The organism is Methylobacterium sp. FF17, from assembly GCF_025813715.1.
GTDB lineage: Bacteria > Pseudomonadota > Alphaproteobacteria > Rhizobiales > Beijerinckiaceae > Methylobacterium > Methylobacterium flocculans.
Map to the genome: position 1 here is coordinate 1,927,284 of NZ_CP107532.1, position 56,351 is coordinate 1,983,634.

Annotated in this window: 54 protein-coding genes, 2 tRNA genes and 1 pseudogene (1 of these 57 only partly in view); 20 read left to right on the top strand and 37 right to left on the bottom strand. The window is 63.3% G+C overall.

The genetic code is table 11. The annotated features are described in order from the left end of the window. Nucleotide 1: 1 nt before the first annotated feature. From OF380_RS08870 to OF380_RS08880, 3 genes are all read right to left on the bottom strand, one after another. Nucleotides 2-76 (bottom strand) — tRNA-Thr (locus OF380_RS08870). Nucleotides 77-294: 218 nt separating this feature from the next. After that, nucleotides 295-753 carry an NUDIX hydrolase gene (locus OF380_RS08875; RefSeq protein WP_264050403.1) on the bottom strand — a complete coding sequence of 153 codons (459 nt, stop codon included), beginning with the start codon at nt 751-753 and terminating at the stop codon, nt 295-297. A gap of 347 nt (nt 754-1,100) precedes the next feature. Further along, nucleotides 1,101-1,568: a MarR family winged helix-turn-helix transcriptional regulator gene (locus tag OF380_RS08880; protein WP_264050404.1), complete on the bottom strand. Its 468-nt coding sequence runs from the start codon at nt 1,566-1,568 to the stop codon at nt 1,101-1,103. Nucleotides 1,569-2,340: 772 nt separating this feature from the next. Between OF380_RS08880 and OF380_RS08885 the strand changes: the two genes are divergently transcribed. From OF380_RS08885 to OF380_RS08905, 5 genes are all read left to right on the top strand, one after another. Continuing rightward, nucleotides 2,341-2,430, top strand: a tRNA-Ser gene (locus OF380_RS08885). A gap of 509 nt (nt 2,431-2,939) precedes the next feature. Further along, nucleotides 2,940-3,407, top strand: coding sequence for a MucR family transcriptional regulator (locus tag OF380_RS08890; protein ID WP_264050405.1), 468 nt, complete (start codon nt 2,940-2,942; stop codon nt 3,405-3,407). A 330-nt stretch (nt 3,408-3,737) separates the two neighbouring features. Continuing rightward, nucleotides 3,738-3,992: a hypothetical protein gene (locus OF380_RS08895; RefSeq protein ID WP_264050406.1), complete on the top strand. Its 255-nt coding sequence runs from the start codon at nt 3,738-3,740 to the stop codon at nt 3,990-3,992. 161 nt (nt 3,993-4,153) lie between these two features. Continuing rightward, the gene (locus tag OF380_RS08900) at nt 4,154-4,576 is read left to right on the top strand and encodes a DUF1236 domain-containing protein (RefSeq protein ID WP_264050407.1); all 423 of its coding nucleotides are present in this window, start codon (nt 4,154-4,156) and stop codon (nt 4,574-4,576) included. 372 nt (nt 4,577-4,948) lie between these two features. Beyond that, nucleotides 4,949-5,206, top strand: a complete 258-nt coding sequence (locus OF380_RS08905) for a hypothetical protein (protein ID WP_264050408.1) — start codon at nt 4,949-4,951, stop codon at nt 5,204-5,206. Nucleotides 5,207-6,009: 803 nt separating this feature from the next. Here the strand turns inward: OF380_RS08905 and OF380_RS08915 are convergent. The 4 genes from OF380_RS08915 to OF380_RS08935 all read right to left on the bottom strand — a co-directional run bounded on the left by OF380_RS08915 (nt 6,010) and on the right by OF380_RS08935 (nt 8,410). Further along, entirely contained in the window at nt 6,010-7,464 is a 1,455-nt protein-coding gene (locus OF380_RS08915; RefSeq protein WP_264050410.1) for an ATP-binding protein, read from the bottom strand. A gap of 199 nt (nt 7,465-7,663) precedes the next feature. Next, nucleotides 7,664-7,873: a hypothetical protein gene (locus tag OF380_RS08925; protein ID WP_264050411.1), complete on the bottom strand. Its 210-nt coding sequence runs from the start codon at nt 7,871-7,873 to the stop codon at nt 7,664-7,666. 19 nt (nt 7,874-7,892) lie between these two features. Further along, nucleotides 7,893-8,147 (bottom strand): hypothetical protein, encoded by a 255-nt coding sequence (locus OF380_RS08930; protein ID WP_264050412.1) that lies wholly within the window; start codon nt 8,145-8,147, stop codon nt 7,893-7,895. Further along, entirely contained in the window at nt 8,138-8,410 is a 273-nt protein-coding gene (locus OF380_RS08935) for a DUF6894 family protein (RefSeq protein WP_264050413.1), read from the bottom strand. The genes OF380_RS08930 and OF380_RS08935 overlap by 10 nt, the downstream gene beginning before the upstream one ends. 122 nt (nt 8,411-8,532) lie before the next feature. On the opposite strand from OF380_RS08935, the gene OF380_RS08940 reads away from it, so the two are divergent. The 3 genes from OF380_RS08940 to OF380_RS08950 are packed head-to-tail and all read left to right on the top strand — an operon-like array spanning nt 8,533 to nt 10,504. After that, nucleotides 8,533-8,763: a hypothetical protein gene (locus OF380_RS08940; protein WP_264050414.1), complete on the top strand. Its 231-nt coding sequence runs from the start codon at nt 8,533-8,535 to the stop codon at nt 8,761-8,763. Then, nucleotides 8,760-9,215 carry a LexA family protein gene (locus OF380_RS08945; RefSeq protein WP_404810564.1) on the top strand — a complete coding sequence of 152 codons (456 nt, stop codon included), beginning with the start codon at nt 8,760-8,762 and terminating at the stop codon, nt 9,213-9,215. Before OF380_RS08940 ends, OF380_RS08945 begins: the two co-directional genes overlap by 4 nt. After that, on the top strand, nt 9,212-10,504 hold the full coding sequence (locus tag OF380_RS08950) for a Y-family DNA polymerase (RefSeq protein WP_264050415.1): 1,293 nt from the start codon (nt 9,212-9,214) through the stop codon (nt 10,502-10,504). The genes OF380_RS08945 and OF380_RS08950 overlap by 4 nt, the downstream gene beginning before the upstream one ends. A gap of 357 nt (nt 10,505-10,861) precedes the next feature. Here OF380_RS08950 and OF380_RS08955 read toward each other — a convergent pair whose 3' ends face one another. From OF380_RS08955 to OF380_RS09005, 11 genes are all read right to left on the bottom strand, one after another. Further along, nucleotides 10,862-13,363, bottom strand: a complete 2,502-nt coding sequence (locus OF380_RS08955) for a hypothetical protein (protein ID WP_264050416.1) — start codon at nt 13,361-13,363, stop codon at nt 10,862-10,864. Nucleotides 13,364-13,762: 399 nt separating this feature from the next. Continuing rightward, on the bottom strand, nt 13,763-14,002 hold the full coding sequence (locus OF380_RS08960; RefSeq protein WP_264050417.1) for a DUF6894 family protein: 240 nt from the start codon (nt 14,000-14,002) through the stop codon (nt 13,763-13,765). A 297-nt stretch (nt 14,003-14,299) separates the two neighbouring features. Then, nucleotides 14,300-15,013: a Crp/Fnr family transcriptional regulator gene (locus OF380_RS08965; protein WP_264050418.1), complete on the bottom strand. Its 714-nt coding sequence runs from the start codon at nt 15,011-15,013 to the stop codon at nt 14,300-14,302. A gap of 890 nt (nt 15,014-15,903) precedes the next feature. After that, entirely contained in the window at nt 15,904-16,326 is a 423-nt protein-coding gene (locus tag OF380_RS08970; protein WP_264050419.1) for a DUF5681 domain-containing protein, read from the bottom strand. 123 nt (nt 16,327-16,449) lie between these two features. Then, on the bottom strand, nt 16,450-16,920 hold the full coding sequence (locus OF380_RS08975; RefSeq protein ID WP_264050420.1) for a hypothetical protein: 471 nt from the start codon (nt 16,918-16,920) through the stop codon (nt 16,450-16,452). Between the two features lie 214 nt (nt 16,921-17,134). Then, nucleotides 17,135-18,499, bottom strand: a complete 1,365-nt coding sequence (locus OF380_RS08980; protein WP_264050422.1) for a phage/plasmid primase, P4 family — start codon at nt 18,497-18,499, stop codon at nt 17,135-17,137. Nucleotides 18,500-18,503: 4 nt separating this feature from the next. Beyond that, complete coding sequence (locus OF380_RS08985; RefSeq protein ID WP_264050423.1) at nt 18,504-18,719, bottom strand: helix-turn-helix domain-containing protein; 216 nt, start codon at nt 18,717-18,719, stop codon at nt 18,504-18,506. Between the two features lie 105 nt (nt 18,720-18,824). After that, the gene (locus OF380_RS08990; protein WP_264050424.1) at nt 18,825-19,301 is read right to left on the bottom strand and encodes a hypothetical protein; all 477 of its coding nucleotides are present in this window, start codon (nt 19,299-19,301) and stop codon (nt 18,825-18,827) included. 367 nt (nt 19,302-19,668) lie between these two features. Further along, nucleotides 19,669-20,868 (bottom strand): tyrosine-type recombinase/integrase, encoded by a 1,200-nt coding sequence (locus OF380_RS08995; RefSeq protein ID WP_264050425.1) that lies wholly within the window; start codon nt 20,866-20,868, stop codon nt 19,669-19,671. A 221-nt stretch (nt 20,869-21,089) separates the two neighbouring features. Beyond that, nucleotides 21,090-23,549, bottom strand: coding sequence for an outer membrane protein assembly factor BamA (bamA, locus tag OF380_RS09000; RefSeq protein ID WP_264051257.1), 2,460 nt, complete (start codon nt 23,547-23,549; stop codon nt 21,090-21,092). A gap of 438 nt (nt 23,550-23,987) precedes the next feature. After that, the gene (locus OF380_RS09005) at nt 23,988-24,746 is read right to left on the bottom strand and encodes an outer membrane protein (protein ID WP_264050426.1); all 759 of its coding nucleotides are present in this window, start codon (nt 24,744-24,746) and stop codon (nt 23,988-23,990) included. A gap of 582 nt (nt 24,747-25,328) precedes the next feature. Here OF380_RS09005 and OF380_RS09010 point away from each other — a divergent pair. The 3 genes from OF380_RS09010 (at nt 25,329) to OF380_RS09020 (ending at nt 28,087) form a co-directional block, all read left to right on the top strand. Further along, nucleotides 25,329-26,165, top strand: coding sequence for a DUF6502 family protein (locus tag OF380_RS09010; RefSeq protein ID WP_264051258.1), 837 nt, complete (start codon nt 25,329-25,331; stop codon nt 26,163-26,165). A gap of 68 nt (nt 26,166-26,233) precedes the next feature. Beyond that, entirely contained in the window at nt 26,234-27,448 is a 1,215-nt protein-coding gene (locus OF380_RS09015) for a DUF5666 domain-containing protein (RefSeq protein ID WP_264050428.1), read from the top strand. 402 nt (nt 27,449-27,850) lie between these two features. Beyond that, nucleotides 27,851-28,087, top strand: a complete 237-nt coding sequence (locus tag OF380_RS09020; RefSeq protein WP_264050429.1) for a hypothetical protein — start codon at nt 27,851-27,853, stop codon at nt 28,085-28,087. A 431-nt stretch (nt 28,088-28,518) separates the two neighbouring features. On the opposite strand, the gene OF380_RS09025 is transcribed toward OF380_RS09020, so the two are convergent. The 11 genes from OF380_RS09025 to phnG form a co-directional block, all read right to left on the bottom strand. After that, entirely contained in the window at nt 28,519-29,286 is a 768-nt protein-coding gene (locus tag OF380_RS09025) for an anti-sigma factor (protein ID WP_264050430.1), read from the bottom strand. Next, nucleotides 29,283-29,816, bottom strand: a complete 534-nt coding sequence (locus OF380_RS09030; RefSeq protein WP_264050432.1) for a sigma-70 family RNA polymerase sigma factor — start codon at nt 29,814-29,816, stop codon at nt 29,283-29,285. The genes OF380_RS09025 and OF380_RS09030 overlap by 4 nt, the downstream gene beginning before the upstream one ends. A 59-nt stretch (nt 29,817-29,875) precedes the next feature. After that, a complete protein-coding gene (locus OF380_RS09035; RefSeq protein ID WP_264050433.1) occupies nt 29,876-30,655 on the bottom strand; it encodes a DUF4394 domain-containing protein in 780 nt (259 codons plus the stop codon). Nucleotides 30,656-30,834: 179 nt separating this feature from the next. Continuing rightward, a complete protein-coding gene (phnN, locus tag OF380_RS09040) occupies nt 30,835-31,371 on the bottom strand; it encodes a phosphonate metabolism protein/1,5-bisphosphokinase (PRPP-forming) PhnN (protein WP_264050434.1) in 537 nt (178 codons plus the stop codon). After that, a complete protein-coding gene (locus OF380_RS09045; RefSeq protein ID WP_264051259.1) occupies nt 31,371-32,513 on the bottom strand; it encodes an alpha-D-ribose 1-methylphosphonate 5-triphosphate diphosphatase in 1,143 nt (380 codons plus the stop codon). The genes phnN and OF380_RS09045 overlap by 1 nt, the downstream gene beginning before the upstream one ends. A 32-nt stretch (nt 32,514-32,545) precedes the next feature. Next, entirely contained in the window at nt 32,546-33,250 is a 705-nt protein-coding gene (gene phnL / locus OF380_RS09050) for a phosphonate C-P lyase system protein PhnL (RefSeq protein ID WP_264051260.1), read from the bottom strand. 11 nt (nt 33,251-33,261) lie between these two features. Continuing rightward, nucleotides 33,262-34,038, bottom strand: a complete 777-nt coding sequence (gene phnK, locus OF380_RS09055) for a phosphonate C-P lyase system protein PhnK (RefSeq protein ID WP_404810607.1) — start codon at nt 34,036-34,038, stop codon at nt 33,262-33,264. Nucleotides 34,039-34,061: 23 nt separating this feature from the next. Continuing rightward, a complete protein-coding gene (locus tag OF380_RS09060; RefSeq protein ID WP_264050435.1) occupies nt 34,062-34,943 on the bottom strand; it encodes an alpha-D-ribose 1-methylphosphonate 5-phosphate C-P-lyase PhnJ in 882 nt (293 codons plus the stop codon). Next, nucleotides 34,940-36,061, bottom strand: a complete 1,122-nt coding sequence (locus OF380_RS09065; RefSeq protein ID WP_264050436.1) for a carbon-phosphorus lyase complex subunit PhnI — start codon at nt 36,059-36,061, stop codon at nt 34,940-34,942. Before OF380_RS09065 ends, OF380_RS09060 begins: the two co-directional genes overlap by 4 nt. Then, nucleotides 36,052-36,666, bottom strand: coding sequence for a phosphonate C-P lyase system protein PhnH (gene phnH / locus OF380_RS09070; RefSeq protein WP_264050437.1), 615 nt, complete (start codon nt 36,664-36,666; stop codon nt 36,052-36,054). Before phnH ends, OF380_RS09065 begins: the two co-directional genes overlap by 10 nt. Further along, nucleotides 36,666-37,079, bottom strand: a complete 414-nt coding sequence (phnG, locus tag OF380_RS09075; protein WP_264050438.1) for a phosphonate C-P lyase system protein PhnG — start codon at nt 37,077-37,079, stop codon at nt 36,666-36,668. Before phnG ends, phnH begins: the two co-directional genes overlap by 1 nt. Before the next feature lie 163 nt (nt 37,080-37,242). On the opposite strand from phnG, the gene phnF reads away from it, so the two are divergent. The 5 genes and pseudogenes from phnF (at nt 37,243) to OF380_RS09100 (ending at nt 43,051) form a co-directional block, all read left to right on the top strand. Further along, nucleotides 37,243-37,989, top strand: coding sequence for a phosphonate metabolism transcriptional regulator PhnF (gene phnF / locus OF380_RS09080; RefSeq protein ID WP_264050439.1), 747 nt, complete (start codon nt 37,243-37,245; stop codon nt 37,987-37,989). 785 nt (nt 37,990-38,774) lie between these two features. Beyond that, nucleotides 38,775-40,052, top strand: a complete 1,278-nt coding sequence (locus OF380_RS09085) for a TonB-dependent receptor plug domain-containing protein (protein WP_318784568.1) — start codon at nt 38,775-38,777, stop codon at nt 40,050-40,052. Between the two features lie 74 nt (nt 40,053-40,126). After that, nucleotides 40,127-40,945: an IS5 family transposase gene (locus OF380_RS09090; protein ID WP_264048288.1), complete on the top strand. Its 819-nt coding sequence runs from the start codon at nt 40,127-40,129 to the stop codon at nt 40,943-40,945. Between the two features lie 8 nt (nt 40,946-40,953). Further along, nucleotides 40,954-41,898 (top strand): annotated as a pseudogene (locus OF380_RS09095) (TonB-dependent siderophore receptor); the annotation flags it as partial. Between the two features lie 259 nt (nt 41,899-42,157). Further along, nucleotides 42,158-43,051, top strand: coding sequence for an alpha/beta hydrolase (locus tag OF380_RS09100; protein ID WP_404810608.1), 894 nt, complete (start codon nt 42,158-42,160; stop codon nt 43,049-43,051). Between the two features lie 227 nt (nt 43,052-43,278). Here the strand turns inward: OF380_RS09100 and phnE (OF380_RS09105) are convergent, their stop codons facing one another. From phnE (OF380_RS09105) to OF380_RS09130, 6 genes are all read right to left on the bottom strand, one after another. Then, nucleotides 43,279-44,130 (bottom strand): phosphonate ABC transporter, permease protein PhnE, encoded by an 852-nt coding sequence (phnE, locus tag OF380_RS09105; protein WP_264050441.1) that lies wholly within the window; start codon nt 44,128-44,130, stop codon nt 43,279-43,281. Further along, on the bottom strand, nt 44,127-45,005 hold the full coding sequence (gene phnE, locus OF380_RS09110; RefSeq protein ID WP_264050442.1) for a phosphonate ABC transporter, permease protein PhnE: 879 nt from the start codon (nt 45,003-45,005) through the stop codon (nt 44,127-44,129). Before phnE (OF380_RS09110) ends, phnE (OF380_RS09105) begins: the two co-directional genes overlap by 4 nt. Nucleotides 45,006-45,037: 32 nt before the next feature. Next, complete coding sequence (gene phnD / locus OF380_RS09115) at nt 45,038-45,964, bottom strand: phosphonate ABC transporter substrate-binding protein (protein ID WP_264050443.1); 927 nt, start codon at nt 45,962-45,964, stop codon at nt 45,038-45,040. Nucleotides 45,965-46,019: 55 nt separating this feature from the next. Further along, a complete protein-coding gene (phnC, locus tag OF380_RS09120) occupies nt 46,020-46,823 on the bottom strand; it encodes a phosphonate ABC transporter ATP-binding protein (RefSeq protein ID WP_264050444.1) in 804 nt (267 codons plus the stop codon). An 89-nt stretch (nt 46,824-46,912) separates the two neighbouring features. Continuing rightward, nucleotides 46,913-47,542 carry a DapH/DapD/GlmU-related protein gene (locus OF380_RS09125; protein WP_264050445.1) on the bottom strand — a complete coding sequence of 210 codons (630 nt, stop codon included), beginning with the start codon at nt 47,540-47,542 and terminating at the stop codon, nt 46,913-46,915. Between the two features lie 11 nt (nt 47,543-47,553). After that, nucleotides 47,554-48,219, bottom strand: a complete 666-nt coding sequence (locus OF380_RS09130; RefSeq protein WP_264050446.1) for a DUF1045 domain-containing protein — start codon at nt 48,217-48,219, stop codon at nt 47,554-47,556. 390 nt (nt 48,220-48,609) lie between these two features. Here OF380_RS09130 and OF380_RS09135 point away from each other — a divergent pair, with 390 nt between their 5' ends. Further along, nucleotides 48,610-49,425: an oxidoreductase gene (locus OF380_RS09135; RefSeq protein WP_264051263.1), complete on the top strand. Its 816-nt coding sequence runs from the start codon at nt 48,610-48,612 to the stop codon at nt 49,423-49,425. Between the two features lie 357 nt (nt 49,426-49,782). Here OF380_RS09135 and OF380_RS09140 read toward each other — a convergent pair whose 3' ends face one another. After that, nucleotides 49,783-49,929 carry a hypothetical protein gene (locus OF380_RS09140; protein ID WP_264050447.1) on the bottom strand — a complete coding sequence of 49 codons (147 nt, stop codon included), beginning with the start codon at nt 49,927-49,929 and terminating at the stop codon, nt 49,783-49,785. Between the two features lie 480 nt (nt 49,930-50,409). Between OF380_RS09140 and OF380_RS09145 the strand changes: the two genes are divergently transcribed. Further along, nucleotides 50,410-53,502: a rhamnan synthesis F family protein gene (locus tag OF380_RS09145; RefSeq protein WP_264050448.1), complete on the top strand. Its 3,093-nt coding sequence runs from the start codon at nt 50,410-50,412 to the stop codon at nt 53,500-53,502. Nucleotides 53,503-54,189: 687 nt separating this feature from the next. Here the strand turns inward: OF380_RS09145 and OF380_RS09150 are convergent. Further along, the gene (locus OF380_RS09150) at nt 54,190-54,558 is read right to left on the bottom strand and encodes a hypothetical protein (RefSeq protein WP_264050449.1); all 369 of its coding nucleotides are present in this window, start codon (nt 54,556-54,558) and stop codon (nt 54,190-54,192) included. 277 nt (nt 54,559-54,835) lie between these two features. Here OF380_RS09150 and OF380_RS09155 point away from each other — a divergent pair, with 277 nt between their 5' ends. Then, nucleotides 54,836-55,258 carry a hypothetical protein gene (locus tag OF380_RS09155; protein WP_264050450.1) on the top strand — a complete coding sequence of 141 codons (423 nt, stop codon included), beginning with the start codon at nt 54,836-54,838 and terminating at the stop codon, nt 55,256-55,258. A 116-nt stretch (nt 55,259-55,374) separates the two neighbouring features. Beyond that, nucleotides 55,375-56,351: the 5' portion of an SDR family oxidoreductase gene (locus tag OF380_RS09160; protein WP_264050451.1), read on the top strand. The gene runs 19 nt beyond the window's last position; 977 of the gene's 996 nt are visible here — the first part of the coding sequence; the start codon lies at nt 55,375-55,377; its stop codon lies off the right edge, out of view.

Below are 56,351 nucleotides of genomic sequence, written 5' to 3' on the forward strand. Positions count from 1 at the left end.
ATGGTGCTGCTGGACAGGATTGAACTGTCGACCTCCTCATTACCAATGAGGTGCTCTACCACTGAGCTACAGCAGCGAAATGTCCGTGGCGTCGGCGATGGCCTCGCGACCGGACGGAGGGGCAATTAGCCGATCGCGGACGCCTTGGCAATCGCATCGCGGGAAATCTCGTCGGTTTTGATTCTCCCGTCGCCCGTTTGCGCCCGGGGCACTCGCGCGATGGCGTGCGCCTGCAGGCCGAAGCCATGCGGAACCTCCTCGCAGATCGGGCGCATCCAACGCCGGGCATAGCCGTCAGGCCAGCGCGCCGGTCTCGCGCTTGCAGGCCGCGCGGATGATCGCGGCGAGCCCCGGCTCGGCGACCGCCTCGGCGGCGTCGGAAGGCGCAAACCAGCGATCCTCGCGCTGATGGCGCTCCGGCCAGTGCTTGAGCTGCTTGCGCACTTCGAGGGGGAACACCTTCACCTGACACAGGACCGAGTCGCGACTCTTGAGGCGCTTCTCGTAGAGGTAGAACCCGAGCGGCTGCTTGCCGATGGTGCCGAGCAGGCCCGCTTCCTCGTAGGCCTCGCGCGCGGCCGCGTCGTAGGGCTTGCGCCCCTTCATGGGCCAACCCTTCGGGATGACCCAGCGCCGGCTCTCGCGCGACGTGACGAGAAGGATCCGGTAGCCGCCATCGGGCAGCCGTCGGAAGGGCAGCGCCCCGACCTGCCGCCGCGGCGCAAGGTCCCCATCGCCCACATGCGCACTCATGGGCCGAAAACGCCGCTGCGTGGCGCCGGTTCGCCTGCCGCATCCGCTCGGCTACTGGCACGCGATCCGGATGGGACCCCGCAGGGAATGCGGCCCTGCAACGGCCGGGGCCCGCCCAGGTTCACCGGCGGGTGAGGCCGCGCCCGAGCCGATCGATCAGCATCCACGTCTGGCGCTATCCCATGGAGTTTCGAGACGGGCCATGGTGGCTTTGTGCATCGCCAGGGACCCTGCGGCTAGGGACCGGCCGGGGAAACGCGGTCACGTCCTGCCTTAGCGGGTGTGGCGGGCGGTGCTCAAGGGAAACTTATCCGGCAAAATTAATTGTCCGTCGGGCGAGGACGCGATCAGCCGGTGGCGCTGAGATTGGCGATGAGCGCGTTCAGGTCGGCGCGCATGGCCTGGACTTCCGGCTCCGACATGTTGAGCTGGCACATCACGGATTCACGCACGGCGGCGGCTTCGGCACGCAGGCTCTGGCCCTTGAGGGTGAGCGCGATCTCGACCTCGCGCTCATCCGAGCGACGCCGGTTCCGCAGCAGGAAGCCGGCTCCCTCGAGGCGCTTCAGCACCGGCGTCAGCGTTCCGGAATCGAGACGTAGCCGCCTTCCGATCTCGGAGACCGTGATGCCGTCCGTTTCCCACAGCACGAGGAGGACGAGATATTGCGGGTAGGTCAGCCCCATCCGCTCAAGCATGGGACGGTAGGATTTCGTCATCCGGTGCGCCGCCGCGTACAGGGCATAGCAGAGCTGGTTGTCGAGGAGGAGCGGATCTGTGAGTGGCGCCGTCACCTCGCCCGAAGCATCACCCATGCATGCCATGCCACTTGATTCCCGAAGCCCACTGCGGCGGCTGGTGCGGAAGAGGGGCGTCTCGGGAGGGGCCTCCCGCCCGGAGACGATAGCGAAGGCGCCGGCTTCCAGTATATGCCTGTTTCGTCGCAGGCCTTACGCTGGCTCGATGGTCCTTACGCGGCACTGAATGTTACACATCTCCGGCAACGCGCAAGTTCGGCGAGGCGTGGATCAGACGGTTTGCAAGTCCGTAGGTCCGGCGGTCCGCGCTGGCGAACTGCGTGGAGAGGACTGCCGTTCGCCATGCGGTCAGCGTGCGGGGTGGCTTGTCTTCATCACCGCGCACTTGGCATGGATCGGGGCGATGGATCTCATCGGGACCGGCCGTCGATGCCGATCCTCACCGATGTCAGGCCGGGTCGAGGCAAACTCGATGTCGTCGGCCTCCCGCTTGGTGAGGCCGAACCTATGCGACTTCCGGTCCGCGTTGCCCCCGGCGTCCGGGTCGCTCCGAGGCACATCCACCCTGTCCATGCTGCCGGTCATCGACCCGGAATGCGGCCTGAGAGCGCCCGCGTGAGTTCGCTTGCGGCCGGCCTGGTCCGGGGCGCTCCTTCCTTTGACAGGTGGAGCCGCGACGGGATCCATTCCCGACGCGCCCCGGCATCCCCGACGCCCCGCGTGATGCGTCGAAAGTCGGCGCCATCACTCCGCCGCTTCGCGATGCTTTCCGGCTTGTGGAAGCGCAAGCGCTCGTGTTACGGAGCCCCGTCTCGTCGAGGCGCCCCGCGGAGAGGTGGCAGAGCGGTTGAATGCACCGCACTCGAAATGCGGCATGCCTGCAAGGGCATCGGGGGTTCGAATCCCCCCCTCTCCGCCATTCAACTCCGGCAAGTCGTTGTTTTCATTGCGTTAAAACAGTCGACCTAGTCTCACACCCCAACATTTACCCCAACGCGCGACGTGGACCGCAGCGAACGCTCGCGAACCTTGCTCGCGGCGCGTCAGGCGCGGCGAAGACGACCAGTCGCAGTCGATGAGCTTCGAGGAGGCTGCATGAGCGGCGCCTGGGAGAGGATTGGCATCTCAGGTTCTGGCACGCCAAGTTGCTGGACGATCCGCCACCTGAGAAGCGCCCTCCTCCCTTCAGTAAGGTCGACCACACCTTCGGCTCGCTGCAGGCGGTTGTGGATTGGCAGGGATATGCGGAAGTTGCGTGCAGCACCCGTGCTGCTTAGCCGTGGAACACCCATACATCCTGGTGCGGCCAACCTAACTGCTGAATGCACGTCAGATATGTTGGGCGGTGAACATTCCGCCTTTCGCTTGATTACTCTCTTTAGATGTCCGATGTGACTGGCGCGGGGGCGCCACAATGAAAAAGTTCACATGTCTGAAAGCACCGAAGCCCAAATCACTGATTTCGTCGAACTCACCGGCGACATTGTAGCTGCTTACGTGTCGAACAACCCTGTTCGCCCGGGCGATCTGCCCGAGCTTATCCGGACCGTTCACGCCGCTCTCAACGGCCTCGCCAACGGTACTGCAGGAGCCGCACCGGAAGCCGAGATCGAGAAACCGACTGCTGCGCAAATCCGCAAGTCCGTGACGCCGGACGGCATCGTCAGCTTCCTGGACGGCAAGACCTACAAGACCATGAAGCGTCACCTGACCGGTCACGGCCTTGATCCGTACAGCTACCGCCAGCGCTTCGGTCTGCCGGCTGACTACCCCATGGTCGCCCCCGCCTACGCCGCACAGCGCTCCGCGCTCGCAAAGTCGATCGGTCTCGGCCGGATCGCCGACCGCGGCGAGGACGAGCAGCCTCAGGCCAACGGCCGCCAGAAGGCCGCCTGAGGTCCGCGATCACCGTCGGCACGAAGCCCCGCAGCCCTCAACGGCGCGGGGCTTTGCCTACAGGATAACGGATAGAAGGGACCTAACAGGGTGTTGAAAAAGTCGAAAAACACCTCAGCAGATTGAGTTGACCTACTGCATGCTGGTGCCATCCGCCTGTTGCAGCACCAGATGTGGGGGCAAGCACCGTCCGTCTGGACTTTTTCAACACCCTGCTAAGGCGCCTTTGCAGATACCCTGGCATGGAAAACCATTAGGTACCTGTCCGATAAGCCCTATGCTGTGACGGCGCTACGAGGAGCAGTCCCTCCTCAGGAGCCGAGAACGGCCATGACATACACTCTCCACCAGCTCGCGGTCGGCAGCTACGACCTCGCCTATGACGGCATCATCATAGGCAGCGTGGTCCAGGACGTCGCGCCAGAAGGCGCATCACGCGGGTGGCGCGCAGTGCTGCTTGATGAATTGATGCCGGATCAGTGGCCAAGCCCGTTCAGAGGGATCGAGCCCCCCTTCCGGTCGCTTGAGGCCGCTATGGCGTGGCTTGATGGAGCAGCTATTGTCGAGGGCTTCGCCGGCCAGTGATAGAGCGCTCGGCAGAGACCTTCGAAGGCTCTGAACCCACGTTTACATCGATTGTAGCCCAACCCATATCACCGCAGGCAAGAGCACTTCGGCCACGTCGCCTTTCGTTTCTTGCGAACGGAGGATTGATCACGCATCCTGCAAAGCGAATTGGATTGCCAATGCCAAAGTTCATCAACGTCATCGCTGCTGCCTTTCTGACGTTGAGTTCAGGCGTTTGCGTCCAAGCTCAGGCTCAAGGCCTCGCCCGCGGAGCCCAGGATGGTGCAGAGCGCGGAGGGAATATCGCTGGCCCGTTGGGGGCTGCCGTTGGGAGCGCGATCGGTGGAGCCGTCGGCAGCGCCAATGAGATCCTTGGCGTCGACAGGCGTGAGCGCTTCCGCATCTACACCCTTGGAGAACGGCGGCCCTCGGTCGCCTTTTCAGGTCAAGTTAGGGTCGGGACTGTTCTCCCAAAGGAGGGGGTAATCTACTACGATGTGCCGCCGGAGTTCGCACTGAAGGGCTACAACTACACAATCGTCAACGATCATCCAGTGTTGGTCGAGCCGGGCACCCGTCGGATTGTGGAAGTCATCAATTGATCTCAGACGAACCTGCCGCACTCCCCTCAGGTCTTTTTGAGGTGTCCCGACTTGCCGCACTCTTGGCGGAACGCGTGCTTGACGCTCAAATTATGAACCGTCCGGTTCCTGAGGGAAATATCCGCGCTCTACTGGAAGCGGCTCTCCTCCTAAGGGACTACGATCAGGAGCCTCCCGCTCTGCTCGGCCAGATCATCCACGGGGCTACGACGCCCAAGGCTGCCGTGGCGGTCATGACCCAACAAGATGCTCGGGGTGGAAGCGGCAAGGGTGGGCGGATAGCGCAGTTACTTCGGCCCTTCCAGGCATCGAAAGGCTGAACGCAATTAAGATAGTCAGATTATGGCCACGGGTCAGGGTAGGATTTGGATCATGGCTGACCAGGCAAAGCCTTTCGATCTCGAGGCAGCAGAGAGTGCGGATCTCCAACCCGGCGGCACCTATCTCTTACCTCTATGCATGGTGAGGCCGGAGATCATGCTCGGCGAGGAGGTAGCCATCGTGCTCCTTAATACGAGCAATGGGGTGCAGATTGGCGTCCCACTGACGCATCAATCTGTAGAGCGCCTCCACGGATTGTTCTCAAAAATGCTGCACAAGACCAAAATAGACAGAAATACGACGTACTAAATCCTGCGATGATATTCAAGGAACAAAACTTGTACAAGATTAAGGCAAGCGACCATTCCGGCCGAGGATCAACCTTTGCATGCGGAACGGCAGATCAAGCGCTCGAAAAGCTATGGGAGCTAACAAGGCGCGGGTTCAAGGATATTTTGGTGATCGACCCCAAGGGGCTTGAGCGCAGCAGTGACGTATTTTTGCGCTCCATGGATCTTGATTAGGTCTTAACCAGCTTCTGCACCACCACCGACATACCCCAGCGAAAGACAAAGGAGCGTAGGCAGGCATCAGCCCAATGTCGTGTCGTGCTCAAAGCGGAAGGTGCGCTCACCGGCGTGGTAGCCGACAAGCGTATGCTTACATCTCACTCGTAGGCTTCTGGACAACGACAGCCGGCGCATATGCGCCCGCCATATGGCCGCATCTGAATCTCACCTATGGAGCAGCGAAGGGCTCGTAAGGCGATTCGGACTGGTTTCCGGGTGGCTTGGAACAACCACTCCCACCCTGCGCTCCTCGTGATATCCCATGGCGGGAAGACAAGAACCTTCACCCGCCCGGCTCCAGCCGCGGCGGGTTCTTCGATTTAGACTCGAAGCTTCTGCTCCTTAAGCGTCAGCTTCTCAGCGCCGAGCTTGGAGGGTGGATTGGAAGCTCGCGACGCGATGTGTCTGACATCAAATACCCCATAAACGAACCAATTACATAAACTGATATGGGAGGATAACGCTGCAAGTCATTGATTTTGCAAAATTTATACGGGTCCATGTGGATGACGAGGTTTCTACAACGGCGAACAAGTTACATAACTAAGTGACGTAGGCTGGCACATACCGTGCCGTGCGTTTGGCCTGATCTTCATCCAGGGGTCGAATTTTTTTAGCCTCAATCGCTTCACGGATGACAACGGAAACCTGAGGGTACTGTTTGTCTGCGAGGCGGAAACGCTCCCGCAAACTGCCATTACTCATAAAATTCCCGCTCTCAAAACGAAGCTGAGCGTGCTGATAGCAAGCACGAACCCTATCTTCCTTCGTCATAGCGGCAAACGAACGTTCAGCGAAAATCGTTACGACGGTTGATCCCTCAGCCTCCTGAAACAGGGGGGGCGGAAGCGCAGCACGTTCGATGGCTTCAACGGCACGATCTACGCCGCTGCCTCTCTCCTCGCACAGCCCCATCTGCCGCATGAATTTGGCGAGTTTCTCGTTTCGCGACTTGGCAGGTGCATCGATAAACCGATCAGGCGAAACCAGGGGCTTTCCGGGATTTGTAATCCTGATCTTATCGGGGAAAATTTCTACCCTTGGTCCACTTCCTACTGCGGTAAGGTCTTGGTGGATCAACGCGTTAGCAACAAATTCGCGAATAGATATTTCTGGTATAGTGTATTTCTTGCTCCTAATACCGTGAAGGATCTCCTCACGATGTGGCACTCTAATCATTATAAAGCTTAGTAATTTTGAGAACGTTACTCCGTATCCGCGCTCTCCAGTGACATCATCAACACCGTCCAATTTGCTAGTGCTAGAGTATTGGATTACGCGCGGAGCCTTTGTGGAAATAATTGGAAATTCGCTGAGCTTATTTGCAGCCAAAATGGCAAGTAGATTAGTCGCGTCATAGCCATTCTGACGGTCGTCTAAAATGAGCCCATCTGCCAGTAGCTTTTCTATGATCCCGGTATTCGTAACTGTTTTTACGCCAAGCATTTTTACAAGGTTGATGCAATCGAATCTTTCAAACAGCATTTCCTCAGTTAGATGCGCGGCGGCTATTCCTTGCTCAAACGAATATCTTGATGTTATTGCCCAGAGTGCGCGTTCACGTTCCGGGAAATCTTTCAGCGGCTGTTGGATTGAGTCGACGCGAACAAAAGCATGCCCTTTAAAGCGGACTGGACTAACATAGCAAGGATCGATAGCGATGATCTCTATGTGCTTATTGTCAACCTCAAATGACACGAAGCAAAAATTAACGCTTGGGACAAGTAGCCGGCTGAGCCAATGTTCAAAAAGTTGGCCACCAACGGTCTCTTCCTTCAGTCTAACCGTTGTGCCAATAATATCATGCGTGTCATTGTCTATACCATACACTAAGTATGCTGCATCGCTTCCTGACAGCATGGCGGCATTAGCAAGGCCGGACATATATTGCCCGACCTCGTCGTGATCCAAGCGGTTCGATTTGAACTCCAGCCACTCTGTTTCGCGCGGCTCGGCGCGCAGTCTTGTTAGAAGTTGCTGCGGATCTACGATTTCCATGAAGTTCCGCTCCAACTATAAGACTACTGTGAGCGTTAAGGAGGCATGCGATATGCGAGCCGCTTTCCGCTGATCACTTTTAGCGCCCGCTCAGCTCGTTCCGCGTCGCCGCAACCCAGCTTCACACAATTGTTGTACCAGAAGCTGAACTAGGCAAGGTAGCGGTGCAGGTGCAGCTTGCCGCGTCGCTTGACCGCCGTCATGGCTCACCGAGCTTCATCTCTCGCGGCGGCTCAACGCGGCGTTTAATTTCAGCCAGCATCTTCTCAGGCGACGAGGGTATAGCTGCCCCCTCTATCTGAATCGCCACGTCGACCAGAATCCTCTCAAATACGCGCTCGGAGATGCCGCGTCGTTTTGCGGCGGCTTCTAGTCGCGTCAGCTCAGCAGCTTGCTCCTTGAACGTCATGCTGGCCTCGCTCAACGGATCACGCGCCCTGGAGGCTCTCGGCGAAGTCCTCCGGGATCTCGCCGAACTGCCCAAGGATCGTCGCGGCCTCCAACTCCCCGGTCTCGTCGTCCGCTACGATCTTGAGCGCGGCCGTGCCCGGCATCCGGCCGGCCATCGCCTCGGCCTTCTTCAGCGCTCCGCTCTCGGTTGGGGCCACCTCGCGGTCACCTGGGACCAACCGCTTCCGCTTGATCACGAAGGTCTGGACCACGAACGTCGTCTTCATCGCCACGATGCGTCTCCTCCGCCCTGCGCCACCCGGCGATCGTATCGGACGTCGGTGAACGCCTTCGTCATCACCGACCGCCCGTCCGCGTCGTAGACCTCGACATGCCAAGCCGACCAATCGAGCCGCGTCCCGTGGAGCATAAGGTCGAGCGCGACCCGTTCAGCATGGAGGCGCACCAGCGCCAGCGTTGGCACCCGCCGGCCGCGCAGATCGGCGACGAGATCGTGCCCGTCCGTGCAGTGGAAGCGGTAAAGCCGCGTCGGCATTGGCCTTTGACCCCGCACTCCACAGGCGTCCACCGCCGCGTTTCCAGGCGTGGCCGTTTCGATTGAACCACGCGCGCCGATGCGGTTTGTTCCCGTTGTGTTCTAGCGGGAGATAGATCGAAATGCAGGCCCAGCCCGTCGAACCGTCTGTGGACATCCGCCTGAGCGAGGCCGAGGCGATCGCGCTCGCCTATCACCGGGCCGCGCGGGGCGACGCCTGGGCCGCACTCGTCCGGGCGGTCGAGGATGCGCTGGCGGACCTCATGGAAGCCGAGCGCCGCACGCTGCAGCGGGACCGGCTGATCTCGCGGGGCTACATCCGTGGAGTGCCGCCGGCCGGAGAGCGTCGGTGAGGCTGCTGCAGGTCGCGGAGCTTCCGTCTCACGGCGCCGGCACTGTCCGCATCCCGATCCAGGGGGCGGCTCTCTGCGCCGGCTTTCCCTCACCGGCCGACGACTTCCTGGAAGGCGCACTGGAGCTGCCGCGCTGGCTCGCGCCGAACCCGCCTGCGACCTTCGCCTGGAACATCTCGGGCGACAGCATGCGCGGCGCCGGCATTTTCGACCGGGATCTCGCCGTGGCCGATCGCAGCCTGAAGCCCGGCAACGGCAGCGTCGTCGTGGCGATCGTCGACGGCACGATGAGCGTGAAGCGCCTCGTCCTCGAGGACAACGTCGCACGCCTCGCTTTCGACAATCCCGATCTGCCGGCCTTCGCGGTCGAGGACCTTGCGGAGGGTGAGATCTGGGGCGTGATCCGTTTCTCCATCCGCTGGCATGTGGCGCGCGCCGGGCTGGTTCGATGAGCCGGGCCATCGCGCTCATCGACGGCAACAGCTTCTACTGCTCCTGCGAGCGGGTGTTCGATCCGAAGCTCGCCCGCGTGCCCGTGATCGTGCTGTCCAACAACGACGGCTGCGCCATCGCCCGCACCGCCGAGGCCAAGGCGCTCGGGATCAAGATGGGCGATCCCTTCTTCAAGATCCGCGAGCAGTGCCGGCGCGACGGCGTGCGGGTGTTCTCCTCGAACTACACGCTGTACGGCGACATGAGCGCCCGCACGAACGCGGTCTACCGGGACTTCTCGCCGGCGGTGGAGATCTACTCCATCGATGAGAGCTTTCTGGACCTCTCGGACGTGCGCGACCGGGACCGGGTAACGCTGGCGCGGGATCTGCGCGCCACGGTGCGGGCCTGGACCGGCATTCCGACCTGCGTCGGCATCGGCCCAACGAAGACGCTGGCCAAGCTCGCCAACCACATCGCCAAGACGATCCCGGACTGCGACGGGGTGTGCGACCTGACCGACCCGGTGGCCTACGACCACTGGCTCTGCCGGATCTCGGTGGCCGAGGTCTGGGGCATCGGCCGGGCCTCGCTCGCCAAGCTGATGGGGCTCGGCGTCGACACGGTGGCGGATCTGCGCGACCTCGATCCTCGGCCTGTCCGAAAAGCCATGACGGTGGTGGGCGAGCGCATCATCTACGAACTGCGCGGGCTGGCCTGCCTGCCGCTCGCGCTGATGCCGGCCCAGCGCAAGGGCTGCGCGGTCACACGCTCGTTCTCCCGGCGAATCACCGAGCGAGAGACCCTGGAGCAGGCGGTGGCCGCCCATGCGACGCGGCTCGGCGAGAAGCTGCGGCGCGGCGGCCTCGGCGCCACGCACGTCTCGGTTTTCTATCACACGAGCGAGCATGACCGGGGCGACCCGATGCGCTCGGTCTCCACAACCGTGACCCTGCCGGAGGCCACGAACGACACACTGGCGCTGATCAAGGCGGCGCAGGCGGGTGTGGCACGCACTTGGCGCGAGGCGCCCGCCGGCAAGCCCTGGCGCTACAGCAAGGCTGGCGTGGTCACGACGGACCTGATGGCGCTCGACATGGCACCGCGGGCGCTGATCGGGCAGCTCGACCGAGAACGCAGTGCGCCGCTCATGGCGGCCATGGACGCCTGCAACGCGCGCTTCGGCCGGGGTGCTGTCGTGCCCGCCCGAGCCGGGCTCACCAAGAAGCGCACGTGGTCCACGAAGTTCGAGATGCGCAGCCCGCGCTACACCACGCAGGTGACAGAGCTCCCGACGGCGCATGCATGATACGAGCTTGACGGAGCAGAAGGACTGCCGCGGGAGCGACAGCTGTCGGGCCGCTTCGGGTGGGGAGCGGGCCCTGACACTTCGCCCTGAAGCGGACGCTCAGCCTACGACCCAACTCAGCCGCCAAGGACGCAACTGGCGCTTCTACAAAGCGTCCCATCGCAACACGGTAGTCCTCCGAAGCACCGGGGACGGCATTGACCCGAACCCCGCGTTGGAAGTCGACCGGCGAAGCTTGCGCGGAACGTGATGCTAAGAGCGTTTCGCTATTGGAGACCCCGCCCAACCTCATCTTACCCGCCTCTCGTGTCCCAAGATTTCGCACGATCGCTTACCATCGTGAGTTGCCGCGGCACGCTAAGTTTTCAGAAAGCCAAGATCATAAACCATCGGTGCTAGTTTCAACGTCAGCGCTTCATAGGTTGCGTTAAAGACAGCAAATTCGGTTTCGATTTTATCTTTCTGTTCCTCGCGTCGACTAAGGGCAGATCGAATCTGGTACCATCCCACATCAGGACGGTTGAGTTTAAGACTCTGGCGAACGCTATACACATCGGTGATGGAGAAATACCTCTGCCAGAGGACTTTACCCGCCCGTAGGACAGCGGAAGCCTCGGCCGAAAAATCCTTTTCCTGTAGATATTGAACCATAAAATCAGATTCAAATCGGTCGGGCGCATTAACTTCAGCTTCCGTGAATGGAATAAAGTGATTAATCAGACTCCACTGTCTACCATTCCATTCCAGGCCGTTCGCGCCAGCCGTTAGATTTTGTGTGCTAAACAACATCCAGACTAGGCAGTCAGTCCTGAACTCCTCGGTAAGAGGCTCATCAGGCTGCAAAAATTGATCCCGATCGTTGAGCCATGACGGCTTAACTAGACGCCGCACCGCAAACACAACTGCCGATTTCCAGAGATTTTCTTTTGTAACGAAAAAACCTCCTGCGCTGCAGTATCCTGATGATAGCAACGCAGTCAGATTTGCGTGTTGAACATCACCGCCAGGTGCAATCATTCCGCCGATTGCTCCGTCTGCCCATTTAGTGCCGCGCACGTCTTTGACGCTAGTTGTTGGTACGAGCGCGCCTTTCAAAGGCAGGGCGTCATCTTTATTAGATCTCGCTCTTTTAATCCAATTGCTCAAAAACCGATCGTTCGGCAAATTATAAAATTGCTTTTCACCAATTTCCTCCCCCTTTTTATTCAAAACTTCTGCGACTATATTGGTGATCGGCGTCTTCTTTTTTGTGGAATTATGAGTTTCCCAAATAAGAAAGCCAATGGGGAAATTTCCTTTGAGACCGTCGAATGCTTTGCTATGCACCAAGAAGCCACCCAGATAATATGCATTCCAAAACGCCCTGAATGGCTCAAAATTTGGGGCATTTACATACTTTAAAGTACTAAACATAGCCAAGGTAGCGTTTGGCATCTCTTTCGCAATTCGCAACAAGAATTGCACAAATAGTTCGCGCGAAGCGTAGCCAAAGTCGCTCGTTGTTCTAGCGATCTGAGTTTTTGAAACGCTTTTTTTAATATCGGAATTGACTCCCCGAGAGCTCGTGATGTTATCTATGTTTGCAGCTTCTGCATATGGCGGGTTAATGAGTATGAGAATCTTTCGACCTTCGGCGATTGCCTGCCGGAGAGCAGGCGGTATTTTATTGGTCAGTCCATAGTCAATTCTGCCATCTGCCATAACGTCATCATTGAGATAATCATACTGGAACCGCGTAGCAGAAACGCAGGTTCTAGTAGCTTTCATAACATCGACGTCAGCTTGGTCTAATGTACTCATAAAAACGTTTCGGGGGTTGGAATGCTTTGTTTCCAAATTTCCAACGCCGCAGCACATGTCCCAAATTAAATAGTCTTTCTGCCAGTGCTTCCCGAGCACCTCGGTTAATTTGTTGTATGCTTTGTCAACCACGTGAAGTGGCGTATAGAAAGCCCCCTTGAAGCTGCGCTCGTCCAGCGGGATTAGGGAGTCGCGACGCTCTAATAAATAGTCGCGATATTCCTCATCTGGGGGCCGGTGATAGATAGACCAGAACTGACGATAACCCTCGCGGTTACCTAGCTTATAAAGTTTACCGTCCAGGGAAAATACAGGCGCTTCTCCTTGATGAAGGAGTTCGGCAGGCAGGTTCTCATGAGTCGCCCTGGTTCCGTCATGCATGATATCGGCGAAGAAGAGAAGGGCATATTTATCTGCGGGTGCACCACCGATTTCCCGGCCGATCATCTCGACCCACTTATCGAAAACCTGCTTTAGATTATCGGGCGTGATCGAAATACGGATAATGTCGCCCTTCGTCAGAGCAGCTTTTACCGTGCTGATGAATTCTTCTTCGTGCGTCGATATTCTGAACGAGATCATCCTTGTTCCGATGAACGCGGATACCTGGTCTAGCGCCTCCTTCGGAAATTTAGTGGCCGACTTCCCCCATTTGATCGTCTTCTTTTTCAAGAATGGAATAACATCAGCGGTCTTCATCAGGGCCGCTTTCTCAGTATCCATTACCGCTAGAAACGGAGGTAATTCGTCACCTTTATTCAAACCATCCTGCACGTAATGCAGTAATTGGGTGAACATTTTATAACTCGAGTCCTTACCATGATGCTTGGCCTCGAACCACATTTCTTTCGTACGAATATCGATAAGACCTTTAGTATATTTTTTCAGTCCTAAGGCCTGGATATAAACATCCTTGACGTCTTCCTCACTGCGGACGTCTTGCAGTTTTTTATACAGAGACACCATGTTTCCACTGACCCATACCCGACACGCGATAAACATCGCCGTTCGCAGGTGCCGTGGCAAGCGCTGTGGTGGCGTCGAGAATGCCCCCTCCATGAGGTCTCCGTAGTCGAGGGTGAGGGAGACAAGGCCCTATGGATATGTGGCGATGCGGCGTGGGCTCTAGTCCTACACCTCAGTGCACTACTAACTGAGTAGCTTTCATCCGCTTTGATGCTTTGGTGTCCCAAAGCGGAACGGCAGAAATCTATTTAATACGGTAGTAGGTCACTCCTTACAGAGCAGCCTGCAAGCGGACGTTCCCAGCTTCTACAAAGGATCGATGGCAACCTGAACGATGTGTCCGGTACCCGCCAGAAAGGGCTGGGGCCTTGTCCTTGGCGTCGTCGTCTTCCAGGGCCGAAATAGGCGTCTTCAGAACCTCACCTCCGCAGGCATTGCGCATCACGCCCCGGTAGCACGGAGCCACATCCAGCTCAGCAGATGGGGGTCCGTTCACCGGATCAACCACGTTCCTGTGTAGGTCACAGCGGCCGAGTAGATGGGACGCCCGTCCTCGTCCGTCACCAGCACTGAGAAGGCTTGATGTCCGCCGTTCTTGAGCACCTCGTGCGCTGCGATCCCGGACAGGATCTTCTTTGCATGACGAGCCGCCTCCGCAGGGCCAGGAAGGTCCGTGCCCTCTTCGTCGCGAAGCGTCTGGCCATCATGGATATCAAAGAAGTAGCGAGGCACAAGGCTCTCCGCGCAGAGGGGCGGGAGCACACAAGGTCTCACAGGCGCAGAAGGCCGAGTGAAGGGCCGCAATAAGCTACGTTATGGGCGCTGTACCCACTAAATACCTAACAAACGGGTGTGGTTTCTTGTCTCTGCACACGGCCAAAGCCGGCTTCCAGGTGCCACCTGCCAGCCTCGTACTCGTGCTCCTTACAGAGCTGCACGAGGACCGCCTTTAGGAGGCCATCTGCGAAAGCGAGTCGGCTTACGGTGTCGTACCAACGGTGGCCACCTGCACAGGCTGAAGGTGAAACCTCATCCCACGGCTTGCTTTTTCAAGTGGAGGTAGGATGGGTCGAATTCGGAGGACCGGCGCAGCTCCTCCCAGTCATGGATAACAAGCGTGCTGGCTTGCAGAGTGATCAGCCCCTTGCCCCGCATCTCCTGCAGCACACGGTTCACGTGCACGTTCGTAAGACCGAGCGCATCCGCGAGTTGCCCTTGTGTGAGCGGCAAGGCGTAGCGGTGGTCGCTGGCAAGGCCGACCGCTTCGAGCTTGATGTACATCTCGCAGAACAGATGTCCGATCCGGCCATAGGCCGACTTACGTCCCATGCCGCTCATCCACTCGCGGAAGATCGCTGCGTCGATCAGAGTGTCCCGCCAGAGCAGCTCCGCGAGGTGCGGGAAGCGTAGAGTCAGATCTCGCACGCTGTTGTGCGGCAGGAAGGCCAGCGTGGCCTGGGTCATAGTACCAAGGCTATGATCCATGGTGTGCAGATGCAGGCTCTGCAGGTCGGGGGTGTCTCCTGGGACGTGGAACGATAGGATTTGGCGACGCCCCTCATCCAGGAGCTTGTAACGAGAGGCCCAGCCCTCCACGACGAGACAGCACTGGGAGGGCTTGTCGCCGTCGCGAACGATATCCTGCCCTGCGCCGAGAGTTCGGACCCTGACTGGTAGGCTCAGGATGGCGTCACGCTCTTCATCGGACAGGGTAGCGATGCTCTCCAGCTTGCGCAGGAGCATGGTCATAGCATGGGAGTGAGAAGTTGTGGCCATGTTGCTTCGCCTTACGTTGTGGGCGGAAGCACTTGTCTCTCCCGGCTACCAGCACCTGTTTTTGAGCAGCTTGCAATACGGACAAGCTTAAATATAAGTGAATAAAAATCACTATTAATTGATAAAGCGTCGAGCTTGTTGCCTGCCCAGTGCGGTACCGTACGTCTCAGACGTTCACTGCCGGGGGCTTGAAGATGCCGGTGGGCAACCTGCAGAGTCCAGGGTATCCATTATGCGGCTGATTGCAGAAGAGCAGGAAACCACCCACTCCGGTCGTCCACTGTGCCCCTAGCAGGGTGTTGAAAAAGTCCAGACGGACGGTGCTTGCCCCCACATCTGGTGCTGCAACAGGCGGATGGCACCAGCATGCAGTAGGTCAACTCAATCTACTGAGGTGTTTTTCGACTTTTTCAACACCCTGCTAGGTGAACCAAACGCGGACCTTCGCAAGGCCTGCTGAGGGTCGCGAGCGGAATGTTTGGCCCGCGACTTGAAGCCAAGTGCATGTTCTTGGGTTAGGGGGACCTCAGACGGCCCGGCGGTGAGCTTCTGCAGACCAGTCTGCTCGATCGATTAGGCTGGTGTCACTTGGCCTTGCGCTCGTGGGCCCCAGAAGTGCGACGCATGAGGAGCTGTCGAGTCCTCCTCAATGACGACGGCGAGGGCTGCGTCACCGGCATCTCCTGTCTGCCGAAGCGTCTCTGCCGCCTTGGCAAGGCTGCCGTGCTGTGAGACTAACTCACGGTAGCCGTCGCGAATAAACGCGTCGAGCTGAGCATCTGTAGCCAGCTCGACGTCACCGCGGAGGGTATGGCCTGCCTCCAAGCGACGAAGGCGGCGCTGGGTGGTGACGTTCCTCATCGCAGCCCGCGCTCCTCAAGCCTCAGCAAGCGCTGGTGAAGGTCCGCGGCCTCAACGGCGCGGACGTGAGCATCAATAGCCCTGCCGAGGTCGGACGCCTCGGACGGCGTGATGTCTCCCGCGGCAACAGCCTGCAAGAGGGCGCTGGTAGCGCGTGGAAGGTCAGAGGCCGTCTCTATGTCGGGCAATTCGAGGATGACGGGCCGATCCTTCCGAGGGGGGGCTAAGCGGTCCAGGCACATGCGCAGGGCTTGCGTGTCGCCCTCGAGGGCAAGCTCGATCACTTTGCGAGTGATTGCCTCTGCCTCGCCCTCCAAGATGGCCTCCAGAGCCAACGTAGCGCGGCTGCGTGCCCCCTTCGGGCGCCCGGCTGGGTTGCCGCTCTGTCCAGGCTGAAAACCGGGCTTCCTGCTGGTCATGGCTCAGTCTGACGATCCTACTACGAAAGCGACGTACTGTTTTGAACAGCGTTTAAATAGTGCGCGTTCTCTGAGAAAAATTCAACCCAGCTTGAGACCGGCTTCTGTCACCTCAGAGCGACATCAGATGACCTCGTCATCTTCCGAGACGCTGTTCGGCGGCTGCGTACGCTGCCGGCAGTCCTCAAGAAATTTCTGAATGCTGTCGAACGAGCCAGTTGGGCCTATGCACCGCCCACTTGGTTCCTGGACCACATACAGATCACCTGGGTTGGGCTGCAGCTCTCCCGCCGCGGTGATAGGAACTGGAGTCAGCCCACCTCCACGATGGCGGAAGGCGATGATCGTTTCCGAAGTGACACTCCGCCCATCAGGCACGGAAGAGCCGAGCGGCAAGATTGGCCTATTCAGCACGAATCCCTTTGGTGCTTCGGTGATCGTACCGCACAGCTTACCGAACGACCTGATGCCAACGTCAATCGTTTTCTCTGATCCGTCGGACATCGTTGCGGTACATGATTCCTCGCCCGCATTCTCTCTGATGAAACGAACATGGCTGGTGTTGAGGATGCCATTTGGCGTGCTGATAAACATAAATGCTCCTTGAGCAGGCGAGGTGCAAAGTAGGGAGAGCCGGCAGAGAAGGCAGGCAGCCTGTTTCTGCCGGCAGCCTTCAGCGATAATCGAGCTCAGCAGACTGGCTTCAAAGGTGACGGGTGACGCTTGGTGACGTCACAATCCCATTTCACTGTGTATGCGCGCGCGTACGTGTATAAAGACTGTAATAGAGATTTGGTGTCACAAAGCGTCACCCGTCACCTGTTGGGTCGCGCTGGTACTTGAGCCTCACCCCTTTGAAGCCGCGTGCTGAGCTTGAGCGATGGGGCAGCAAACCGTGTCGTCGCATTGCTGGCCCGAAAGACTTGAGCGTTCCAGGCACGTCCCCGGCAGTGCGGGCGTACGAGGTCCAAGCCGCGAAAAGGTCCGTTGTTCGGTCCCACATATTCGGGTCGTCCGGCCGTACGTCACACTCCTCATTCAGCCACTGGCCCATGAGATCCTGCTCGGCGAAGTACGTCTCCGTCGCGGCGATGACGCTCTTTGGGCGCACCAAGCCGTTTATTTGCCAGTCGAGACAGCCCTCGATCATCCATCGGAGAATCGCCGGCCACTCGTTCCTGAGTTTCTCCTCAAGACCCTTATCCGGTGCTTTGGGCTTGTGGACGAAGGGCACCATGCTGAATCGGCGTCGGGCTGCATCATCGACGTTGCGCAGCATCGGTTGGTGATTGCCGACGATCGTGAGTTTGAAGTTCGGGACAAACGTAAAAAAATCTTGCCGCATAAAGCGAGCTGTGACCGGGTCGCCGCCAGTAAGCTGCTTGATTCGTGCCTCGGCCCAGGCACGATCCTCTTCAGTCTCGGAGGCCGTGACAAGGCGGGCGCCACGAAGCATCGCCATATCGGTGGGGTGCTTGTCTCCCTTCGAAGCGGTGAACGTATCCATCGCTGCGACCTTGGCGTACTCAGCCAAGATGCCCATCAGCACGTTGATGAACACGCTCTTGCCGTTGCCTCCGGGTCCGTAGACGAACACCAAGGCATGCTCACGAGTGGAGCCGGTCAACGAGTAACCACACCACTGCTGCAGGAAACGGATCAGGCCAACGTCTGATCGTGTGGCTTGATCGAGGAACGCAAGCCAACATGGACAACTCGTGGTCCGTGATGGAGCGACGGCCGTCAGCTTGGTGATTCGATCACTCGGATCGGCAGGCCGAAGCAGGCCGCTTCGCAGATCGACTGTGCCTCCCGGAGTCCCCAGCAACCAAGGATCACAATCCCAAACATCTGCTGTGACAGCGAAGGCCGTGTCTGACTGGCAAAACCGTTCAACACCGGCAGCGAATGAGGTCTTGCCGGCAGTTACACGTACTCCAGGTTTTTGCGTCTCGCCTAGCTCCCGGCATATCTGGCGAGCCCACTGAAATGCCAATCCCACGCAGTTTGGTACCCAAGCGCTGCCTGTCCATACGTGCCAACTGCCCGTGCTGTGACAATAGAGGAGCTTGCCGTCATGCCGCTCGGCAAAAATGCGAGCGGCATGGTCTTCTGTCACTAGATCGTCTGTGTAGAGGCCCGGGAAAGAGTGGTGCGGCTTGATCTCGGCCATGACGTTACAAGGCCACGGTGGTGCGCTGAGGCAGGCTCGCCAACCAAGCCGCGAGATCATCTCTGAGGATCAGGGTGCGGCGGCCTGCCTTGCGAGCCTTCAGGCGGCCGGCGTTAATTTCCTCAAAAACTGTTGAGCGGCCAATGCCGGCTACCTGGGCTGCCTGTACAATACCGAAGGCCAGGGGGGTCTCATCGGGTGAGTGCGTCGCTTGGATCATTGCGCTTCTCCGCTATCCCGAGCGGACTGGCTCGGATGCAGACAAACGTGACGAACCGTAAGCGGTTAGGCGGCCTGAAAAGACAGGTACTGGTCAGAAATCAATTTATGACCGCTCTTTTTTGAATTCTGTCAGCCACTTAGCTAGCTTGGGGCGTATGTTTGACGCTGCCGGTTCCCGACCATAGCGCAGTTGGCAATATTCCATAATCTGCCGCTCGATTGCGGCTTGGTTGGGCAGACTTGGATCATCTGCAGATGGCAAACCGTGGTGCTCAAGCAGCTTGATCACGAATTTTCGGATTTCAGGCCAGTCATAGGTTGGCTTGCGCCCGCGCCTTGCCTGACTAGACAAGTGTGCATGTTTCAAAACATGTCTGGCATTGCGTTCATCAGAGGTCTCTATCGGATTTTGGATGGATTCAAGAATCGCACCACTCGGAGCTGATTTGGGTTTTTCTTCAAGCTTGTCCTGCAAGGCACTTACAAGCTGCGCCCTATGCACACGTACGATGGCCCAATCCCCTGTCAACATTTCAGCATCACCTGGAATGAAAACTTCCCCTTCGCCCTCGAAGAACATCGGTGCTCGCGGCCCAGCCCATTCCTCGGCCGGTAGGGGGAAGCAGGTGCCATTCTCATGAAACTGCAGCTGAGCGCTAACGTGACCGTCGTGAAGAAGGCGCCTTAGCCGGTTTTCTGGGGCGGAACAGCCACCTACCCACGGCGCTTTAGTGTCTATACCGAAGCTTGAAAGCTCGACTGCCTCCTGGAGCGAGACGTACCCAGAAGGTATTAGCAAAGGCGGAGCAGGTGGCTCAGACCCGGCGGCTCCTTTTTGTTTGGTCATTGCCCCTCCGTAGTGCAGCTACTGAAAATGTTGTAGCAGCGAGATCGCATGTCTTTTAAGGAGCCAAAATTACAATCAAAAATTGCGATTGAGACGTAGTCTATGGCGTCGGCATAGGTGTCGTAAGCGCACTCGCGTCAACAAAAGCGCTCCAAGCCTCCATCAGCGTTCGCCGCTTCTCCAGTGCGTCACCACGGCGGTAAGCTCTTTCGGTAGCATCACCGACGACATGCGCTAGAGCCGTCTCTGCGATCTCGCGCGGGAAGGCCGTGCATTCGCCAGCCCAATCGCGGAATGAGGAGCGGAAACCGTGCACCGTTACCTCCACCTTCATCCGCCGCAGCATCATCTCCATGGCCATAATGGACAGGGGCCGGCCTGGCTTCTGACCGGGAAAGACGTATTCGCCGCGCCGGACCACTTCGGCTTGGTCGAGGATCGCGAGCGCGGCGTCAGTCAGCGGCACACGATGCTCTACTCCGGCCTTCATGCGCATCGCTGGAACCGTCCATACCTTCGTCTTGCGGTCGATCTCACTCCATCGGGCGCCCAGCACCTCACCAGAGCGTGAAGCGTTCAGGATGCAGAACTGCAAGGCAAGCCCTGCCATGGCGTCACGCGACCGGAGATCGGCCATGAAGGCCGGCACGTCGTCGAACGGCATGGCCGCATGGTGGCCGCGCGTCAGCTTTCGACGGGCCGGCAGAAGCTTATCGAGGTGACCGCGCCAGAGCGCCGGGTTCTCACCCGTTCGTAAGCCCTTTGCCTTGGCTGCGTCTAAAACCCGCTCAATGCGGCCGCGCACCCTTGAGGCTGTCTCGCTTTTTGTCTGCCAAATGGGCGTGAGGACACTCAAGACGTCCTCGGTGCCAATCTCGTCAACGGGTTTAGGCCAGAGCGAGCCTGCGTAGGTCGTAAGCGTCGAGGACCACTGCGCTTTGTGCTTATCGTTGCGGAACCCCTGAGAGAGAGATTTCACCACCTCCTCAGCGACGGCACCGAAAGTTACAGCCGCAAGCCGCTCTTCCTTAGCCGTCCTGCGCTGCTCGATAGGGTTCTTTCCGGCCTTAAGGATCTGGCGTGCGGCTGTGGCTTTCTCGCGGGCCTCGGCCAGGGAGACAGCCGACAAACCGCCGAACCCCATCTCCTTCAGCTTGCCTTGCCATCGGAAGAGGAAGAGCCAGCGCCGGGCGCCACTCGCATCCACCACGAGGTAAAGCCCATCCCCGTCAGAGTGCCGGCCAGGAGCAGTGAGCGTTGCCGCCGCTCTCGCACTCAGCTTCTTCACAGCACGTGCCATACCGGCTACCCCAACAATCACCCCAACGTTTGACGTAGATCGTAGCGGATTCTGGTGGACTTCGGTAGCTTGTAATCTCCGTAAGCCACTGATTATGTTGGACCTACTAGACGCAAGCGAACATGTATGGACCCAAGTATGGCGGACCCCCTCTCCGCCAATTAGCCTGAAAAGCCTCTCCTGCGGCCTTCGGCCCGGTTTGCGGCAAGCCCGACCGTGCCTCAGAATTTGGTCCCGCCCGAGAACCGGAAGGCCTGGGTCTGATCCTTGCCGACGCGTCCGAGGTAGGTGCCGTCGGTGGCATAGGTCTTCACGCCCTCGTCCTTGCTCAAGGCGTAAGCATAGTCGAAGCGGATCGGGCCCAGCGGCGAATTCCACGGGATCGACGCGCCGATCGAGGAGCGGATCGTCATCTTGTCGCGCACGTTCACGCATTCCGGCTCGACGCCGACGGTGGAGGCGCTGTAGGTACAGCCCGTCGTCGCGCTATAGCCGTTGATGAAGCCGTCACCGTTCACGTCGAACGTCCGCTTGCCCTTGTAGCCGAACAACGTGCCGGCATCGGTGAAGAAGGCGCCCTTCAAGCCGAGGTCGTGCGGAATACCCGGCAGCGGGAACTGCACCTCGGCGGTGCCGCCGAAATAGGTCGTGCCGCCGAGCGCATTCGAACGTGAGTCGGAGGTGCCGACATCGCGCGGGCCGATGCCGTTGACGGCAAAGCCACGCACCAGCGAGGGGCCGAGGAAGAACTGGTCGGTGACCCGCAGGGGATTGCCATCGGTGGAGCCGATATGGCCGCCCTGGAACTTCAGGAATCCGACCACGTCGTCGCCGAATTCCTTGTAATAACGCGCCTCTCCGGTGACCCGGTAGAAGTTCGAGTCGCCGCCGAGGCCAGCGATCTCGGGCTTCAACTCGGCATAGAAGCCGTTCTTCGGGGACGCGAAGTTGTCGAGAGTGGAATAGGCCAACGTTGCGCCCACCAGGGAGGTGAGGGTCGAACCCTGCGCCGACTTGATGGCGATCGAGGCCTCGCCGTCGGCGGTACAGGTCGGATAGACAGCCTGACCCGCGCTGTTCACGGTGGTATAGTCGCTGATCGGGTTCGTACAATCGTTGTAGGGCCGTGATGTCGTGTTCGGAACTTTGAGCTCTGTGTTGTAGAGCGAGTAACGCAGGGTCACGCCGAACTCTTCCGTGATCGGCAGGCCGACGCGGAGCTGGCCACCGTAGACGGTGGTCTGGTAGCGCGAGTAGCGCGCCAGGTTGCTGTACTTGTAGAAGGCGTCGAAGCCCGCCGCGAGGCGGTAGCCGAGGAAGTACGGCTCCGTGAACGAGAAGTCGAGCCCGCGCGAGTACTGGCCGCCGGTGCCGGCGACGCGGACGTACTGACCGCGGCCGAGGAAGTTCGATTCCGAGACCGAGACCTCGCCGATGATGCCGTCCTGGGTGGAGTAGCCGCCCGCCACCGAGAACGAGCCCGTGGGCTGATCCTCGACGTCGATGTTGATGATCACGCGGTCGGCCGAGGAGCCCGGCTCGTTGGAGAAGCGGACCTTCTTGAAGAAGCCGAGGCCGTTCAGGCGGCGCTCGGCCCGGTCGGTGAGCACCCGGTTGTAGGCGTCGCCCTCGGTGATATCGAGCTCGCGACGGATGACGTAGTCGCGGGTGCGGGTGTTGCCGCGGATGTTGATGCGCTCGACGTAGACGCGCGGACCGTCCTCGACCACGAAGCCCAGGGCCACGGTGTGGGTGGCGCGGTCGCGCTGGCCGGTGGGACGCACCTGGGCGAAGGGGTAGCCCTGGCGACCGACCTGGTTGGTCACGCCGTTGAGGGTGCGCTCCACGTCCTCGGCATTGTAGACGTCGCCGACCTGGGCGCGGACCTCGCCGTCGAGGGGCGCGGTGTCGAGGCCCGGCAGGCGGGAATCGATGGCGACGGCACCGACGCGGTACTGCTCGCCTTCCTCGACCGTGACGGTGATGACCCAGCCGGCATCCCCCTCGCCCTCGACGTAGCGGGCATCGGCGTTGATGACGCGGAAATCCGCGTAGCCGTTCTTGAGGTAGTAGCGCCGGACGATGTCGAGATCGTTGGTGATCCGGTCGGGATCGTAGACGTCCGAGGTCTTGATGAAGCTGAGGAAGTTCATCTCCGAGGAGGACATCAGCTCGCGCAGCTTGGATTCGGAGAACGCGCTGTTGCCGACGAAGTTGATCGACTTGATGCCGGTCTTGTCGCCTTCCTCGATGACGTAGATCACATCGAGGCGGCCGTTCGGCAGATCCACCGTGCGGAAGCTGACCTTCGCGGTGCCGCGACCGGCTTGCTTGTAGAGCGCACGGATCCGTTCGATATCTGCGGCGAGTTGCGCCGCATCGAGCGGCGAGCGATCACGGGTCACGATCGCAGCCTTCAGCGTCGCCGACTCGACCTTCTTGTTCCCCTCGAAGACCACGCGGTTGATCAAAGCCTTCTCGCGGACCTGGACGACGGTACGACCCTTCGCGGACGTCACCGTGACTTCAGAGAAGTATCCGCTGGCCAGGAGCGCCTGGCGCGGCGTGTCGGGCGAACTCGCAACGATCGAGCGGATGACCTCTGCCTCTACCCTCCGGTTGCCCTCGACGAGAACCTCGACTGCGTTCGCCTTCGGTATGCATAGCAGGAGACCTGTGATGAGGAAGCAAACACGCCGATGATCAGGAAGGGTCAAGGATGCACCCACGAAAATCTATGGTGATTTGGATAAGCTTGCGAACATGCGCTCGGAAATCACGCGACTGTTTTACGGATGAGAATATGTCATCCTCAGGCGTAGTCGCGGCTCCGGATCTTGATGCTGTTTTTTATTGAGACGGCTTTGCGTCTTGGGAGTGGTGCGAGGATATCGGACAAGTATTCGGATATATTGACAGGTTTGATTGAAATCGAAGGGCGCCGATTTTTATCGAAAACCAATCTGTCTGAGTATGTCCGGCGTTTTACAAAGGCTCTGAGACCTGTCTCCCTCAGGGCTGTGCGGGTGTCCTCATCGAAGCATCGCGCCGGAGTTGATGCACGCCGGCGCGACGCTTCGATGTTCCGATTCGGCTCGGACCCTCGAAAAGCAGAGCGATCAGAAGCGGTAGTTCACGCCAGCCCGCACCACGGCAAAGCCCGTGTCGGACGAGCCGGTGCCGTAATAGGCGGGCACCGTGGAGTCGTAGGTGGCCGAGCCACTGCTGCGTTTGGCGAGATTGATGTAGAGGGCCTCGGCCTTCGCCGACAACTTCTCGGTAAAGGCGTATTCGAGGCCGCCACCGACCGCGTAGCCCGTGCGGCTCGTGCTCGGCAGGGTGTCGGTATAGGACGCGGCGTAGGACGAGGTCGAGCCACCACCATACGCGAAGCCGCCGGTACCATAGACGAGCACCCGGTCGAACGCGTAGCCGACACGACCTCGAACGGTACCGAAATAATCGAGGCTCGGGCTGACATTGTAGTACGGCGTGGTTCCGATGGTTCCGACATTGGCCCGGGATTGTGCCACGCCCTGAATGTCAGTCTCGAAGCCCAGAACCAGGCCCGAGCCCGGAGTCAGCTGATAATTGTAGCCAATCTGACCACCGCCGGCAAAACCCCCGCCTTGCCCGGCATCGCTCACGGTACCGTAGGTCGCGTCAGTGAAGCTGCTCTTGCCCTCACTGAAAGCATAGCCCGCGTTCACGCCGGCGTAGAAGCCGGTCCAAGTGAAGACAGGCAATACCAACGGGGGCGGGGGAGCCTGTCGACGCGGCAGGTCGGCGGCATGAGCCGCATGAAACGCTGCGCCGTAGGAAAGGCACGCCACGGCCAGGGCGGGGTATAGGGGGACGAAGGACAACGTGCGACGCATTGGAACTCTCCTTGACGGATAGGTTCAGGATTGGCGGTCAATTGACCAGCAGAAGTAAGCCAACGGTGACGAGCGAAAGAAGCACGGAGATCGCGAGGTTGATCTCAAGCACCGCGGTGGCGGTAGGCGGAGCGAAAGGATCGCACGGCATCAATCGAGATGGACACGCCAACAGGGGCGTCACCGAAAGCGAGCCGCCGCCACCCTCAAAGGGGACGATTCGAGGATGGCGGCGACCTGCACCGATCCGGATACTGGCGAGCGCTGGGGAGCGTTTGTCATACAGGGTCCGAACACGGGCAGGGCAACCGCGGCCGCCATGAGGAGGCCGCGGAAGAGGAAATGAGCGGAGGGAATCCCGCTGGCTGACCTGATGTCGGGCCGCCCGAGGCGTAGTGGAGCCGGGGGAAGGTAATCGACGGACGGCCTGAGCGGGATCATTGGCGGGTCTCTGTGGGAAAAATTACCACACGACTTTTATAGGTGTGTAAAATTCCCACGTCAAACCCGGATCGTCGCCGGATGGTGCTCTGGCGCACGTTGTGGGATTGTGTCACACGGGCCGCCCTGTATGGTGCCGCCATGTCGACGAGCCCTCCCATCACACCAGAAGGGTCCACATTGCACGCGCCGTTGGCGCGACTGCTGCGTCCTCTCGTGCGTCTCTGTATTGGTCGTGGAATTACCTTTCTGGCTCTCACCGCTTTACTGCGCGAACTCTATGTCAATGTGGCCGAGTACGATTTTGCGCTGCCCGGCAAGGAGCAGACGGACAGCCGTGTCAGCCTCCTCACCGGCATCCATCGTAAGGAGGTGAGCCGCTTGCGCGGCGCCGGCTCGACCGTGAGTGTCGTACCGGCTGTCGTCTCGCGTACGAGCCGGATCATGGCACGGTGGCTCGCAGACCCACGCTTCACCGATGCCGCCGGGCATCCTCTGACCCTGCCTCGGATGGCCGAGGGCGATGCGCCGTCCTTCGAGGGGCTCGTTTCGTCCATCACCCGAGACCTGCGGCCCCGCGCCGTCCTGGACGAGTGGCTCGACCGTGGTCTGGCTAACCTGGACGCCGAGGGTCGGGTGATTTTGGCCAAGGCGGCTTACGTCCCCGAGGTTGGGGGAGAGCCACAGCTTTACTATTTCGGCCGTAATCTGCATGACCATATTGCAGCCAGCGTTTCCAATATCACGTCAGGTGCGCCACGATTTCTTGAGCGCGCCGTGCATTATGATGGACTTTCGCGCGAACTGGCCGAGCATCTCGAGCGTCGCGCAAAAGAGATCGCTATGGAGGCGCTGCAACAAGCCAATCGCGAAGCCCATGCTGCTTGTCAGAGCGATCCGGGCGGCACCCATCGCTGGAATTTCGGCATCTACGTCTACGGCGAGGACGTCGTGCCTGCCCCCAAGGGCGAAGAATGAGCGTCCGCCCTACACATCCTCGCCAGCCGACACGTCGAAGGGTGCTGGGTTGGTTCGGTGCTCTGCCCTTGGTTGCACCGGATCCGGCGCTCGCTCAGTCCCTGGACCAGGGGATTGGTGGGACGGGCGCCCGCCCGCCGGATACGCCGGGTGAGGAAGGCGACCGGGGGATCGGCGGCACGGGCGTCATCGGCACGATCCGCCGGTTCGGTTCCATCGTGGTCAATGACCTTCGCATCACCTATCCGACTGACGTGGCCGTCCGCATCGACGGCCGCCCGGCGACGACGTCCGACCTCAAGGTCGGCCACGTGGTGCGGGTCGTGGCACGCGGTTCGGACGGCGCCTTGTCGACGCAAAGAATCGACGTGACCAGCGAGGTCGTCGGTCCTGTCGAGGCCGTCGCACGGGGGCGTCTCCTGGTTTTAGGCCAGCGGGTCTCGGTTGCCGCCGCAGAAGTCGCGCGTTGGAAGGTCGGGGACCGTGTTGCCGTCAGCGGCCTGCGCCGGCCGGACGGGGTCATCGTGGCGAGCCTCATCGAGCCACGCCTCGGCGGACCCGCTCAGGTTTCCGGACCCGTGCGACGTGGTCCCGACGGCACGGCAACGATCGGAGCCTTGCGGCTCAACGGGATCAGGCCTGACCTCAACGGCCGACGTGCGGCGGTCACGGGCGAACCTGCCGGCGCAGTCCTCAAAGTCTCGAACAGCGAGGAAGCGCCCGCCTTGTTCCTTCCGGGCCTGAAGCGGCTCTCGATCGAATCCTACGTGGGGCGTCGAGGGGATCGGCTGAACCTCGGTTCCGGCTATGCCGTCGCGGGTGCTCCCGATCCGCTCCTGCCACGCCGGGGCAGCGTCAGGGCCGTGGTCACCACCGACGTCTCGCGTGACGGAATCCTGACGGTGGAGAGCCTGCGCATCGATGACCGTATCGATCAGCGCGGGCAGAACGGATTGCAGGACGGTACTTTCGGGCGCAGCGGGCGTGACGCCGTGCCAGGACGCGGGAATTCAGGACACGGCCTCCCAGGACGCAGCGACCGACCCGGCGGCCTTGAGCGTCCGGGAGGCGCTCGCAGCCTCGACATTGATACGCGCATGCCGGGTGCCGGCCCGGGTGGATTCGGGCAAGGTGGTCCCAATGGTGGTCAGACCCAGCCTGGCGGGTTTGGTGGCCCCGGTCCCTCCCCGGGCGGAAATGCTCCGCCCGGCGGGTTCGGATCCGGTGGCGGCGGGCCACCGGGTGGCGGATTTGGCGGAAACCCGGGCAGCAGGGGCCGTTGACCTTCGACAAACGAGAGGGGCAACGATTCCTGATCGAGGGGTTTCAGGCGCAATGGATCTTCACGAATCCGGAGATCTCATGCGCTGGTGTCAAGGACCAAGGCTGAGGCAGTGTAGCTGTTGCTGCTCGTTCCGCTCGACCCATAGGCTGAGCTCTGAGACTGCGAGCTCTGCAACTGCTTGATGAACGAACTCAGCAGGTCGCTCACGGCCGCGCTGGTGCTTGCCGTGCTGTTCGTTCCCTCATCGGAAGACGTATCCGAAGCGGAATCATCCGGCGGCGGTCCCGGGGGCGGTCCGGGCGGAGGCCCGCCGGCTCCTGCCACCCCGGTTGACGCGCTCGAGCTTGTACTCTGACCGCCACTCGCGAACAGATTCGTCAGCTCGCTTGCCTGATCTTCCGTGAGCGTGCCGGCGCTCACCTGGTTTGCGATCAGGCTGTCGATCCTGTCCTTCATGGAAGAGGGGTCGAGCTTCGAGCTGGTCGCGTTCGTCGTTGAACTGGTGCGGTCCGCAGATAGGCTCGTGTCGATCGCGTCGAGCGCCGCGGTGAGCGCCGTCGCGTCCGTGCTGCTGAGGGATCCCGTCGAAAGGCCGCTGCTGATCGTGGCGGACATTTGGTCCTTCATCGATCCCTGAGGCCGCGGTGGCGGCGGGGGCCGTTGAACGGATGATTGTGATGTCGAGGATGAGATGGCGCTCATAGGGTGCACCTGCGTTCGAGACACCGGAAAGACCCGGCTGGCGGCTCGTGTGAAATTTACCCACAAATATTTAATACAACCTTTCCCGCAGTCAGGTTGTAAGGGGTGCGGTCGAGCGACCGCCAGATCCTGCGCATCCCGTCGAGGCTGAGGTTTGCCTTGGACACACGCTGGATTTCCACCATCGGCAGCGTTCGAGAAAGCCCAGGCCGGCGAGTCGAACTCCGCCCGTGCAAGAAGAAGTGCTGTTCACTTCCTCATGGCTCCAACCCCTCAGGAGTTGGAGGCATGGAGAAACTCCGCAGTTCAGTTGCCGCAGCTGTGCGGGACGCGGAACGATCGCGCGCGAGCAATCGGCGCGCCGCATCACAGAGCCTGCGTCGCAGCTCCCTTGGCGCGACCGATGAACAGGATCCGGCCCGTCGGGCGACCGATCGGCGAGCCTGCCTCGGGTTCCAGGGTGATCTCGAAGAGCTGGCCGTCTCCGATGGCTTCGAGCCGTTCCGGCGGTAGGCGGATCGCCCCACCCGGCGGCAGCACGCCGAGGGAGACTGGACCGCGTGCCTGATCCCACAGGGTCCAGAGTTGCAGCGAGCGCCCGCTTCCCGGCCGCACGTCGGCCAGCGGCAGGGACCGCACGGTGCCGTTCTGAGCAACCTGAATGAGCCAGCCCGGGCCGCTCTCCTGTCCGGCGGCATCGCGGCTCTGCAGGATCGCGAAGAAGCGCGTCGGGCTCTCGGCGGGCGCCGATAGACGGCTCGGCAGAACGGCCAGCAGGATCGCGGCGGCCGTGGCGAGGGCCGTGGTGGCGCGCCACAGACCAGCGCTTCGCCACGCCGCGCGCACCATCGCGCGCCGCGGCCGTAACGGTACCGGGGCCGTCACGCGCGTGAGCGCCTGCCGGCGCGTCGCGAGGTCCTGTTCGATCCGGGCCCATTGGGTCGGATCGACCTCGGCACTTCCGAGAACGGCGGAGGCCGGCAGGAGCCGCTCCTCCCAGAAGGCGACGCGATGGGCGAAATCCGCGTCCGACTTCAACGCACGCTCGACCTCCGCCGTCGTCGCGGCGTCGAGGAGGCCCAGCACGTATTCGCCCGCAAGGACGTCGCGGTCTTCCGGCTGGCTCGGAATCATGAGAGGCAATCCTTCAAGGCGATGAGGCTGCGGCGGACCCACGCCTTCACGGTACCGAGCGGTGTCCCGAGCCGCTCGGCGATCTCCGACTGCGACAGTCCATCGAGATAGGCGAGCAGGATCACCTGCCGCCTGTCGGCGTCGAGCCGCTGAAGGCAGCCATGCAGGCGAGCACCGTCCTGCGCCGTCGCCAGCGCGGCGAACGGATCGGGCGCATCGTCCGCGATCTCCGCCCCCACTTCGAGGTCCGTCTCCCGGCCGGCGGCCCGGATGTACTTGAGGGCGCGGTACCGCACGATGCTGGTGATCCAGGCGCGCCCCGCGCCTCGGCGGCCGTCGAAGGTCCCGGCGCGCTCCCAGATATCCAGAAAAGAATCATGCAGGATGTCGGCTGCAACCTCGCGCCGCCGCACGATCCTGAGCGCGACGGCGAGCAGGAAGCCGGCCTCGCGATCGTAGAGACGACGCAGCGACGCCGAATCCCCGCGGGCGCAGCCCTCCAGCGCGGAGGCGTGGTCGAACGGCTCCATGTTCCTCCCGGCACGCGGCAGGACCGGCCCCGGGCCGATCCTGCATCCTTGGAACGAGATTACATCTTGGGCAGGATCGCGATGTCACGGACCTTACCGGAAACGCCGGCGATCTTGGCGGCCATCTCGCCCTTCCCGGTGGCGAGATCCACCTTGTAGAGCGTGTCGCCGGCCATGGCCCAGGCCTGATTGCCGCCCTGGCCGTCCGACAGGATATCGAAGGCCACGGCCTCGCCGGACATGCCGAGCATGCCGACGGTGTTCAGAATGCCGTCATTCGGCGGAGCCTGCTTCAGCAGCGCGCCGGTGGCGTCGATGTCGAACAGGGCCGTCTCCTTGGTGCCCTTGAAGGCATTGGTGTAGGCGCCGGCCGTCACCTTCGGGGTCTTGCCCTTCATCGTGTCGGTCTCGGCGAACTTGAGCTGGCCGTCCTTCGTCACCTTGCCGTCATCGACGTTGGCGCGGAGGTTGGTGCCGTCGGTACCGATGATGCGCAGCCGGTCTGCGACAGGATTGAAGTCGACCGTCGCCGCGGTGCCGGCGCCCAGCATGGTGTCGAGTTTCGACTTGGCCGTGGCCTTGCCGGACATCGGATCGATGGTGACGACGCTGCCGTCGGAGATCACCGCGTAAAGCATGCCGTCGGCCGGCCGCACGTCGATGCCGAGGACGCTCCCGCCGATCCCGGTGATCGTCACCGTCTTCGTGACCTTCTTCGCGGTCGTATCGACATGCGCCAGGGTGGCGTCGCCGACGAGCGCCGCAACGGTCTCGGCACGCGCGGCGGTTCCCAGACAGGTGCCAGCCAGCAGGGTTACGGCGATGAGGCTCAGTCGCATGGCATTCTCCATCTGCCGCGAAGGCGGCATCGTGAGCGCTAGCCACGAGCCGGGCGATCGGATGCAGCCGATGCCGAATTTTCTCGTCCGGCGTTCGGCCGTCCGCATGCGGGCACGACGCGGGGAGCCCGCTCGGCGGAGCGGCGCGCACGGATGGTGACGGTTTGCTTGCCAGTGGCTCAGGCTGCACGCGCCTGCAGGTGCGCGATCAACTCGGCGGCCGCGCTCTCCGGGTCGGCATTGTTCCAGATCGTGCACTCGGCCTCGATCGGTACGACGCGGTCCAGGCGGGTGCGGAGGTCGCCGTCCTCGGGCCGCGCCCGCGCTGCGAGGCGTTGGGCGAGGATACCGTGCGAGGCCGTGATGGTGACGACGCTGACACCTGTCAGGGTGCGGCGGGCTGCCTCGACGATGCGGCGCGAGACGTTGCAGACGATCAGCCGTCCGGCCTGCGCCTGATCCAGCGTCTCGCCGGGGATCGCGTAGCCGAGGCCGTGGGCGCGCCAGTACAGGGCGAAGGCGCCCGAGGCGGCACCATCGGCGAAGGCATCCTCCGCGATCTCGATATTGTCCTCGTGCGAGGAGGGCGCCCGGGTGACGAGGCGACGCGGGAAGACGAAGCGGGAATCACCATCGAGCGCGTCCCGCGCCAGCCGCAGCAGGGTGTCCTTGCCGGCTCCGCTCGGACCGACGACGAGAACGAAGCCGCCGGGCATCACACCACCCGCGCGCCGGCGCGCCAGACCTGGCGCACCACCGGCACGCCCCGGGCGAGGCGGACGCGGACGAGGTCGGCGCGCAAGCCCGGCTCCAGCCGCCCGCGATCGGTCAGCCCGGTGGCGCGGGCGGGGTTCGCCGTCACGGTGGCGATGGCCTCGGGCAAGGTGATGCTGGGCACCCGCTCGGGCAGCCCGAAGGCCGCCATCAGCAGGCTCGCCGGCACGTAGTCCGAGGACAGGATGCTGAGGTAGCCGGCCTCCGCCAGGGTGTGGGCCGCGACGTTGCCCGAATGCGAGCCGCCCCGGATCAGGTTGGGGGCCCCCATCATCACGGTGATGCCGGCGGCGTGCGAAGCCTCGGCCGCCTCCAGGGTCGTGGGGAATTCGGCGAGCGCCACCGATTCGTCGCGTGACAGGGCGACATCGGCCAGGGTGGTGTCGTCGTGGCTCGCGAGCGGGATGCCGCGTTCGCGGGCGAGCGCCACCAGGGCGGGACGGTTCACCGCGTTGAGGGCGCGGCCGTCGCGCATCTTGCGCTCGGTGCTGAGCTTGATCTCCTCCAGGGAGCGGCCGCCGCGCCCGGCATAGAGGTAGTACTTGGCGACATCCCGAAACTGGCGCTGGCCCGGTGTATGGTCCATCAGCGAAAGCAGACCGATGGCGTAGCGCTCGGCGAAGGTCCGCACGGTCTCGACCACGTCGGTGGAGGGGATCTCGCAGCGCAGGTGCGTGCGGTGCTCGGCCCGCAACAGGTCCGCGTCTTGCGCCTCCGCCAGGGCGGCGGCGAGGAGCTCCAGTTCGGTGCCGAGGCCGCTGCCGTCCGGATCGGTGCCGGCGCGGAGCGAATCGAACACCGTGGTGATGCCGGACGCCGCGATCTGCGCGTCGTAGGCCAGCACCGCCCCGAGGGGGTGCCAGCGCACGCTGGGACGGGGGGCGTAGTGGCTCTCCAGGTGGTCGGTGTGAAGTTCGACGAGGCCCGGAATGACGGTGTCGCCGGCGCAGTCGAGGCCGCGCTCGGGGGCACGCCCGGTGCCGATCTCTGCGATCCGCCCGTCGACCACGGCGAGCCAGCCGGTCTCGACCCGGTCGGGCAGAACGAGTTGCGCGTTCTCGAGGATCTCGACCCGGTCCGTCATGCTGGTGTGCTCCCGGTCGATCGCTGTCTGGTTCATGCCGCCAATGCTCCACGGAAGGCGGAGACGTCGACGATCCGCGTCGCCACCGCCTCGCGCACGTCCGCGTCGTGGAAGATGCCGAGGATGGCGGTGCCGGCCGCGCGCTTCTCGGCGATGAGGTCCACCACCACGGCGCGGTTCCGCGCATCCAGCGAGGCGGTGGGTTCGTCCATGAGCAGGACCGGTCGGTCCGCGATAAGGCCGCGGGCGATGTTCACCCGCTGCTGCTCGCCCCCCGAGAAGGTGGCGGGTGGCAGCGCCCACAGGCGCTCGGGCAGGTTGAGGCGGGTCAGCAGGTCGCCGGCCCGGGTGCGGGCCGCCTCGGGGGTAAGCCCCCCCTCGATGCCGGCCGCCTCCACCACGGCGCGGGCGCCGACACGCGGAATCACCCGCAGGAACTGCGAGACGTAGGCGAGGGTGGTCCGGCGCAGGCCCAGGATCTCGCGCGGCGCGGCCGTGGCGAGGTCGATCACGCGATCCCCGTCGCGGACCCGGATCGCACCGGCGGCGCAGCGATAGTTGCCGTAGGCCATCTTGAGCAGGGAGGATTTCCCCGCGCCCGAGGCGCCGCCGAGCACGACGCATTCGCCCGGATGAACCGCCAGGGTGGCGCCGGCGATCACCGGCAGCACGGCGCCGCCGCGCAGGTGCAGGGTGAAGCTCTTGGCCACGTCTTCGAAGGCGAGGAGGGGGGTCATCAAGAGGGGCGTCATGCGGCGAGCACCGAGGAGACGAGGAGCTGGGTGTAGGCGGCCTGCGGGTCGTCGAGGACCTGGTCGGTCAGGCCGGTTTCGATCACCCGGCCCGCCCGCATGACGAGGACGCGGTGCGAGAGCAGGCGCGCCACGGCAAGATCGTGGGTGACGATGATCACCGCGAGGCCGAGTTCGGCCACCAGCCCCCGGATCATGTCGAGGAGGCGGGCCTGGACCGAGACATCGAGGCCCGAGGTCGGCTCGTCCATGAGCACGAGGCGGGGCGCGGTGACGAGGTTGCGGGCGATCTGCAGGCGCTGGCGCATGCCGCCGGAGAAGCGCGTGGGCGGATCGTCGACCCGGTCGGCGGCGATCTCGACGCGGGCGAGCCAATCGAGGGCGGTGGCGCGGATGCGGCCGTAATGCCGATCGCCGACGCCCATCAGGCGCTCGCCGACATTGCCCCCGGCCGAGACCGCCATACGCAGGCCCTGCGTCGCGTCCTGGCGCACGAAGCCCCAGTCGGTTCGCATCAGGGCCCGGCGCTCGGCTTCGCTCAAGGAGGCGAGGTCGCGGGTGGCGCCATCGCGCATGCGGTAGGACACGGAGCCGCCATCGGCCGCGACCTCGCCGGCGATGAGCGACAGCAGGGTCGACTTGCCGGAGCCGGACTCGCCGACCACCGCCAGGACCTCGCCGGGATCGAGGGTGAAGCCGATGCCGTCGCAGGCCGGACGCCGCCCGTAGCGCTTGGTCAGGCCCTCGACCGTAAGCAGGGGCTCGGGAAGCAAAGGCTCGGGAAGCAAGGGGTCGATCACGCGGCCTCTCCGGTGTGGCCGTCGGCGCGGCGGGTCTCGCAATGGTCGGTGTCCGAGCAGACGAACATCCGCCCGCCGGCATCGTCGAGGACGACCTCGTCGAGGTAGACCCCTTCGGCGCCGCAGAGGGCGCAGGGGCGATCGAAGCTCTGGACCCGGAAGGGGTGGTCCTCGAAATCGAGGCTGCGCACCCGGGTGTAGGGCGGGATCGCGTAGATACGCTTCTCGCGGCCCGCGCCGAAGAGCTGGAGGGCGGGGCAGCCGTCCATCTTCGGGTTGTCGAATTTCGGGGTCGGCGAGGGGTCCATCACGTAGCGGCCGGCGACTTCCACCGGGTAGGCGTAGGTGGTGGCGATGTGGCCGTGGCGGGCGATGTCCTCGTAGAGCTTGACGTGCATCAGGCCGTATTCCGCCAGCGCGTGGAGCTGGCGCGTCTCGGTCTCGCGGGGCTCGAGGAAGCGCAGGGGCTCGGGGATCGGCACTTGATAGACGAGGACCTGTCCCTCGGTCAGCGGCGCCTCCGGGATGCGGTGGCGGGTCTGGATCACCGTGGCCTCGGCCGTGCGCGTCGTCGTCGCGACCCCGGCGGTGGCGGTGAAGAAGCGGCGGATCGAGACCGCGTTGGTGGTGTCGTCGGCGCCCTGGTCGATGACCTTGAGGACGTCCGCCGCGCCGAGGATCGCGGCGGTGACCTGCACGCCTCCGGTGCCCCAGCCGTAGGGCATCGGCATCTCGCGGGCGGCGAAGGGCACCTGGTAGCCGGGGATCGCGATGGCCTTGAGGATGGCCCGGCGGATCATCCGCTTCGTGCCCTCGTCGAGATAGGCGAAGTTGTAGCCGGTGCCGGCCGAGACCGTGACGGGACCTTGCGGGTTCATTCGGCGGCCTCCCGCAGGGTGGAATCGTCCTGGACCGGCTCGGCGGCGCGGGCCGCGTGCTCGGCGCGCAGGCGCCGGACCAGTTCGAGTTCGGCCTGGAAGTCGACGTAGTGCGGCAGCTTCATGTGCTCGACGAACCCCGTCGCCTGCAGGCTGTCGCAATGGGCCAGCACGAATTCCTGGTCCTGGGCCGGCACCACCACCGCCTCGCCGAGCTCGGCGGCCCGGAGCGAGCGGTCCACCAGCGCCATCGCCATGGCCTTGCGCTCGCCCTGGCCGAAGACCAAGCCGTAGCCCCGGGTGAATTGCGGCGGCACCGCCCCGTGGCCGTGGAACTGGTTGATCATCTGGCACTCGGTCAGGTCGACCGTGCCGAGGCTGACCGGGAAGCCGAGCTCCTCCGGCGTGAATTCAAGTTCCACCGCCCCGACCCGGATCTCGCCCACGAAGGGATGGGTGCGGCCGTAGCCGCGCTGCGTCGAGTAGCCCAGCGCCAGGATGAAGCCCTCGTCGCCCCGCGCCAGCCCCTGGAGCCGGACCGCCCGGTCGGCGGGATAATCCACCGGCTCCCGGGTGAGGTCGCCGACCGGGGCGCCCTCGTCGGGGGGGGATGGCTCGAGCAGCCCGGCCTGGCCGAGGAGATCGGTGACCCGCGGGCAGGCCGCGGCATCCGGCTCCGGCTCGGCCTCGCTGGCCGATTCGGGGACGGCGCCGTCGGCCAGGGCGAAATCCACGAGGCGGTGGGTGTAGTCGAAGGTCGGGCCGAGCACCTGGCCGCCGGGCAGGTCCTTGAAGGTGGCGGAGATGCGCCGCGCGAGCGTCATCGCGCCGGTGTCGACGGGCTCGGTGGCGCCGAAGCGCGGCAGCGTGGTGCGGTAGGCCCGCACCAGGAACACCGCCTCGACCACGTCGCCCCGCGCCTGCTTCAGGGCCAGGGCGGCCAGATCCGGGTCGTAGAGGGAACCCTCGGTCATCACCCGGTCGACGAGGAGGCGCATCTGCTCGCGGATCTGCGCCACGCTGAGTTCGGGCACGGCCGGGTCGCCGCGCCGGACCTCGGCCAGCAGCCGGTGGGCGTTGTCGATGGCGGCCTCGCCACCCTTCACCGCTACGTACATGGCAGAGCCTCCAGAGCGACGGGACGCGCCGAGCGCGGAAGCCCGGCGAGGCGCCCGGGCGTGACGAACAGGAGGTCGATTCCTTGCGGGAAGCCCGCATGGTTCGCGGCCCAGCGTGAAGCCCAGTCGGCGGGCAGGGGGGCGGCCTCGAGGCGCACGGTGCCGCGGATGCCCGGCCCCGCGAAGGCCGGCCCGGCCGCGTCGGACAGGGTCTCGACGGCGAGGATCACGGTGGCGGAGGCATCGGGATACGCGAGGGTGCCCTGCGCGAAGTCCCTGAGGTCCGGGCAGCGGGCGGGATCGGCGATCAGCGCGAAGGCCGCCTGTCCCGGCGCGTCCACGATCGGCGCTCCGGTGTGGAAGCGCAGGAAGCCGGCGACCGCCGGCTCGGCCCGCAGGGGCGCGTCGAGCCAGACCGGCGTGTCGGCATCGGTCAGCGCCAGGGCCAGGGCCGCGAGTTCGGGGGTGAGGGGGGCGGGGGGCGCCAGGGCCGTGGCCAGGGGGCGGATCCGGCCGGGCCGGCTCAGGGCCTCCATCGCGGCGCGGAACACGGCCTGGCCCTCGTGGACGGGATCGGCGAAGCCGTGAGCGAGGGTGTGCGCCATCAATCCTCTCCCCGCGCCAGGGTGAAGAAGTTCACCCGCGTCGCCGCCGTCTTGCGGGCGGCCTGCAGAACCGCTTCCGCCCGGCGCCCGGCGATGGCCTCCAGCGCCGACTCTAGGGCGGGCCGCGCCTCCGGGCGCTGCCAGTGCGCGTCGAGGATCGCGGCGAGGCGGGCGCGGGTGCGGTCGCGGCCGAGATGGTAGGCGAAGCCGGTCTCGCCGCCGGGCAGGCGCACCGCCGCGCGGGTCACCGTGGCCTCGCCGGCGTTGAAGGCCCGTCCGTCGCCGCCGATCCGCCCACGGACCATTACGAGGCCGGTCTCGGCCGGGCGCAGATCCTCCGCCTCGGGGGCGGCCCCGGTTTGCGCCAGAGCGGCGAGCAATTCGTCCGAGGTCGCCTGGCTGGCCCGTGCCATCGCCCGTCGGCGCGCGACTGCCTCTGGCATCATGGTCTCAGGTGGTGTTTGGCTGGCGCTCGGCATCGGTCGGTCTCTAAACCTGTCTATATATCTAGACAAGTGGATGAGAAGGCGCAAGGGCTTTCGAGGACGTCATGCGGGCCATCCGTGCGAGCAACCCATGAATGAAGCGGGCGACACGGGCGTGACGGCCCTTCAACGCGGAGGCGGCCTCGCGGCCTGGCGGCAGATCGCGGACGCGCTGGCGAACGAGATCCGGAGCGGCGCGTTCGCCGCCGGGGCGCAACTCCCGGCGGAATCGGCGCTCGCCGCGCGCTTCGGCGTGAACCGGCACACGGTGCGCCGGGCGCTCGGCGTGCTCGCCGAATGCGGGATGGTGCGGACCACGCAGGGCAAGGGCAGCTTCGTGGAGCAGGGCCCGATTCCCTATCCGATCGGTCCCCGGACCCGGTTCTCCGAGATCGTCTCGCGCACCGGCCGCGAGGCCTGGGGCGACCTGATCGCCGCCGCGACCGTGCCGGCCGATGCGGGCTGGGCCGAGGCCCTCGGCATCGCTCCGTCGACGCCGATCCTCGAACTCCTCACCGTGCACCGGGCCGACGGCGCCCCGATCTCGACGGCCCGGACCTGCCTGCCCCTGCCGCGCTTTGCCGGCTTCGACGCCGCCTACGCCGCCACCGGCTCGATCACCCGCGCCTATGCGGGCTTCGGGGTGGCCGACTATACCCGGCTCTCGACCCGGATCGGTGCCCGCCCCGCCGACGCCGAGGAGGCGGCACGCCTCGACATCGCCCCCGGTCGCACCCTGATCGCCCTGTCGAGCGTGAACGTGGACGCCGCCGGCACACGCATCCAGGCCACCCGCAGCCTGTTCGCCGCCGACCGGGTGGAACTGGTGGTGGAGTGAAGGGCTGTTCGGGCGGGGACCCCATGGACCAGTCCGGCCGCGCGCCGCTGACGTGAATTCAGATGTCACATCGAACGGCGCGGCGGCATTCACGGTGTGCCTGAAGCGAAACGCAGTCCGCTCCTATGACGAAGGTCTTTTGCGGAAGGCTGACCCGTCGCCCCGAAGCAGACACTCCGCCTCCGACCCAATGACATCATAGGAGCCAGTTTCTATCAGCCCCGAAAGCCGTCGTTCGCTAAGTTGGGTCCTGTCTGTAATTCGCCGAGGGACTGGGCGCAGTAACAGGAGCGAGAGCGCTCCTGTACCGCAGTGCTGCTGTCGGCACTTACGTCGCTACAGCACTTCCTGACGAGCCGTAGATTGACGAAAGCCCAAGTAAGACCTTTGACGAGGATAGTTTTAAGTATGGAAAACTGCCTCCTAAATTGCCGTCATCTTAGAGGCTGGGAGCGTAGTCGTCGTAGGATCTAGCATTGCTCAGACTGTAGGCAGCAGCTCCGCAACACCAGCCCCGACGACATTTCCGTACGCCTTCCTCTGGTGCAGCAGTGGCTCAGGTGCGGAGGTGGGATCGTCAGCAACGGACCTGGATCCCGTCGTCGATCGCGCCGGGGCGAAGGCAGGTCGGATAGTTTCCCCGAAGACGCAGTCGTCCTTTAGGCGCTCCGTAGCTTTTAACCCTTCTAACCCATTGGCAGAGAAACAATTTTTTCCTTGATCGGACTTTTTAGAGCCTGCAGGGATTTTTTGGCACGCACGGACGCGATCGGGAAACCAATGTTATGAGCCATTCACACCGGGCCTCTACGTTGACGGCCGTTCTTGCACTGGCGCCTCTGATATCGGTCAGCCCGGTCGCCGCTCAGGAAGCAGCGGTCGGGCTCGACGAACTTACTGTGGAAGGTGCCGCTGCGACCGCGGACGGAAACGGCTTGGGCGGCGGCAACGGCAGCGCTACGAGCGGAGGCGGCGGTGGCCCGAGCGGAGTCGTAGGCTACACAGCAAGAATCAGCCCCACGGCTACTAAGACCAACACACCGCTCATCGAGACACCGCAATCCGTCACCGTCATCACGCGCGAGCAGTTAAACGATCGCAACGTCCAAACGATCAACGAGGCTATCGGCTACGCCGCGGGCGTGAACTCGAACGTGTTCGGTTTCGATCCGCGCTACGACTCCTTCTACGTCCGCGGCTTCGATCTGACCTATAACGGCATCTTTCGGGACGGCCTCCGTCAGCTCGGTTCGGGCCTCACGCTTCCCCGCATCGAGCCATACGGTGTCGAGGCGGCCACCATCCTTCGCGGGCCGTCATCGGGCTTGTACGGTCTCGGTTCGCCCGGTGGTATCCTCGACGTCACAACCAAGCGGCCGACCTTCACGCCGTTCGGCGAGGTCCAGTTCCAGGCCGGCAACTACGGCCGGTTCCAGGGCAATTTCGATATCGGCGGCCCGGTTGAGGGCAGCGACGGCACGCTTGCCTATCGGGTGACCGGCATCAAGCGCCAGTCCGACACCTTCCTGCCCGGCAGCCCCGACGACCGCAGCTACATCGCGCCGGCCTTCACCTGGAAGCCGTCGGCCGATACGACGTTCACGTTTCTGAGCGAGTACCAGGAGTCGCGACTGCCGGGGAACGCAGCGTTCTACAACGCGCCCGGCTTTCAGATAACAAAGATCTATTCCGGAGATCCGGCCCTAAACGATTTCAAATCCCAGCAATACCGGATCGGATATGCTTTCGAACATAAATTTTCGCCTGATCTGATTTTAAGACAGAACTTTCGTTACTATAAGAACAATACGTCTTACGCCTATACCAGCATCGACAGTTTGAGCGACGATGGCACGTCAGCCATTCGCTCGGCCGGCTTCCTGAAGCAGAGACTGAGCCAGATCACGCTCGACAACCAGATCGAAGCTCGTGTCGATGCGGGCCCGGTGCAGCATACGTTGCTGGCTGGTCTCGACTACGCTCATTACGACTTCAGCACCCGCTCGGGCTTCGGCGTCGCACCCGAACTCAACCTTCTGAGACCCCGTTTCATAACGGGGTGAGGATGTTGGCGGTTGGGTGAGCGGCGGGTGCCGCAGGCGTTGGGGGAGTGTCTGACGCTCACCCTGGATCGCTGATGTGGACACCCACCGCTCGCGCCGAGCTTGCGCGCGAAAGCCGACCCTACGCAACCTGCCTGACCGATGCCGAATGGGCTGTGGTCGGCACGATGCTGCCCTGTCCCGCCGCGACTGGTCGTCCATGGCGCTGGCCAATGCGGTCGGTGCTCGACGGGATTCTCTACGTGCTCCGCACAGGCTGCGCATGGCGGCACCTGCCGCATGAGTTCCCGCCCTGGTCGACCGTGCACCGCTGGTTCTTGCGCCTGTCAGCGTCGGGCGTGTTCGAGCGCCTTGCCCATGCGCTCACGATGGACGACCGTGAACGAGCTGGGCGCGAGGCTAGCCCAACGGGCTCCGTCATGGATGCTCAAGCGGCGCGCTCGGGTGGTGTGGGCGTCGACGGGCAACGCGGCTACGATCCAGCCCGGCGTGTCGTGGGCCGCAAGCGCCACGCCCTGACCGACACGGATGGTCGCCTTCTGATCGCCGCCGTCTCGCCCGCTAACCTGCACGACAGCCATGGCGGCGTCGCACTTTTGCGTGCCTCACGTGATCTCTGGCCATTCCTGGCCCACTGCTTCGCAGACCGGGCTTATCGAGGCGAGCGCGTCGGCACCGCGACGGCGATCACCATCGAGATCGTCGCGCCCGACGAGGGACAGAAGGGCTTCGCGGTTCAACCGCGACGGTGGGTCATCGAGCGAACCTTCGGCTGGATCAGTCGATGCCGTAGGCTCGCCAGGGATCATGAGGCGACGGCCTCTTCCGCACTCGCCTTCTTCGTCCTAGCAGCAGCGATGGTCCTGGTCAGGCGACTGGCGAAGGAATTATGAAACAGGGTCTGACTCGGAACTACGGTACGCAAGTCATTGCGACGCCGGCCCTCGGCCCATTAAGCTATCAGAGCCAGGATCAGGTCGGCCTCTACCTTCAGGACCAACTGAAGTTCGACCGCTTTATCCTCACGCTCAGCGGCCGGCAGGATTTCGTCTTCCAGGGCAATCGGGATGAGGCCGGAACCAAAACGCAGCAGAACGATACCGCCTTCACCGGCCGAGTTGGCTTGGGCTACATCCTGGCGCCCGGCCTCGTTCCCTACGCCAGCTACGCCACCAACTTCACGCCCCAGGTCGGGGTCGACGCCAACGGTCGTCCGTTCAAGCCCGCAACGGGCGAACAGATCGAGGCTGGCGTCAAGTACCAGATCCCCGGGACGAACATTCAAGCTGCCATCGCGGGCTTCGACATCGTGCAAAGCAGCGTCCTGCGGCAGGACCCCAACAATCTGACCGCCACCGTCGCGACGGGCTCGGTTCGATCCACCGGGTTCGAGATGGAGATGATCGCCAACCTCGCCCCCGGCACCAACCTAACGCTCGCCTACACGCATCTCAACCTGCGCTACGTGAGGCAGACCTCCCTGGTAACGGGCCAGCCCATCGACGGAAACGCCCTCTCCGGGATTCCCGGCGATACCTTCACCAGCTTCCTAAGCTATCTCTTCCCGTTGTCGTCGCCCCTGCGCGGGCTCACGCTCGGTGGCGGGATGCGCTTCTCGGCCAACAGCTTCGCGGATGACGAGAACACGGTCCGCAACCCGACCGTGACACTGTTCGATGCCCTGGTGGCTTATGACTTTGCCGCCCTCGACCCGAAGTACAAGGGCTTCCGCGCGCAGGTGAACGGGTACAACATCCTCAACCGGGACTATTACAACTGCCAGGCGGGATACTGCTATCAGGGCTCGCCCGCGACGGTGCTCGGAAGCCTGATCTACCGTTGGTAGGTGCCGATCGCGACGGAACGGGACCGGTCGGAACCGCCTCGTCGACGGGAGGCCGTCCCGACCCTGCTGGATTCGTTGCCCGACGATGGGAGCGGGCGACCTCCTGCCGGCTGATTGCCGATCACCCCGCCGGATGACGGGGGCGACGGTCGAGCGCCCGACCCACGAAATGCGGCCGGACGTCCCTCTGGAGGTGATGCCCTTGACGACCCTCATTTCGCGGCGCGTGTTCATGAGCCGCTCCACGGTGGCCTGGCTGATGCTCACTGCGCCGCCCGTGGCGGCCCTGGCAGCGGTGGACGAGCCCGCCCGGCTCGTTGACGCGGTGAGCTTCGACCTCGGAGGAACGGCGGAGCGGCCACCCTGGCGGATCACGCTCTACGTCCCGCCGGGCCCTGCGCCGGCCGCCGGCTGGCCCATCCTATATCTGCTCGACGGCAATGCCGTGACCGGTACGGCCATCGACATCGAGCGTGTCCAGGCGCCCTACCCGGACGGAACCGGCATCGGCTCCCGGTTCGCCATCGTCGGGATCGGCTATCCAGGCGATCAGGCCTATGACGGTCTGCGCCGATCCTGGGACTACACCCCGCCACCTGGCAAATCCTACCCGCCCTACAGGGCCGATGGCCCTGCGGTCAGGACGGGGGGCGCCAACCCTTTCTTGCGCTTCGTCATCGACGAGTTGAAGCCGGCGGTGGAGCGGCGCTGCAAAGTCGATCCGGCGCGGCAGGCCCTGTTCGGGCATTCCTTCGGCGGCCTCTTCGTCCTCTATGCACTGGCCCAGGCCCCCGCGACGTTCTCGCATTGGATCGCGGCCAGTCCGTCCATCTACTGGGAGGAGTTCGTCCTGCTGACGAGCATCGACGCCCTGGAGAAGAGCCCTCCGGGTAAGGCGCATGTGCTCCTCATGGCCGGTGCCTACGAAGCTGAGCTTGCACCGTTCCAGCGGACTGCGCCGGACCATGAATCGCGATTGGCGCGCCTCAAGCTGGCTCGCACCGTCGAGGCGGCGCGCACCCTGTCAGATCGCCTCGGTAGGATACCGGGACTGAAGAGCGAGTTCCGGGTCATCCCCGGCAAAACGCACATGACCGTCCTACCGGAAGCGCTCAACGAGGCCGTCACCTCATTCCTGGGTCGAGCAGGTTAGAAGACCGAACCGGGATCGGCATCCGTTGTCGCGGCAGCGGTCCGTCATCTCAACGATGACGCTCGGTGATGTCAGCTCTGATACCTTCGTCGACCGGAAGCGGACCGGCGGAAAGCAACCCATCACGGACGTAGGGCTTCGTCCGCCAAACGGCCGGGAACGGACCGCCCGAGGGTCTGTCGAGGGTCGGATGCGGCTTGCTGTGGCGTGTGAACCCGGCTTCCGCCCTATCTTGCCACCCCGCCGATCAGGGCCCGGCGCAGGCGGCCCGAGACGGCGTCGATGATCGCCACGGTGACGAGGATCATCAGGATCAGGAAGGCGACCTGGCGCAGTTCGAGGACGCGGATCAGCTCGGTGAGGTATTGGCCGATGCCGCCCGCGCCGACGATGCCGATGATGGTGGCCGAGCGGGTGTTCGATTCGAAGAAGTAGAGCACCTGGCTGCCGAGCACCGGCAGCACGGCCGGGATCAGGCCGAAGCGGATGCGGTGCAACTCGGCGCCGCCGGAGGCGGACACGCCCTCGCCGGCCTTGCCGTCGACGGTTTCGAGGGCCTCGGAGAACAGCTTCCCGAGCGCGCCGAAATCCGCGCAGGCGATGGCGAGCGCACCCGCGAAGGGGCCGAGTCCGACGACGTTGATCCAGATCAACGCCCAGATCAGCACGTCGACGGAGCGCACCACGTCGAGGCCGCGCCGCACGGTGAAGTGCACGAACGGGTTCGGCACGACGTTGCGGGCGGCCAGGAACGCCACCGGAAACGCCAGGAGCGCGGCCGTCAGTGTGCCGATGAAGGCGATGCCGAGGGTCTCGGTCAGCGCCTGCAGAAAGGCCCAGGCCCGGCCGTCGGCGTCCGGTGGGAGCATCAGCAGGCTGAACTCGCCGAGGCGGCCGAGGCCATTGAGGAGTCGCGCGGCGGAGAAATCAAGGCGCACCATCGCGTAACCCGCCAGGGCGACGAGGCCGGCGAGCGCGAGGCCCGCGACGAGGCGGCCCCGCCACGCTGGCCGGAAGCTCTCCGGAAAGCGCTGGCGCAGCGCGTCGATCTCGGTTTGGCTCAGGTCGGGACCGGTCATCGCAGGCTCCCGAGGAGGTGGTGACGCAGGCGCTCGGTGCCGAGGTCGATCGCCATCACCGTCAGGATGATGAGGACCAGGATCGCGCTGACATCGGCGTAGTAAAAGTTGCGGATCGCCACGAGGAGTTCCTGCCCGATGCCGCCGGCGCCGACGAAGCCCATCACCCCGGCGCCGCGTACGTTGATCTCGAAGCGCAGCAGCCCGTAGGAGACGAAGTTCGACAGCACCTGTGGCAGCACGGCGAAGCGCAAGGTCTCGACCCGCCCGGCTCCGGCGGCGGTGAGGCTCTCCACCGGCTTCATGTCGATGTTCTCGACGACCTCCGAGAACAGCTTGCCCAGTGCCCCCGTGGTGTGGATCGCGAGCGCCAGCACGCCCACCATCGGCCCGAGGCCGAAGGCGATGACGAAGATGAGCGCGAATACGATCTCCGGCACGGTGCGGCAGAATTCCAGCCCGCGCCGCACGAGGAAGCACGCCGTCCGGCTGCCCGTCACGTTGGCGGCGGCGGAAAAGCACAGCAGGAAGCCGCCGATCGCCCCCAGCAGGGTGCCGAGATAGGCCATCAGCAGGGTCTCGCCGAGAAGCCCGAGCCATTTCGGCCAGCCCCAGTACCATTCGGCGAGGTCCCCCGGCAGGTTCGCCAGGGTCAGGGGCGGCAGGATCTGGGCGATGTAGTCGGTGAAGCGGCCGATATTGGCCGCGAGCACCCCGGGGCGCACCTCCGCGGCCCGGGCGGCGAGCCCGGTGAGGAGGACGAGCACCGCGAGGCTGGCCCAGGTCCGGCGCCGGGTCGCGGCGACGGCGGCATCGTAGGCCCCCGCCAGGGCGGCGGCCCGGTCGGGGGGCAGGGGCGTGATCCGCTCAGGCATGGTTGGTCACGGGCGGCTCACACGAACTCGGGTCAAGACTTGCGGCGCTGGTCGTCGTTGAACTTCAGCATCTCGATGATCGGCTGGTAGTCCTTCAGGGTCACGGCGGTGAGCCCCTGGTCCTTGCCGTCCGAGAGCCGGTCGAACGCCACCTTGTCGGCCGTCGGCAGCGCCACGAGGGCGTCCCGGATCCGCGCCTTGAGGTCGTCGGGCAGGCTCGCCAGCATGGCGAAGGGCCCCTCGGGCAGGAAGTCGGACTTGAACACCACGCGGAAATCGCCCTGGCCCATCGCCGTACCGTCGGGCTTCTTCAGCATGCCCTTGGCGGCCATGCGGGTGACCATGGTGTCGGTGTCGGTGTTGTAGAGGTTGGCCGCCGCCTCCACCGTGCCCTGGACGAGGGCGAGGACGGCGTTCTCATGGCTGCCGGCGTAGACGGTCTTGCCGAAGAACGCGTCGACCGGGTGGCCGGCCTTGTGCAGGAAGAAGCGCGGCGCCTGGTTGCCGGAGGTGGAGTTCGGATCGACGAGGGCGAGGTTCTTGCCCTTCAGGTCCTCGATCGTCTTGTAGGGGCTGTCGGCGCGCACGTAGATCACCGAGTAGTAGCCCGAGGCGCCGGTGTCGTGGCGCTGGTTGACGATGGGCTCGATCTTGACGCCGGTCATCACCGCGCGGGCGAAGGAGGCGGGGCCGTAGAAGGCGAGCTGGGCGTTGCCGGCGCGCTGGCTCTCGATCACGGCGGCGTAGTCGTTGGCGATCCGCAGCTTCACCGGCACGCCGAGGGCCTTCGACAGGTAGGCGGTCATCGGCGCGTAGCGATCGGTGGTGCCCGACGCGTTCTCGGCCGGGATCACCGCCAGGGTGAGTTCGGGGTAGGTTGCCTTCCAGTCCTGCGCGGCGGCCGGGACGGCGAGGAGGGCGAGCGCGAGGGCTCCGGCGAGGGTGCGACGGTTCAACATGGGAATCTCCCGGATGGGTGTGTGAGGGACCAGGCCGAAGGGTCAGGCCAAAGGATCAGGCGACGAGAGCGGCGGGATAGCCCCGGGGCCGTGCCGGCGCGGCGGGCGCGTCGAGGACCTCGCCGGCCTCCAGCCCGTAGAGCTGGCGGGCGACATCCTCGGTGAGGTCGGCGGGCGCGCCGTCGAACACGAGGCGGCCGTCGGCGAGTCCGACGAGGCGGTCGCAGTAGCTGCGGGCCAGATCGAGGGAGTGCAGGTTGCACAGCACCGTGAGACCGTGGCGCCGGTTGGCCTCGGCGAGCGCATCCATGACGATGCGGGTGTTGCGCGGATCGAGGGAGGCCACGGGCTCGTCGGCCAGGATCAGGTCGGGGGCCTGCATCATCGCCCGCGCGATGGCGACGCGCTGCTGCTGGCCGCCGGAGAGCTGGTCGGCCCGGTGGCCGGCAAAGTCGCCCATGCCGAATTCGTCGAGGGCGGCCAGCGCCAGGGCGCGCTCGCGCTCGGACCAGAGCTTGAGGAGGGAGCGGTGCCGGGGCACCTCCGAGAGCCGGCCCATCAGCACGTTGCTGAGCACGTCGAGGCGGCCGACGAGGTGGAACTGCTGGAAGATCATCGCGCAGCGCGCCCGCCAACGTCGCAGGTCGCGGCCGCGCAGGGCCGTGACGTCGAGGCCGTCGAACAGGATGCGGCCGCCCGTCGGCTCGGCGAGGCGGTTGATCATCCGCAACAGGGTCGACTTTCCGGCGCCCGAGCGCCCGATCACGCCGACGAACCGGCCGCGGGGGATCGCGAGCGAAACGCTTTCCACCGCGCGGCGGTCGCCATAACGCCGCGTCAGATCTTCGAGGATCAGCATGCAGGTATCCGGTATTTCATGATGAATACCGGTAGACCCTCCGGACGCGACAGTCAGATGACAGTTTCCCGGCTAACCGATAAGCGGAGTTATTGTGCTTGGACCTCGTAGCGCTCCAGGAACGCTTCGATCGGCAGGGTGCGGAAGTCCGGCAGCGCCCGGTGCAGGCGCGCATGGTCCCAGTCCCACCAGGCCAGAGTCTGCAGGCGCTCGGCGATCGTCTCCGGGAAACGGCGGCGCACCACGCGGCCGGGATTGCCGACCACGATGGTGTAGGGGGCCACGTCCCGGGTCAGGATCGTGCCCGCGCCGACCACCGCACCGGTACCGATGCTGCGACCGGGCAGGATCACGGCCCCGTGCCCGATCCAGACATCGTGGCCGATGGTGACGGGGAGGGCCCGGCGCCGGGCGAAGAAGGCCGGCTCGTCCGCCTCGCCCGGCCAGTAGGCGCTGGCCCGATAAGTGAAGTGGGACTGCGAGGCCCGCTCCATCGGATGATTCCCAAGGTTGATCCGGACATGCGATGCGATCGAGCAGAATTTGCCGATGGTCGTGTAGTTCGCCTGCCCGTCCTCGACGATGTAGGAATAGTCGTCGAGGCTGGTCTCGCTGAGGCGCGTGCGCGCACCGACCTCGGTGTAGCGGCCGAGGCGGCAATCCGAGAGATGCGCCGTCGGGTGGACGGCCGGTTCGAAGCCGAGTCGGTCGGAGGCCATGGCGGGTTCTCTCAGGCGGAGAAGGGCAGGCGGCGCAGGAGGCGGAACGGCGCCCCCCCGTCCTGGACGACGACGCTCACCGCATCGATCACCAGGTCGGGCAAGGCGGCGGCCGCCTCGGCCAGCAGCGGCAGGGCCGTCGATCGATCCGCGGGATCGAGGCGGCCCGTGAGCGTCATGTGGAAGCGGAAGGCCTCGAAGACGTGGGGGTAGCCCCAGCGCTCCAGCAGCGCCCGGCCGCGGGGATCGAGGCGCTCGGGGCGGCGGCGGGCGCGCTCGGCCTCGGTAAGAGCCGCGCGCAGCGGATCGAGGGCCGCGACGCACTCGGCGGCGAGGAGGCCGAGGGCCGGCGGAGGCGCCTCCGGCACCAGGGCGAGGAAATCCCCGAGGGCGGTGACCCGGAGGGGGCCGACGGGCAGCGGGCTCCGATGCGCCGCGAGGGCTTCGGCCGCTGCGAGGAGGTCGGCTTCCGCGACGCCCGGGGCGAGGCGCATCGGCGGCTTCAGGGTGGCGTGGAACCCGTAGACGCGCGGCGCGGCCGTATGGGCCGCGAGGATGGCCCGGAGCACGTCCGGGCCGGGCGCCGGGCCGGCCCCCAGGATCGCGTCGCCGAGAGCGGCGAGCGCCGAGCCCGGGGCGGGGGTGAAGTAGAGAGCGTATCGGGCAAGTTGGTCCAAAGGAGCATGACCTTGGCTGCGCGCGGCGGGCCGAAGTGCTCACCCTATGCAGCGGAGGTATCGATTGCGTGTCAAACGGCATTCAGCGTCGGAGCTCGGACGCCCAGGTCCGGTCCTTCGGGGCTGTTCGTCACCTGCTGGGGACTGAACGGGTTCGCCTTCGCGACGCGCTGGGGGGTTCTGATCGCACGCGCTTCCGGCATGTCCGCGCCTCCCGGGACTTCCACGGCGATCGCGGCCCAGCGCCGCCGATCCGGGGCGACCAGGTCGGTGCGCCTCCACACCGACCCGCCGGCGACACGCCACTCGTTTCTTGTCTTAATAGATTACGTGTATAATTTATATGGATGGAGCCGCCGCAGCAAAGGCGCCTCCGGAGGAGAGACCATCGTGACCCAGGCTTCCATCAGGACCGCCATCGTGACCGGAGCCGCTTCCGGTATCGGCCTGGAAACCGCCGAGGCCTTGAAGGCCGCCGGATACCGCGTGTTCGGCACGAGCCGGAAGCCGGCGCCCGACCTCGGTCTCAGGATGCTGACCTGCGACCTCACCGACGACGCGTCCGTCGCCGACATGATCGAGACCGTTGTCGCTGAAGCGGGCCGCATCGACCTCCTGGTCAACAACGCCGGTTTCGGCATCAGTGGCGCGGCCGAGGAATCCTCCATCGCCCAGGCGCAGGCCCTGTTCGACGTCAACCTGTTCGGCGTCATCCGCACGACCCGGGCGGTCCTTCCGGTCATGCGCGCTCAGAAGGGCGGCCGGATCGTCAACATCAGCTCGGTGATGGGCCTGATCCCCGCACCCTACATGGCGCTTTACGGCGCGAGCAAGCATGCGGTCGAAGGCTACTCCGAGTCCCTGGACCACGAGGTTCGCGGCTGGGGGATCCGGGTCGTCCTCGTCGAACCCGCCTTCACGCGCACGTCGTTCGACCGGAACCTCGTCCGGTCCGACAGGCCGCTCGACCTCTACGAAGCGGAGCGGGCCGGTATGGAGCAACGCGTGGGCGAGGCCATGAAAACCGCCGACGCGCCCGAGGTTGTGGCGAAGGTGGTCGTGAAGGCCGCTACCGCGCCGAATCCGAAACGCCGTTATACGGCGGGGCCGAAGGCACGGCAGATCAGCCTGCTGCGCCGCTTCGTGCCCGCTCGCGCCTTCGACAAGAGCTTCCGCAAGGAATTCCGCCTTTCCCCCATCTCCTGACGCCGAAAGCCAGGACCGTGGTTCGCGAGAGGGCGACACCGGAACCTCCGACGACCCGTGGGCGGTCACCCGAAGGGCCGTCGTAACTCGGGGGATCGGCGGGCCGGCCTTCGACGTATCGTCATCCCTCGCGCCTCGGAAGGGATCCCACGACCAAAGGCATGGGGTCGAGCTCGGCCGGTCCATCGATAAGCGGATCGGACGGACGTGACCGCTCGTGTCTGTCCAAGCGTATCCTGCGGCCTCGGAGCGTCGGGCTTTGGTGCGAACGCTTGACGGAACGGAAGGCCGCGGCAGACCGGCTCAGAAGCTCGGACCGACTGTTGCGGGTCGCGGTGGCAGCGAGATCAGCGGCCGTCAGTCCTGAGTTGCGCATCGCTCGTTCGAACGGGCTTCCTCGACCCAGCGAATCTTCAGCGATCCGAACTCGTGCGTTCCGCTTGCAGTTGCCGTCAGAACACCGAAACCATTCTGCACAACGACAGCATCCGCTTTGTCGAACATTATCCGGTCTTCTCGGAAGTGACAGGACGCGGACGTAGCCGGATCATTCCGACAAAGAACGGCTATGGGCAGTTGTGAAGATCTCGAAGAGGGTGCCGTACGTCGGAGGCAACCCACGGTCGGTCGGTGTTCACCCTTAGGAGAGCACCCAATGCAGTCCGGAGCGCGCGCCCGACTGGACTTTTTTCCATGGCCTGCTAGCCGTACCACATCAATTGTGAGCGGGCGTTCTGACTTGTGATGTCGCATGAGCCAATTCCGGTCGCCTCATCGCACCCAGCCCTTTGTCCATGAGATTGGCCCCAGTTCACGCAACGGATCATATCGCACGATATCTTGGTGCGATTTCTATTCGACATCTTCGGACGCGAATATACCGTTGGTAGAAAAGCCGCATACTTCGGGAGCTCGCAGAGTGGGTACTCTGCTCCCCGGACGATATTCGCACAGAAAACTACGGCCTTGTAGGGAAGGATCGAAATGACGGCAATAGAGGAGCTTTTCGATATTGATTGGTATTCTTCAGTATCCGGTATACTTTTTGCCGATGCGTCGGAGGCGATAGAGCATTACTTACGGGTGGGCGCAGATCTGAAATTTTCACCTAGTCCGTACATTGATGAAGAATTCTACAGATCGTCAAACGAAGATGTCGATGCGGCAGGAGTATCGGCTCTTGAACACTATGTTAAAGATGGTGACTTCGAGGGTCGCAGGCCGAGCCCATTGTTCGATAGCGCTTGGTACAGGGAAAAGTACCAGGTCCAAGAGAATACGTTGCTTCATTATATAAGGACAGGATATGCGCAGGGCCATTTACCCGGTCCGGTTTTCTGTTCGGATTGGTATGCCGAGAAATATCGCGTCAAGTCTAACCCGTTGCTTCACTACATTATAAATGGTCATAGTGAGGAATTCAGTCCAAACCCGGTTTTTGATGCAGAAAAGGTTGCCGCTAGCGTCAAGGTCAGCAAAGGGGAAAGCATCTTTGCAGCATACATCAGAGCATCACGTCTCGTTGATGTTGAGTTCAGCGCGCTTTTTGACGCTGAGTATTACAGACGCCAATGCGAGCTTTATGGCTATCATGCCAATGGAGTGTCCAGCCTCGAGTCGTTTTTGAACAGCCCCATCGAAATCGATTGCCATTCTTTGTTTTCCAGACGTTATTATCGTTCGAGGTACATAGACAATTCGGACGAAAACGAATTGGTCCACTTTATGAGGACCCCCCAAGCAATCAGGGATCCTCATCCATTCTTTTCGACGCGTTATTATTTCGAGCAAAGGCCGGATGTCAGGGCGGCGGGTGTTCAGGCGGTTTGTCACTATATGGAATTTGGCAGCTTCGAGTCTACGAATCCGCATCCGCTATTCGATGCTGCGGAATACAAGAAGAAATACGCTGACATCAATTTTCAAGAAACGAACCCGCTTATCCATTATATCGAAAAGGGGTTCGCCGAAAACAGGTCGCCACGATCTCCTGACGTGGTGATACCGTCCGCAAAAAGGGCGGGGAAGCGGTCATTCTCCAAAACATCGAGATCGAAAATCGTTTCCCACGACCGTAAGATCGGAGTTTTTGCCCACGTATATTTCATTGATCTGATCGAGGAGCTTGTCCTACAAGTGAACTTCATACCGGGTTCCTGTAGGCTGTTCATCACGACCGACTCACAAGAGAAAAAATACGCAATTTCCGTCGCTTGCCGGGAGTTCTCGCGACACCCATTCGAGGTGCGCGTGACCCCGAACCGGGGCCGGGACATCGCGCCGATGCTGATCGGCTTTCAGGACCGACTGATGGAGGTGGATCTCGCGCTTCACATTCATACGAAAAAGTCCAGTCACTACAAATCCGGTTTCGATTCCTGGAGATCTTACCTTCTCAAGTCTAATCTGGGGTCTACCGAAAATGTATTGAATATTATAAATATTTTCAACGACGGAACGATCGGCGCAGTGGCTCCCGTGGACTACCCTGCGATAGAGCCTCTGGTTCAATGGGGAGGGAATTTGGGCTTATGTAAAAAGCTCATTGGAATGATGACGGATAATAACTTCTCGATCGGTACTGAAAACCCTCTGGAACTGCCCAGCGGCTCCATGTTCTGGTTCGATCCGACCGCATTGAATAAGCTCATCGAGCTTCCTCTCGACTACAGCATGTTTGATCCGGAACTCGGGCAGGTGGATGGGACGCTCGCCCATGCCATCGAGCGATCGTTCTTCTACATCGTGGAGTTGGCAGGACGGTCTTGGGTCCGCTTCAAGCCTTCGGATGAGGGCACAGATTCTCTGAGCTACGACGTGCATAAGTTGCTGCCGAATCGTTCCGGCGAAGGTCCTCTGGTCCGGTCAAATCCTGAAATACGCCCCTTTACGGCAGTCAGAAGCGATATTCGCCGCCCGCGACTGAACCTCCTTATCCCGACGGCCGAGCGGCAGATCGGGTATGCGGGCGTTTCCGAAGCGTTGCGTCTGTTCGATGGGTTGGCAGCGAAGTTGGGATCCGCTTTCGATCTCCGGATCATTGGCACGGTCGTACCATTCAGCAATCAAATCGAAATCCCGACGGCGGCGAAAATCACGAGCCTGTTTTCGGATCACGCCGACGACACCTACTGTGTGACGGATGGGACAAAGAGAATCTCCGAATGCTTGAGTGTTCGTGAGCAAGACATATTTATCGCAACAGCCTGGATGACCGCGGTTCAAGTGGAGGATCTTATCGATCAGCAATCTGAGATGTTTCAGAAGGAAAGACGCAAATACGTTTATCTTATTCAGGATTATGAATGCGGTTTTTACCCTTGGTCTACACGATCTGCGCTGGCTGAGGGGACATATAAAAACAATACAAATGCGATCAAGATCGTGAACACGCAGATCCTGGCGGACTTTTTCATCAGCGACGGATACTTCCGAGATGCGATCGTCTACAATCCACCCATCAATGAGAGGATTCGGTCGGCCATCGTTCATGGACTGAAAAGAGAAAAGATCGTACTGGCCTATATGAGGCCTGCGGCGCCGCGGAATTGCCTGGAATTTGCGAACGCGGTTATCGATGATGCCGTTCACGAGAGCCCGGAGTTCTGGAAAGACTGGCGGTTTATCGCGATCGGAGAAGATTTCGATCCGTTCCTCTTCACGAAGTCGGAAATTGTCGAAAACGGCGGACGACTCACACTGAACGATTATGCGGACCTGATCTCACGGGCTTCCGTCGGTCTTTCGTTCATGGTCTCGCCTCACCCAAGTTACCCGCCCTTGGAGATGGCCGCTGCCGGCATGAAGGTGATCACCAACAAGTATGCGAACAAAGATCTCTCGGACCTTCATACGAATATTCATTCGTTCGACAAATTCGATGTGAAGTCGGTTTCCCGGATGCTGAAGTCACTCAGCGACGATGTCGCTTCCGGCTTGGCGGTCCCCGGTCGAGCCAAGGCTGATTGGTTCTTTGATGGCAAAACGAATATCGATGAAGCTCTGAATGTCGCCTCCGAAGCCGTCAGACGGATCGTCAGTCATGGGGAGGTCGATCATGGGGAGCATGAGACGTAGACGCGTTCGCCGTCGTGTCTCCACTCCCGCGACCTGCTGCTCCGTGAAACGCGGGGGCGTGTGATGATGGCCTCGCGGCGCAGGGTTTGCGTTGCGAGGCAGGCACCTCGCCACCCATCCGTTTGGCGGGCCGGACTTCGCTGCTTCCGTCGCGGGGTGGTTCGGACCGCCCTTGGTCTCCTGAGGTGGCAGGCGTGGCTCGAGCGGGTGCTCCCAGCCGCCGAACAAGATTCCGCGCATCTCCGCCAGGGTGTTCTGCGAGCCGGGCTCGTCCTGCCGCAGGCCGTCGTGTCTGCAGGTCGAGCCCCGCGGGGCAAACCCGGGGCACGAGGCAGGATGTCATGAGGCGAAGGTTGGATTTTCAGCCGACCGGCAGGCGATGCGTGGCAGGAGGGGCCACGCCTGTCTTGCATGCCGGAGGCCGGCGGGTGCTCCTCCGACCGGATGCCCTCAGAGGTCGGACTTGGGGCGCGAACGCGCGATCCTGCGACGCCGATCTTCGTCAGGCGGCGTCTGGGTAGCCTTGAGGAACTTCCCGACGAGGATACCCACCGGGACCGAGAGCAGGAGCCACCGGAGAAGAAATCGGAACATGTTCGCCCTCTCTGCCCACCACGGGTGGTCCGGCCCAGGAGTCACCGGCACGCATCGCGATGCGTGCCGGTACTCGGCAGTGGTGAGATAGGGTCAGACGGCCTTGTCCGGCAGTCCCTTCTGCACCGCTTTGTGGAGCATCCGCAGCCAATGGACCGCTTCCCGCGCCTTCGCCTCGGCGATCTCGGCGCGCTTCTCCGCCGCGAGCACCAGGGCGCGGCTGGCCTGGCTGGCATCGACGATGGCTTCGACGTTCGCGAGGGTGATGGACCAGTCGAATTCGTCCCCTGTGCCGCTTCGGGCCGTCTCGGCCCTTTGTGCGACGGTATCCGTGAAGTCCTCGGGGATCAGTCTCTTCAGGTCAGCCTCGGATTGCGGAAAGGAATGCTTGAAGATTTCCCGGATCCGGTCCGCCTCGTTGTCGACCGTGTCGGCGAACTCCGGCTTTCTCTCCGCTTCCATGATCCGAGCATCCTCTCGATAAGTACAAATCTCTTGTCAGGACTTATCCTATTGCGATGAAAGTTTTGTTAAGTGGTGTGGATGTTGTGCGGGTGGACCTCCGCCCGGAGCTTTCATTCCCCGATCTCCACAGGATTGCGGGGCCGGGTGGCCGGGCCCAGGCGCCGATCTTCCCGGGACGGTGATTGCCCGGTGAACAGAATGGTGACGGACTCCGTGCTAACGCCTGGGCCAGACGGCGCTTCCGAGGACGTGCCCGCCGTCAGGGAGATGTCAGATGAGCGCCGCCCTCGCGCCAGCAATTCAAGCACCGGACGCGGTGGACCGCCTGCCCGAACTCTCGCGGCTGGCGGCAGATCTCGCCACAAACGTCATCAACGCGCAGATCGAGGGGCAGCCGGTCCCCGACGGACACATCCGGTCGCTGCTGGATGCCGCCCTGCTGCTCCGGGAATACGGCGTGGCGTTGCCAACGCTGCTCGGGCAGATCATGGCGGGTGTCGCCGAGCCGGAGGTTCGGTCGCCGATCGGCGAATCCGGTTCCGTGGAAGCCGTGCCCGTGGAATCTTTGCCTGCGAAATCAGGCCCTGAGGGCTCCGGGCCCGCCGAGCCGCACAGGCGAGCACCACGGGCCGAGGATGATGACGATGCGGGGCGTCTGGCTTGGCTGCTGCGTCCTTTCCAGGAAGCGAAGGGCTGAGGCAGGGGGCTCGTCGCGGCTCGAACCGCGAACGAATACGGCCGGGCCGGGTTGATGGGGCATGCAGGGCCGTCCGCGTGCCGGGCGTGCCACACCACCGAGTCCCCAGGGCCCTCATGACCGAGACGAAGACCGATCCCTCCCGGCGTGCCCTCGTGGGTGGCCTGTCCGTTGGAATGGTGGCGGCGCTCGGGAGCGGGGCCGGCGCGCAGGAACCGGTGGCGCAGACCGACGCGACGCCGAACCCCGCCCGAACCTATCCCCGACCGCCTTTCGAGAAGCAGCAGCAGGACTGGCCGGGCCTTGCGAGCCGGATGGTGCCGCGCCCGGACCATGGCGAGACCAGCTACAAGGGCTCGGGCCGGCTCGCGGGCCGCAAGGCCCTGATCACCGGCGGCGATTCGGGGATCGGCCGAGCCGCGGCGATCGCCTATGCCCGGGAAGGGGCGGACGTGGCCATCAACTACCTGCCGGCCGAAGAGTCCGATGCGGCCGAGGTGGTGGCGCTCATCCGGCAGGCGGGCCGGAAAGCGGTGGCGCTGCCGGGCGACATCCGCGACGAGGCCTTCTGCCGGCGGCTCGTCTCCGACGCGGCCAGTGCCCTCGGCGGCCTCGACATCCTCGTCAACAACGCGGTGTACCAGAAGTCCCAGGCCTCGATCCTCGACATCACGACGGAGCAGTTCGACCAGACCTTCCGGACGAACGTCTACGCGCTGTTCTGGATCACCAAAGCTGCCCTGACGCATCTCGGACCCGGGGCCGCGATCATCAACACCGCCTCGGTCAATGCCTACGACCCCTCCGAGAACCTCCTCGACTACGCGGCCACCAAGGCGGTGATCGTGAGCGTCACCAAGAGCCTCGCCAAGCAACTGGCCCAGAGCGGCATCCGGGTGAACGCCGTCGCGCCCGGGCCGTTCTGGACCCCGCTCCAGGTCTGTGGGGGCCAGCCACCGGAGAAACTGCCGAGCTTCGGCAAGGATACGCCGATGGGCCGGCCGGGCCAGCCGGCGGAACTCGCGGGGATCTACGTCCTGCTCGCCTCCAACGAGGCGAGCTACTCGACGGGGCAGGTCTTCGGGGCGGTCGG

Bases quoted from the DNA above. Each gene is read 5' to 3' on its own strand.
- phnN (WP_264050434.1), bottom strand. From the start codon at position 31,371: ATGCCCGGCGGCTTCGTTCTCGTCGTCGGTCCGAGCGGAGCCGGCAAG.
- OF380_RS09145 (WP_264050448.1), top strand. From the start codon at position 50,410: ATGACGGCAATAGAGGAGCTTTTCGATATTGATTGGTATTCTTCAGTA.
- OF380_RS09030 (WP_264050432.1), bottom strand. From the start codon at position 29,816: ATGGAGCCGTTCGACCACGCCTCCGCGCTGGAGGGCTGCGCCCGCGGG.
- OF380_RS09065 (WP_264050436.1), bottom strand. From the start codon at position 36,061: ATGTACGTAGCGGTGAAGGGTGGCGAGGCCGCCATCGACAACGCCCAC.
- OF380_RS08990 (WP_264050424.1), bottom strand. From the start codon at position 19,301: ATGTTCTTCGAGGGCGAAGGGGAAGTTTTCATTCCAGGTGATGCTGAA.
- OF380_RS09060 (WP_264050435.1), bottom strand. From the start codon at position 34,943: ATGAACCCGCAAGGTCCCGTCACGGTCTCGGCCGGCACCGGCTACAAC.
- OF380_RS08895 (WP_264050406.1), top strand. From the start codon at position 3,738: ATGACATACACTCTCCACCAGCTCGCGGTCGGCAGCTACGACCTCGCC.
- OF380_RS08925 (WP_264050411.1), bottom strand. From the start codon at position 7,873: ATGACGTTCAAGGAGCAAGCTGCTGAGCTGACGCGACTAGAAGCCGCC.
- OF380_RS08950 (WP_264050415.1), top strand. From the start codon at position 9,212: ATGAGCCGGGCCATCGCGCTCATCGACGGCAACAGCTTCTACTGCTCC.
- OF380_RS08985 (WP_264050423.1), bottom strand. From the start codon at position 18,719: ATGATCCAAGCGACGCACTCACCCGATGAGACCCCCCTGGCCTTCGGT.
- OF380_RS08940 (WP_264050414.1), top strand. From the start codon at position 8,533: ATGCAGGCCCAGCCCGTCGAACCGTCTGTGGACATCCGCCTGAGCGAG.
- OF380_RS08880 (WP_264050404.1), bottom strand. From the start codon at position 1,568: ATGGGTGATGCTTCGGGCGAGGTGACGGCGCCACTCACAGATCCGCTC.
- OF380_RS08975 (WP_264050420.1), bottom strand. From the start codon at position 16,920: ATGTTTATCAGCACGCCAAATGGCATCCTCAACACCAGCCATGTTCGT.
- OF380_RS09090 (WP_264048288.1), top strand. From the start codon at position 40,127: ATGTGGACACCCACCGCTCGCGCCGAGCTTGCGCGCGAAAGCCGACCC.
- OF380_RS08915 (WP_264050410.1), bottom strand. From the start codon at position 7,464: ATGGAAATCGTAGATCCGCAGCAACTTCTAACAAGACTGCGCGCCGAG.
- OF380_RS09100 (WP_404810608.1), top strand. From the start codon at position 42,158: ATGCTCACTGCGCCGCCCGTGGCGGCCCTGGCAGCGGTGGACGAGCCC.
- phnG (WP_264050438.1), bottom strand. From the start codon at position 37,079: ATGGCACGGGCCAGCCAGGCGACCTCGGACGAATTGCTCGCCGCTCTG.
- OF380_RS09035 (WP_264050433.1), bottom strand. From the start codon at position 30,655: ATGCGACTGAGCCTCATCGCCGTAACCCTGCTGGCTGGCACCTGTCTG.
- OF380_RS09085 (WP_318784568.1), top strand. From the start codon at position 38,775: ATGAGCCATTCACACCGGGCCTCTACGTTGACGGCCGTTCTTGCACTG.
- OF380_RS09150 (WP_264050449.1), bottom strand. From the start codon at position 54,558: ATGGAAGCGGAGAGAAAGCCGGAGTTCGCCGACACGGTCGACAACGAG.
- OF380_RS08905 (WP_264050408.1), top strand. From the start codon at position 4,949: ATGGCTGACCAGGCAAAGCCTTTCGATCTCGAGGCAGCAGAGAGTGCG.
- OF380_RS09155 (WP_264050450.1), top strand. From the start codon at position 54,836: ATGAGCGCCGCCCTCGCGCCAGCAATTCAAGCACCGGACGCGGTGGAC.
- OF380_RS08980 (WP_264050422.1), bottom strand. From the start codon at position 18,499: ATGGCCGAGATCAAGCCGCACCACTCTTTCCCGGGCCTCTACACAGAC.
- OF380_RS09140 (WP_264050447.1), bottom strand. From the start codon at position 49,929: ATGTTCGACAAAGCGGATGCTGTCGTTGTGCAGAATGGTTTCGGTGTT.
- OF380_RS08965 (WP_264050418.1), bottom strand. From the start codon at position 15,013: ATGCTCCTGCGCAAGCTGGAGAGCATCGCTACCCTGTCCGATGAAGAG.
- phnE (WP_264050442.1), bottom strand. From the start codon at position 45,005: ATGCCTGAGCGGATCACGCCCCTGCCCCCCGACCGGGCCGCCGCCCTG.
- phnE (WP_264050441.1), bottom strand. From the start codon at position 44,130: ATGACCGGTCCCGACCTGAGCCAAACCGAGATCGACGCGCTGCGCCAG.
- OF380_RS09005 (WP_264050426.1), bottom strand. From the start codon at position 24,746: ATGCGTCGCACGTTGTCCTTCGTCCCCCTATACCCCGCCCTGGCCGTG.
- OF380_RS08935 (WP_264050413.1), bottom strand. From the start codon at position 8,410: ATGCCGACGCGGCTTTACCGCTTCCACTGCACGGACGGGCACGATCTC.
- OF380_RS09025 (WP_264050430.1), bottom strand. From the start codon at position 29,286: ATGATTCCGAGCCAGCCGGAAGACCGCGACGTCCTTGCGGGCGAATAC.
- phnL (WP_264051260.1), bottom strand. From the start codon at position 33,250: ATGACCCCCCTCCTCGCCTTCGAAGACGTGGCCAAGAGCTTCACCCTG.
- OF380_RS09125 (WP_264050445.1), bottom strand. From the start codon at position 47,542: ATGGCCTCCGACCGACTCGGCTTCGAACCGGCCGTCCACCCGACGGCG.
- OF380_RS09010 (WP_264051258.1), top strand. From the start codon at position 25,329: ATGTCGACGAGCCCTCCCATCACACCAGAAGGGTCCACATTGCACGCG.
- OF380_RS08955 (WP_264050416.1), bottom strand. From the start codon at position 13,363: ATGGAGGGGGCATTCTCGACGCCACCACAGCGCTTGCCACGGCACCTG.
- OF380_RS08970 (WP_264050419.1), bottom strand. From the start codon at position 16,326: ATGACCAGCAGGAAGCCCGGTTTTCAGCCTGGACAGAGCGGCAACCCA.
- OF380_RS08875 (WP_264050403.1), bottom strand. From the start codon at position 753: ATGAGTGCGCATGTGGGCGATGGGGACCTTGCGCCGCGGCGGCAGGTC.
- phnF (WP_264050439.1), top strand. From the start codon at position 37,243: ATGAATGAAGCGGGCGACACGGGCGTGACGGCCCTTCAACGCGGAGGC.
- OF380_RS08890 (WP_264050405.1), top strand. From the start codon at position 2,940: ATGTCTGAAAGCACCGAAGCCCAAATCACTGATTTCGTCGAACTCACC.
- phnC (WP_264050444.1), bottom strand. From the start codon at position 46,823: ATGCTGATCCTCGAAGATCTGACGCGGCGTTATGGCGACCGCCGCGCG.
- OF380_RS08900 (WP_264050407.1), top strand. From the start codon at position 4,154: ATGCCAAAGTTCATCAACGTCATCGCTGCTGCCTTTCTGACGTTGAGT.
- phnH (WP_264050437.1), bottom strand. From the start codon at position 36,666: ATGGCGCACACCCTCGCTCACGGCTTCGCCGATCCCGTCCACGAGGGC.
- phnD (WP_264050443.1), bottom strand. From the start codon at position 45,964: ATGTTGAACCGTCGCACCCTCGCCGGAGCCCTCGCGCTCGCCCTCCTC.
- OF380_RS08995 (WP_264050425.1), bottom strand. From the start codon at position 20,868: ATGGCACGTGCTGTGAAGAAGCTGAGTGCGAGAGCGGCGGCAACGCTC.
- OF380_RS09045 (WP_264051259.1), bottom strand. From the start codon at position 32,513: ATGACGGACCGGGTCGAGATCCTCGAGAACGCGCAACTCGTTCTGCCC.